This window comes from Pseudomonas sp. LBUM1643 (assembly GCF_059716215.1).
In genome coordinates, this window is record NZ_CP166813.1 from 4,417,223 (window position 1) to 4,473,608 (window position 56,386).

General features: G+C 58.2%; 55 protein-coding genes, 4 tRNA genes and 1 pseudogene (2 of these 60 cut by a window edge). 28 read left to right on the plus strand and 32 right to left on the minus strand.

All coding sequences use genetic code 11. From position 1 onward, the window contains the following. The 4 genes from ACA063_RS19910 to ACA063_RS19925 all read left to right on the plus strand — a co-directional run. Positions 1-277 carry the 3' portion of an RNA polymerase sigma factor gene (locus ACA063_RS19910; RefSeq protein ID WP_497663056.1) on the plus strand. The gene continues 230 nt to the left of window position 1, outside the view, so 277 of the gene's 507 nt are visible here — the last part of the coding sequence; the start codon falls outside the window, past its left edge; the stop codon is at positions 275-277. Beyond that, complete coding sequence (locus tag ACA063_RS19915) at positions 274-1,026, plus strand: anti-sigma factor family protein (protein WP_497663057.1); 753 nt, start codon at positions 274-276, stop codon at positions 1,024-1,026. Before ACA063_RS19910 ends, ACA063_RS19915 begins: the two co-directional genes overlap by 4 nt. Before the next feature lie 164 nt (positions 1,027-1,190). Then, entirely contained in the window at positions 1,191-2,315 is a 1,125-nt protein-coding gene (gene zapE, locus ACA063_RS19920; protein ID WP_497663058.1) for a cell division protein ZapE, read from the plus strand. A gap of 201 nt (positions 2,316-2,516) precedes the next feature. Then, a complete protein-coding gene (locus tag ACA063_RS19925) occupies positions 2,517-3,824 on the plus strand; it encodes a leucine-rich repeat-containing protein kinase family protein (RefSeq protein ID WP_497663059.1) in 1,308 nt (435 codons plus the stop codon). 63 nt (positions 3,825-3,887) lie between these two features. On the opposite strand, the gene ACA063_RS19930 is transcribed toward ACA063_RS19925, so the two are convergent. After that, on the minus strand, positions 3,888-4,595 hold the full coding sequence (locus tag ACA063_RS19930) for a YebC/PmpR family DNA-binding transcriptional regulator (RefSeq protein WP_194692419.1): 708 nt from the start codon (positions 4,593-4,595) through the stop codon (positions 3,888-3,890). Between the two features lie 225 nt (positions 4,596-4,820). Here ACA063_RS19930 and ACA063_RS19935 point away from each other — a divergent pair, with 225 nt between their 5' ends. Then, positions 4,821-6,221, plus strand: coding sequence for a type VI secretion system Vgr family protein (locus ACA063_RS19935; RefSeq protein ID WP_497663060.1), 1,401 nt, complete (start codon positions 4,821-4,823; stop codon positions 6,219-6,221). 128 nt (positions 6,222-6,349) lie between these two features. On the opposite strand, the gene ACA063_RS19940 is transcribed toward ACA063_RS19935, so the two are convergent. Further along, entirely contained in the window at positions 6,350-7,216 is an 867-nt protein-coding gene (locus ACA063_RS19940; RefSeq protein WP_497663061.1) for a LysR substrate-binding domain-containing protein, read from the minus strand. A gap of 109 nt (positions 7,217-7,325) precedes the next feature. Here ACA063_RS19940 and ACA063_RS19945 point away from each other — a divergent pair, with 109 nt between their 5' ends. From ACA063_RS19945 to ACA063_RS19955, 3 genes are all read left to right on the plus strand, one after another. Beyond that, on the plus strand, positions 7,326-8,435 hold the full coding sequence (locus ACA063_RS19945; RefSeq protein WP_497663062.1) for a 2-aminoethylphosphonate--pyruvate transaminase: 1,110 nt from the start codon (positions 7,326-7,328) through the stop codon (positions 8,433-8,435). 191 nt (positions 8,436-8,626) lie between these two features. Continuing rightward, entirely contained in the window at positions 8,627-9,454 is an 828-nt protein-coding gene (phnX, locus tag ACA063_RS19950; RefSeq protein ID WP_497663063.1) for a phosphonoacetaldehyde hydrolase, read from the plus strand. A 189-nt stretch (positions 9,455-9,643) separates the two neighbouring features. After that, the gene (locus tag ACA063_RS19955; protein WP_497663064.1) at positions 9,644-10,204 is read left to right on the plus strand and encodes a cytochrome b; all 561 of its coding nucleotides are present in this window, start codon (positions 9,644-9,646) and stop codon (positions 10,202-10,204) included. Between the two features lie 125 nt (positions 10,205-10,329). Here ACA063_RS19955 and ACA063_RS19960 read toward each other — a convergent pair whose 3' ends face one another. Together ACA063_RS19960 and ACA063_RS19965 are read right to left on the minus strand one after the other, a co-directional pair. Next, positions 10,330-11,256: a 1-aminocyclopropane-1-carboxylate deaminase/D-cysteine desulfhydrase gene (locus tag ACA063_RS19960; RefSeq protein ID WP_497663065.1), complete on the minus strand. Its 927-nt coding sequence runs from the start codon at positions 11,254-11,256 to the stop codon at positions 10,330-10,332. Positions 11,257-11,484: 228 nt separating this feature from the next. Further along, a complete protein-coding gene (locus tag ACA063_RS19965) occupies positions 11,485-13,524 on the minus strand; it encodes an oxidoreductase (protein ID WP_497663066.1) in 2,040 nt (679 codons plus the stop codon). Positions 13,525-13,733: 209 nt separating this feature from the next. Between ACA063_RS19965 and ACA063_RS19970 the strand changes: the two genes are divergently transcribed. Both ACA063_RS19970 and ACA063_RS19975 read left to right on the plus strand, forming a co-directional pair. Then, positions 13,734-14,864, plus strand: coding sequence for a carbon-nitrogen hydrolase family protein (locus tag ACA063_RS19970; RefSeq protein ID WP_497663067.1), 1,131 nt, complete (start codon positions 13,734-13,736; stop codon positions 14,862-14,864). Positions 14,865-14,867: 3 nt separating this feature from the next. Continuing rightward, positions 14,868-15,908 (plus strand): AraC family transcriptional regulator, encoded by a 1,041-nt coding sequence (locus ACA063_RS19975; RefSeq protein ID WP_497663068.1) that lies wholly within the window; start codon positions 14,868-14,870, stop codon positions 15,906-15,908. A gap of 3 nt (positions 15,909-15,911) precedes the next feature. On the opposite strand, the gene ACA063_RS19980 is transcribed toward ACA063_RS19975, so the two are convergent. The 12 genes from ACA063_RS19980 to ACA063_RS20035 form a co-directional block, all read right to left on the minus strand. After that, positions 15,912-16,058 (minus strand): hypothetical protein, encoded by a 147-nt coding sequence (locus tag ACA063_RS19980; RefSeq protein ID WP_497663069.1) that lies wholly within the window; start codon positions 16,056-16,058, stop codon positions 15,912-15,914. Between the two features lie 154 nt (positions 16,059-16,212). Continuing rightward, the gene (locus tag ACA063_RS19985) at positions 16,213-17,058 is read right to left on the minus strand and encodes a DUF2242 domain-containing protein (RefSeq protein ID WP_497663070.1); all 846 of its coding nucleotides are present in this window, start codon (positions 17,056-17,058) and stop codon (positions 16,213-16,215) included. A gap of 181 nt (positions 17,059-17,239) precedes the next feature. Then, entirely contained in the window at positions 17,240-19,111 is a 1,872-nt protein-coding gene (locus ACA063_RS19990; RefSeq protein WP_497663071.1) for a SurA N-terminal domain-containing protein, read from the minus strand. A 234-nt stretch (positions 19,112-19,345) separates the two neighbouring features. After that, positions 19,346-19,618, minus strand: a complete 273-nt coding sequence (locus ACA063_RS19995; RefSeq protein WP_002552737.1) for an HU family DNA-binding protein — start codon at positions 19,616-19,618, stop codon at positions 19,346-19,348. A gap of 149 nt (positions 19,619-19,767) precedes the next feature. Next, positions 19,768-22,164, minus strand: a complete 2,397-nt coding sequence (gene lon, locus ACA063_RS20000) for an endopeptidase La (RefSeq protein ID WP_162440174.1) — start codon at positions 22,162-22,164, stop codon at positions 19,768-19,770. A gap of 161 nt (positions 22,165-22,325) precedes the next feature. Next, complete coding sequence (clpX, locus tag ACA063_RS20005) at positions 22,326-23,609, minus strand: ATP-dependent Clp protease ATP-binding subunit ClpX (RefSeq protein WP_007946893.1); 1,284 nt, start codon at positions 23,607-23,609, stop codon at positions 22,326-22,328. Between the two features lie 113 nt (positions 23,610-23,722). Continuing rightward, entirely contained in the window at positions 23,723-24,358 is a 636-nt protein-coding gene (gene clpP, locus ACA063_RS20010; protein ID WP_162440173.1) for an ATP-dependent Clp endopeptidase proteolytic subunit ClpP, read from the minus strand. A gap of 93 nt (positions 24,359-24,451) precedes the next feature. Continuing rightward, positions 24,452-25,762 (minus strand): trigger factor, encoded by a 1,311-nt coding sequence (gene tig / locus ACA063_RS20015; RefSeq protein ID WP_497663072.1) that lies wholly within the window; start codon positions 25,760-25,762, stop codon positions 24,452-24,454. Positions 25,763-26,157: 395 nt separating this feature from the next. Beyond that, positions 26,158-26,233, minus strand: a tRNA-His gene (locus ACA063_RS20020). 78 nt (positions 26,234-26,311) lie between these two features. Further along, positions 26,312-26,396, minus strand: a tRNA-Leu gene (locus ACA063_RS20025). 57 nt (positions 26,397-26,453) lie between these two features. Continuing rightward, positions 26,454-26,529: transfer RNA gene (locus ACA063_RS20030), tRNA-His, on the minus strand. Between the two features lie 33 nt (positions 26,530-26,562). Further along, positions 26,563-26,639: transfer RNA gene (locus ACA063_RS20035), tRNA-Arg, on the minus strand. A 275-nt stretch (positions 26,640-26,914) separates the two neighbouring features. On the opposite strand from ACA063_RS20035, the gene folD reads away from it, so the two are divergent. Further along, positions 26,915-27,769, plus strand: a complete 855-nt coding sequence (gene folD / locus ACA063_RS20040; RefSeq protein WP_497663073.1) for a bifunctional methylenetetrahydrofolate dehydrogenase/methenyltetrahydrofolate cyclohydrolase FolD — start codon at positions 26,915-26,917, stop codon at positions 27,767-27,769. A 236-nt stretch (positions 27,770-28,005) separates the two neighbouring features. Beyond that, complete coding sequence (gene pbpG / locus ACA063_RS20045) at positions 28,006-28,944, plus strand: D-alanyl-D-alanine endopeptidase (RefSeq protein WP_497663074.1); 939 nt, start codon at positions 28,006-28,008, stop codon at positions 28,942-28,944. Positions 28,945-29,000: 56 nt separating this feature from the next. On the opposite strand, the gene ACA063_RS20050 is transcribed toward pbpG, so the two are convergent. From ACA063_RS20050 to ACA063_RS20060, 3 genes and pseudogenes are all read right to left on the minus strand, one after another. Beyond that, on the minus strand, positions 29,001-29,207 hold the full coding sequence (locus tag ACA063_RS20050) for a hypothetical protein (RefSeq protein WP_497663075.1): 207 nt from the start codon (positions 29,205-29,207) through the stop codon (positions 29,001-29,003). A gap of 17 nt (positions 29,208-29,224) precedes the next feature. Further along, entirely contained in the window at positions 29,225-29,431 is a 207-nt protein-coding gene (locus ACA063_RS20055) for a DUF6021 family protein (protein ID WP_497663076.1), read from the minus strand. Positions 29,432-29,522: 91 nt separating this feature from the next. Next, positions 29,523-30,250: pseudogene (locus tag ACA063_RS20060) on the minus strand (cysteine peptidase family C39 domain-containing protein). A gap of 144 nt (positions 30,251-30,394) precedes the next feature. On the opposite strand from ACA063_RS20060, the gene ACA063_RS20065 reads away from it, so the two are divergent. After that, the gene (locus tag ACA063_RS20065; RefSeq protein ID WP_497663077.1) at positions 30,395-30,577 is read left to right on the plus strand and encodes a hypothetical protein; all 183 of its coding nucleotides are present in this window, start codon (positions 30,395-30,397) and stop codon (positions 30,575-30,577) included. 79 nt (positions 30,578-30,656) lie between these two features. Here ACA063_RS20065 and ACA063_RS20070 read toward each other — a convergent pair whose 3' ends face one another. Both ACA063_RS20070 and ACA063_RS20075 read right to left on the minus strand, forming a co-directional pair. After that, positions 30,657-31,406 carry a TerC family protein gene (locus ACA063_RS20070; protein ID WP_162440164.1) on the minus strand — a complete coding sequence of 250 codons (750 nt, stop codon included), beginning with the start codon at positions 31,404-31,406 and terminating at the stop codon, positions 30,657-30,659. A 28-nt stretch (positions 31,407-31,434) separates the two neighbouring features. Then, entirely contained in the window at positions 31,435-31,677 is a 243-nt protein-coding gene (locus tag ACA063_RS20075; RefSeq protein ID WP_194692431.1) for a hypothetical protein, read from the minus strand. Positions 31,678-31,812: 135 nt separating this feature from the next. Here ACA063_RS20075 and nhaR point away from each other — a divergent pair, with 135 nt between their 5' ends. Beyond that, entirely contained in the window at positions 31,813-32,712 is a 900-nt protein-coding gene (nhaR, locus tag ACA063_RS20080) for a transcriptional activator NhaR (RefSeq protein WP_162440162.1), read from the plus strand. Between the two features lie 4 nt (positions 32,713-32,716). On the opposite strand, the gene ACA063_RS20085 is transcribed toward nhaR, so the two are convergent. After that, positions 32,717-33,871 carry an MFS transporter gene (locus ACA063_RS20085; protein ID WP_497663078.1) on the minus strand — a complete coding sequence of 385 codons (1,155 nt, stop codon included), beginning with the start codon at positions 33,869-33,871 and terminating at the stop codon, positions 32,717-32,719. A 336-nt stretch (positions 33,872-34,207) separates the two neighbouring features. Here ACA063_RS20085 and sstT point away from each other — a divergent pair, with 336 nt between their 5' ends. Then, the gene (sstT, locus tag ACA063_RS20090) at positions 34,208-35,440 is read left to right on the plus strand and encodes a serine/threonine transporter SstT (protein ID WP_497663079.1); all 1,233 of its coding nucleotides are present in this window, start codon (positions 34,208-34,210) and stop codon (positions 35,438-35,440) included. A gap of 185 nt (positions 35,441-35,625) precedes the next feature. Here the strand turns inward: sstT and ACA063_RS20095 are convergent, their stop codons facing one another. Beyond that, on the minus strand, positions 35,626-36,135 hold the full coding sequence (locus ACA063_RS20095; protein WP_162440159.1) for a DUF1993 domain-containing protein: 510 nt from the start codon (positions 36,133-36,135) through the stop codon (positions 35,626-35,628). Between the two features lie 173 nt (positions 36,136-36,308). Here ACA063_RS20095 and ACA063_RS20100 point away from each other — a divergent pair, with 173 nt between their 5' ends. Next, on the plus strand, positions 36,309-37,502 hold the full coding sequence (locus ACA063_RS20100; protein ID WP_497663080.1) for a GAF domain-containing sensor histidine kinase: 1,194 nt from the start codon (positions 36,309-36,311) through the stop codon (positions 37,500-37,502). Between the two features lie 43 nt (positions 37,503-37,545). Further along, positions 37,546-38,193: a YceH family protein gene (locus ACA063_RS20105; protein ID WP_194692434.1), complete on the plus strand. Its 648-nt coding sequence runs from the start codon at positions 37,546-37,548 to the stop codon at positions 38,191-38,193. Between the two features lie 259 nt (positions 38,194-38,452). On the opposite strand, the gene ACA063_RS20110 is transcribed toward ACA063_RS20105, so the two are convergent. Next, the gene (locus ACA063_RS20110; protein WP_497663081.1) at positions 38,453-39,271 is read right to left on the minus strand and encodes a shikimate 5-dehydrogenase; all 819 of its coding nucleotides are present in this window, start codon (positions 39,269-39,271) and stop codon (positions 38,453-38,455) included. A gap of 244 nt (positions 39,272-39,515) precedes the next feature. Here ACA063_RS20110 and ACA063_RS20115 point away from each other — a divergent pair, with 244 nt between their 5' ends. The 3 genes from ACA063_RS20115 to ACA063_RS20125 all read left to right on the plus strand — a co-directional run bounded on the left by ACA063_RS20115 (position 39,516) and on the right by ACA063_RS20125 (position 40,638). Then, positions 39,516-39,896, plus strand: a complete 381-nt coding sequence (locus ACA063_RS20115; RefSeq protein ID WP_497663082.1) for a hypothetical protein — start codon at positions 39,516-39,518, stop codon at positions 39,894-39,896. 265 nt (positions 39,897-40,161) lie between these two features. After that, positions 40,162-40,356, plus strand: a complete 195-nt coding sequence (locus ACA063_RS20120; protein WP_054053875.1) for a hypothetical protein — start codon at positions 40,162-40,164, stop codon at positions 40,354-40,356. Positions 40,357-40,455: 99 nt separating this feature from the next. After that, positions 40,456-40,638, plus strand: coding sequence for a hypothetical protein (locus ACA063_RS20125; protein ID WP_162440154.1), 183 nt, complete (start codon positions 40,456-40,458; stop codon positions 40,636-40,638). Here the strand turns inward: ACA063_RS20125 and ACA063_RS20130 are convergent. Further along, positions 40,635-41,696 carry an AI-2E family transporter gene (locus tag ACA063_RS20130; protein WP_497663083.1) on the minus strand — a complete coding sequence of 354 codons (1,062 nt, stop codon included), beginning with the start codon at positions 41,694-41,696 and terminating at the stop codon, positions 40,635-40,637. The genes ACA063_RS20125 and ACA063_RS20130 overlap by 4 nt on opposite strands. 174 nt (positions 41,697-41,870) lie before the next feature. Between ACA063_RS20130 and trhP the strand changes: the two genes are divergently transcribed. Further along, entirely contained in the window at positions 41,871-43,196 is a 1,326-nt protein-coding gene (gene trhP / locus ACA063_RS20135; RefSeq protein WP_497663084.1) for a prephenate-dependent tRNA uridine(34) hydroxylase TrhP, read from the plus strand. 185 nt (positions 43,197-43,381) lie between these two features. Here trhP and ACA063_RS20140 read toward each other — a convergent pair whose 3' ends face one another. Further along, positions 43,382-44,254: a LysR family transcriptional regulator gene (locus tag ACA063_RS20140; protein WP_497663085.1), complete on the minus strand. Its 873-nt coding sequence runs from the start codon at positions 44,252-44,254 to the stop codon at positions 43,382-43,384. Positions 44,255-44,350: 96 nt separating this feature from the next. Between ACA063_RS20140 and ACA063_RS20145 the strand changes: the two genes are divergently transcribed. Further along, positions 44,351-45,244, plus strand: coding sequence for a DMT family transporter (locus ACA063_RS20145; protein WP_497663086.1), 894 nt, complete (start codon positions 44,351-44,353; stop codon positions 45,242-45,244). Positions 45,245-45,446: 202 nt separating this feature from the next. Here ACA063_RS20145 and ACA063_RS20150 read toward each other — a convergent pair whose 3' ends face one another. Together ACA063_RS20150 and ACA063_RS20155 are read right to left on the minus strand one after the other, a co-directional pair. Then, the gene (locus ACA063_RS20150) at positions 45,447-45,677 is read right to left on the minus strand and encodes a hypothetical protein (protein ID WP_497663087.1); all 231 of its coding nucleotides are present in this window, start codon (positions 45,675-45,677) and stop codon (positions 45,447-45,449) included. Between the two features lie 92 nt (positions 45,678-45,769). After that, positions 45,770-46,645 (minus strand): LysR family transcriptional regulator, encoded by an 876-nt coding sequence (locus tag ACA063_RS20155; protein WP_497663088.1) that lies wholly within the window; start codon positions 46,643-46,645, stop codon positions 45,770-45,772. A gap of 142 nt (positions 46,646-46,787) precedes the next feature. On the opposite strand from ACA063_RS20155, the gene ampC reads away from it, so the two are divergent. Next, on the plus strand, positions 46,788-47,948 hold the full coding sequence (gene ampC / locus ACA063_RS20160; protein ID WP_497663089.1) for a class C beta-lactamase: 1,161 nt from the start codon (positions 46,788-46,790) through the stop codon (positions 47,946-47,948). A gap of 164 nt (positions 47,949-48,112) precedes the next feature. Here the strand turns inward: ampC and ACA063_RS20165 are convergent, their stop codons facing one another. After that, entirely contained in the window at positions 48,113-48,664 is a 552-nt protein-coding gene (locus ACA063_RS20165; protein WP_497663090.1) for a DUF4174 domain-containing protein, read from the minus strand. A 232-nt stretch (positions 48,665-48,896) separates the two neighbouring features. On the opposite strand from ACA063_RS20165, the gene ACA063_RS20170 reads away from it, so the two are divergent. Next, entirely contained in the window at positions 48,897-49,367 is a 471-nt protein-coding gene (locus ACA063_RS20170; RefSeq protein WP_497663091.1) for a GNAT family N-acetyltransferase, read from the plus strand. Between the two features lie 46 nt (positions 49,368-49,413). Beyond that, positions 49,414-49,782 carry a VOC family protein gene (locus tag ACA063_RS20175; protein ID WP_497663092.1) on the plus strand — a complete coding sequence of 123 codons (369 nt, stop codon included), beginning with the start codon at positions 49,414-49,416 and terminating at the stop codon, positions 49,780-49,782. Positions 49,783-49,789: 7 nt separating this feature from the next. Here ACA063_RS20175 and ACA063_RS20180 read toward each other — a convergent pair whose 3' ends face one another. The 3 genes from ACA063_RS20180 to ACA063_RS20190 all read right to left on the minus strand — a co-directional run bounded on the left by ACA063_RS20180 (position 49,790) and on the right by ACA063_RS20190 (position 53,632). Continuing rightward, positions 49,790-50,575: a sulfite exporter TauE/SafE family protein gene (locus ACA063_RS20180; protein ID WP_162441167.1), complete on the minus strand. Its 786-nt coding sequence runs from the start codon at positions 50,573-50,575 to the stop codon at positions 49,790-49,792. Between the two features lie 1,019 nt (positions 50,576-51,594). Continuing rightward, a complete protein-coding gene (locus ACA063_RS20185) occupies positions 51,595-52,812 on the minus strand; it encodes an MFS transporter (RefSeq protein WP_497663093.1) in 1,218 nt (405 codons plus the stop codon). Between the two features lie 70 nt (positions 52,813-52,882). Then, entirely contained in the window at positions 52,883-53,632 is a 750-nt protein-coding gene (locus ACA063_RS20190) for a hypothetical protein (protein WP_497663094.1), read from the minus strand. Positions 53,633-53,716: 84 nt separating this feature from the next. Between ACA063_RS20190 and ACA063_RS20195 the strand changes: the two genes are divergently transcribed. The 3 genes in view from ACA063_RS20195 to ACA063_RS20205 are tightly spaced (at most 56 nt apart) and all read left to right on the plus strand, a layout consistent with a single transcriptional unit that may run on beyond the window. Then, positions 53,717-55,126: an MFS transporter gene (locus tag ACA063_RS20195; RefSeq protein WP_497663095.1), complete on the plus strand. Its 1,410-nt coding sequence runs from the start codon at positions 53,717-53,719 to the stop codon at positions 55,124-55,126. A 56-nt stretch (positions 55,127-55,182) separates the two neighbouring features. Next, complete coding sequence (locus ACA063_RS20200; protein ID WP_497663096.1) at positions 55,183-56,004, plus strand: aldo/keto reductase; 822 nt, start codon at positions 55,183-55,185, stop codon at positions 56,002-56,004. 30 nt (positions 56,005-56,034) lie between these two features. Beyond that, positions 56,035-56,386, plus strand: the 5' portion of a protein-coding gene (locus ACA063_RS20205; RefSeq protein WP_497663097.1) for a DUF1810 domain-containing protein. It continues 119 nt past the right edge of the window; 352 of the gene's 471 nt are visible here — the first part of the coding sequence; it begins with the start codon at positions 56,035-56,037; its stop codon lies off the right edge, out of view.

Genomic DNA, 56,386 nt, shown 5'->3' on the forward strand with positions numbered 1-56,386 from the left:
AATGCTCGAATTCTTCACCGGGCGTGACGATTCACAGCCGTCGGCGGAACGCACCGTGATCGCCCAATCGACCCTTCAGGCCTTCGACCAACTCACCACTGAACAGCGCGCGCTGCTGCTTTGGGTGTCGGTAGAAGGCCTGAGCTATAAAGAGGTCGCCGAGATTCTCGGCGTGCCCACTGGCACCGTGATGTCCCGTCTGTCCCGCGCCCGCCAAGCGTTGCGCCACCTCAGCGAGGGTGAAATCATCCGCCCTGCTTTGCGGAGACTCAAATGATCAGCATGCCCCCAAGCGAGCGTGACCTGCACGCTTACATCGACCACCAGCTCAGCGACGATGACCGTCGTCTGGTGGAGACTTTTCTGGCAAGCAATGCCGAAGTGGCAGCCACTGTGCGTGCCTGGCAGCGGGACGCTCAGCAACTGCGGGCAGGTTTGAGCGGCTTGTTGCAGCAACCGGCCAATCCGCAACTCACACCCTCGATGATTCGCCAGCGAGTCAAACGACAATCGCGCCGGCATCTGGCCAGCGCCGCTGTGCTGCTGATTGCCGTCAGTGTCGGCGGGTTCAGTGGCTGGCAGGCCCGCGAGATGACCCTAGTCAGTGCCCAGGCACCCATGACCGATGCCCTGCAGGCGTACCGTCTGTTTGCGCAGCAAGGCATTTTGCCGGCGGATTTCAAGGTCAGCGACGATGGCGATGTACAAGGTTGGCTTGACCGCTATTTCACCCGGGCCAACCGCCTGCCGAACCTTTCGAGTGCAGGTTTCAAACCCGTCAGCGGACGGTTGCTCAGCACCGAACAGGGACCCGCGGCGATGGTGGTCTACGAAAACCCCGAGGGGCAGAAAATCAGCTTTTACGTACGCCCACCCGGCCCCAAAAACCTCTTCCTGCCCAGGGGCAGTCGCCGCGACGGCGAGCTGCAGGCCGAGTACTGGTCGGGCGCCGGCTACAACTATGCGATGGTCAGCCCGAGCGATACCTCGGCGGCGCAGATGCTCGAGCAGACCGTACAGTTCTGAACCCGCCCCAACCGACAGGGTCGCGAGCGTGGTATGCATCCGCAGATTTCTGTCCAATGGTACGTGGCAAGGCTCGGTGTGACTGGAAGGAAAACTCTCTATTTGGTTAAACTGTGCCGCCGCCGCTTGGGGCGACGGCCTGACCATCACAGAGTGCTATCACAGTGGCCGTTCGACTACCTAACCGTCCGCGACTGACACCACGCTGGCCTGTGCTGCGCCGCTTGCTGGGCAAAGCCTCGAACGCTTCCACCAGCCACGCCAGCGATCGGCTCGTTCATGACTACTTTCGCCACAAGGCGCACGCCCAGGGTTACACCCTCAGCCACAGTCAGCAGCGCGTGATCGACTGCATGGCACAGCACGCCGCGGCGTTGCTGGGCGCTTCGGCGAAAACCCTTCCCGGACTTTACCTGCATGGCGCCGTCGGGCGTGGCAAGAGCTGGATGCTCGACGGATTTTTCCAGGCCATCCCGATCGCGGAAAAACGCCGGCTGCACTTCCATGAGTTCTTCGCTCAGCTGCATCAGGGCATGTTCAGTCACCGTGATCGGCCCGACGCCCTGGAACTCACCCTCGATGAACTGCTGAGCGATAGCCGGGTACTGTGTTTCGACGAATTTCACGTCCATGACATCGGCGATGCGATGCTCATCACGCGACTGTTCAAAGCGCTTTTCCAGCGGGGCATCCTGCTGCTGGTCACCTCCAATTACCCTCCGGAAGGTTTGCTGCCGAACCCGCTTTACCACGCGCGGTTCAAACCGGTGATCGACCTGATCAACGCGCGCATGCAGGTCATGGAAGTCGGTGGGCCGCACGATTACCGCAGCCAGGCAAGAACCCACGCTCAGCAGCTTTTCACTCAAGGTCAGTACTTTTGGCCAGACACGAAGGTGCAGCGTCAGGCACTCAACCTACCCGATAGTGATACGCCGCCGATCAAGCTGCCCGTCGGCACCCGACACCTCCACGCCCGATACTGCGAAGGGCGCACGGTCGGTTTTACCTTTGCCGATCTGTGTGACCAGCCCACGGCGGTGATGGATTATCTTGAGCTGTGCCGACGGTTTGATCACTGGATCATCGTCGCGCTGCCCAGCCTGGCCGATGCGTCCATTGCGGCGCAGCAGCGGTTCATCAATCTGATTGACGTTTTGTACGATCAGGACAAGCACTTGACCCTGGTTGGCCAGCGGTCGTTGCGTGAAAGCCTGGAGGGAGAAGCGATTGATCTGGCGCGAACGCGTAGTCGGTTGGGGCAGTTGGTCGAGGTCAAGGGTATTTGATCTGTCTTTTGCGGTGCCGCTGATGGCGTCATCGCTAGCAGGCTAGCTCCCACAGTTGACCGCGCCCGCCCAGACAACTCGATCACTGTGGGAGCTAGCCTGCTAGCGATGAGGCCTGACAGGCGCCACATTTTTCCCGCTATCATGTCGCCCATTCTCCGGCCTCCACGCCCTTCCCTCGATCAATAGCGAACCCCGTTCATGGACACCCTTGCCCAACTGCGCGCCGGAACACTGGCAGGCGCTACCCGACTGGACCTCGCCTGCGGCCTGACCGAGTTCCCCCGGGAAATCTTCGACCTGGCGGATACCCTGGAGGTGCTCAACCTCAGCGGCAATGCCCTGAGCCAACTGCCGGATGATCTGCACCGCCTGACACGTTTGCGCGTGCTGTTCTGCTCGGACAATGCGTTCACGGAACTGCCCGCCTGCGTGGGCCGTTGCGCCGCGCTGACCATGGTCGGTTTCAAGGCCAACCGCATTGAACAGGTGCCGGGCGCCGCATTGCCGCCGTTGTTGCGCTGGCTGATCCTGACCGACAACTGCATCAGCGAATTACCGACCGATCTGGGTGAACGCCCGTTTCTGCAAAAACTCATGCTGGCAGGTAACCGCTTGCAGCGCTTGCCCGACAGCCTGCGCCAGTGCCATCGACTCGAACTGATCCGCATCGCTGCCAACCAGCTCGGTGAGCTTCCCGAATGGCTGCTCACGCTGCCCAGCCTGACGTGGCTGGCCTACGCCGGCAACCCGCTGGAGACCGAAGCCGATGCGGCGGCCCTTGAAGCGACCGCGAGCATCCCCTGGTCATCGCTGCACCTGGAGCAGCAGCTTGGCGAAGGTGCATCGGGGGTGATTCATCGAGCCACGTTGCAGCGTTCGGACACATTCGCCAACCGGGTCGCGGTCAAGCTTTACAAAGGCGAGATGACCAGTGATGGCTCGCCGTTACACGAAATGAATGCCTGCATCACCGCTGGAATTCACCCGAACCTGATCCGGGTCGAAGGACGGATCACCGGACATCCACAGGCGCAAGCCGGGTTGGTGATGGAGCTGATCGCGCCGAGTTTCCGCAATCTCGCCGGGCTGCCGAGCCTTGAGTCCTGCACCCGTGATGTGTATGCCGACGATGCCTGTTTGAGCGCGGACGTTGCCTTGCGTATCGCCAAGGGCGTTGCTTGCGTGGCCGAACACCTGCATCGACACGGCATCACCCACGGCGACCTCTATGGCCACAATATTCTTTACAATGATCAAGGTGATTGTCTGCTGGGAGACTTTGGTGCGGCGTCTTTTCACGCGACCACGGACAGTTTCGAAAGCCGGGCATTGCAACGGATTGAAGTGCGCGCGTTCGGGATTTTGCTGGGGGAGTTGCTGGAGCGAATCGATTCAGGATTGAGCGATGAAAGCCGTGGGCAGCTGGAGGATTTGCAGCAGCGTTGCTGTCAGCCAGACGTGCTGGCTCGACCTGGGTTCAGTGACGTTGTACGGGAGTTAAGGTGAACCCATAACCTGTGGCGAGGGAGCAAGTTCCCCCGCCACATTTGTCATTGCATACAGTTCAAATCAACCCGCCAACCCGACAAACATGTCCTGCACGTCATCATGGTTATCCAGACCTTCGAGGAAGGCTTCGACTTCAGCCATTTGCTCGTCGCTCAAACCGCTGACCGGGTTCTTCGGCTGATAGCCCAGTTTTGCCGACAACACCGTGAAGCCCTGCTCGGGCAGCGCTTTCTGTACCGCATCAAGGTCCGCCGGCTCGGTCAGGAACAAGGTGGTCCCCTCTTCTTCGCCTGGCTCGAAATCCTGGGCACCCGCTTCGATCGCGGCCATTTCCGGATCGGCGTCAGGGCTGTCCGGGGACGCCTCGATCATGCCGACATGGTTGAAGTCCCAGGACACCGAACCCGAAGCGCCCAGTTGGCCCTTGCGGAACGCAACGCGGATTTCAGCGACCGTGCGGTTGATGTTATCGGTCACGCATTCAACGATCAGGGGCACCTGATGCGGCGCGAACCCTTCATACGTTACGCGATGGTACTGCACCGTCTCGCCGAGCTGGCCCGAACCTTTCTTGATCGCCCGCTCCAGGGTTTCACGGGGCATCGAAGCTTTTTTGGCCTGTTCAACCACCAGGCGCAAGTGCGCGTTTGTTGTCACATCGGCACCGTTACGCGCAGCGATGGTGATTTCTTTCACCAGTTTGCCGAAAATCTTCCCTTTGGCGTTAGATGCCGCTTCTTTGTGTTTAACCTTCCACTGTGCGCCCATTACTCACTCTCTTATCTGTGGCGCCGAGACATCTATTGGCCGACGCTTTGCGCAAGTTTATACGGCCTAAAGTTGGCAATCGACCAAAAATTCCACCTTCACCGACAGACAGATCGGCTTCTTCACCGAGGGTTGTAGGGCGTTTCTGAAAAGTCGATTGCCGCGTCCCTAATCTGCTGCGGTTTCGTACCCTCTGCATCCGTACTCACAGCAGAAGCGCGCCCTATGCATAACGACAAGGAAAGCCCCTTCACGCTCACTCTACTGGAGGGCGATCTGACGCTTCAGGCAGTGCGGTTCAAGGGTTTTGAAGGACTCAATCAGCTCTATCGTTTCGAGATCGAGGTGATTGCCATGGCACCGGCCATGGACTTCGGCAGGCTGCTGCGAAAACCGGTTTTTCTCGATCTGGGAAACGGCGATGGTATTCATGGCAGTGTCCACAGCACCACACGCGAGCATCAGGGATCGCTCCAGATCGGCTACACGCTGACAGTGGTTCCCTACCTTCAAAGGCTGGAATCAGACACCTGCCGCCGGGTGTTTCATCACCTCGATGTGCCGACCATCCTGCGTCAATTACTGGAGAAAAATGAACTGCCCGAAGAGAGCTATCGCATCGAGCTGAACGGCCAGTATCCACCCCGGCCTTTTTGCATTCAGTACGAGGAAAGTGATCTGGACCTGTTGCAGCGACTGTGCGAAGAAGAAGGCATCCACTTTCACTTCGAACATCACCGGAACGGCCACGTGCTGGTGCTGGCGGATGACGGCCTGAGTTTCCCTCAGGACCCGCAACTGACGCCTTTCCAACATGAGGGGGATGACCTCAACGCGGCGTCAACGATTACGCGGTTGTATCAGCGCCACGATGCCCTGCACTCGCACGCACAACGGCAGGCGAAAAATCGCGGTATACCCGACACGCTTGGCGATGCCGCCAACCACGCCTTCACCAAGGCATCGCGAACTGCCGTTCTGTCCACTCCCGAGCAGGTTCATCACGAGCAATGCAGCCAACGGCAACTGGAGCGCCTGCGCTGCACACCGCAGCAAATCCATGGTGAAAGCACACAGACTGCATTGCGCAGCGCACGGATTGTCCAGGTATCAGAGCATCCCATCATGAGCTTCAACGATCAGTGGCTGCTCACCGAGGTCCGGCACCACGGGCAGCATCCCTCGATTCTGGCTCACGACACCCTTGCAGCGAGTTACCACAATCAATTCACCGCCATTCCATGGTCAACGGTTTTCCGGCCGCCAGTCGCGAGGACCAAAACCCGCATTCCAGGGTACCAACCCGCGCGCGTACTTGGCCGTCCAGGACACCCCGCCACACGGGATGATCAAGGTCGCGTTCAGGTCAGGTTGTGGCCAACGTCCGAACCCGATCCGGAAGAGCTCGACGGCATGTGGGTGCCCATCGTCTGCGCGACACCGGACGCTCACTCGAACCTTGTCGGACTGCCGGAAGCCGGTACTGACGTATTCGTCAGTTTTCTCGACAGCGACCCGGATCGCCCGGTGATGTGGGCTGGCAGCAGACAATCCCGGCGGACGAAGCCTGCTCCGCAACACAATGCCAACAGCGATCTGCTGTTTGACTGGTTAATCAATCGCTAAGTCAAACCTTGCATCTGGATCAATACAGATCCCCTGTAGGAGCTGCCGAAGGCTGCGATCTTTTGATCTGGATGTTAAAAAAAAAGATCAAAAGATCGCAGCCTTCGGCAGCTCCTACAGGACCGCGGTCAATTCATTGCGGGGGCCAACGCCAGAAACGCCTGTATCAACCGCAAATTCCGGCGCCGTTCCATGCACCCGATCAGGTGCCGGTTAACCAGCCCGTCACCGATAATCGAGACCGCCACCACCCTCGGGTCGTGGCTCACCTCCACCGAAGACACCACGCCAACCCCCAGCTCTGCGGCCACCGCTTCCGTTACCGCCTCACGGCTGTCCAGCTCCAGCAGTACGCGCGGATTAACCTTCGCTTGAGCACAGGCGTCATCAAACGTGCTCCGGGTCACCGAGCCCTGCTCACGCAATACCATGATCACCTGATCCAATTCCTCGATGTGCACGGCCTTCGAACGCTGCGCCCATGGATGCCCCGCTGGCACCAGCGCGCAGATCCGCGATTCGCTCAACGCCTGCAAGTGCAGCCCCTTGCGCGGCTCAACCTCGGTCAGCACCGCCACGTCGGCATGCTCTGACAACAGCGCGGTCAGGGTTTCCTGAGCATTGCCCAAGCGCAGGTTCACCGTGACGCCCGGATACCTCGCACGCAAGCTGGCCAGCATCGGCATGACCAGGTGCGGCCCGTCCGCGGCCACCTCCAGACGCCCGGTCAATAGCTGTCGATTCGCCTCCAGCATCACCTGAGCCTCATCAGCAAGACCAAACATCGCACGGGTGATGGCGGCGAGCTTTATCCCCTCCTCCGTCAGCTCCACCCGTCGCGCCGTGCGTCGCAACAACGTGATCTGGTAATGCTCTTCCAGCGCCTTGATGTGCCCGGTGACTGCTGGCTGGCTGATGAACAACCGCGCAGCAGCCCGCGTAAAACTGCCTTCGCGGGCCACGGCATCGAACGCGCGAAGCTGGAACAAGTTCATAAATAACTCTCACTGATGGCTGGCATAACAACAAACAATTTGATTGATAGCACGGCAAATTGCAATTTAAGCCCCGTAGCGTTAGCCCATCGATTACGAGGACACGAGATTGAGTACTGCCGACCCCATCCTGCTCACCCCCGGCCCATTGACCACGTCAGCCCGCACCCGTCAGGCCATGATGGTCGACTGGGGTTCATGGGATGACCGGTTCAATCAACTGACCGCCAGCGTATGCGAGCAACTGCTAACCATCATCAATGGCGCCGAAAGCCATCACTGTGTACCTCTGCAAGGCAGCGGGACCTTCGCGGTCGAAGCGGCAATCGGCACCCTGGTACCCCGTGACGGCAAGGTCCTGGTGCTGATCAACGGTGCCTATGGCAAACGCCTGGCGAAAATCTGTGAAGTACTGGGTCGCTCGTTCAGCACCTTCGAAACCGCCGAAGACGAACCGACCACCGACGCCGACGTGGATCGCCTGCTTCACGCCGATACCAGCATTACTCACATCGCGCTGATCCACTGCGAAACCAGCACCGGCATCCTCAACCCGCTGCCCGACATCGCCCAAGTCGTTGCGCAGCACGGCAAACGCCTGATCATCGACGCCATGAGTTCCTTCGGAGCCCTGCCTATCGATGCGCAGCAGGTGCCGTTTGACGCGTTGATCGCCGCCTCGGGCAAATGCCTGGAGGGCGTACCGGGTATGGGGTTCGTGTTCGCTCGCAAAGAATCCCTGGCAAATGCCGCCGGCAATTCCCACTCCCTGGCGATGGACCTTTACGACCAGCACGCCTACATGGTCAAGACCGGCCAATGGCGCTTCACTCCGCCGACTCACGTGGTCGCGGCGCTGCATGAAGCCCTGCTGCAATACAACGAAGAAGGCGGCTTGCCGGCCCGGTATCAGCGCTATGCGAACAATTGCCAGGTGCTGCTGGATGACATGGCCCGTTTGGGCTTGCGCAGCTTCCTGCCGGCCGCGATCCAGGCGCCGATCATTGTGACGTTCCACGCGCCGAAAGACCCGCGCTACCAGTTCAAGGAGTTCTACGAGCGCGTGAAAGCCAAGGGTTTCATTCTTTATCCCGGAAAGCTGACCCGGGTTGAAACGTTCCGCGTCGGTTGCATCGGCTACGTGAACCAGGCCGAGATGCACGCGGCCGTGGCGGCGGTCGGTGAAGTGTTGCGAGAGATGGAAGTGCTGGAAATCTGATGACTTACACCTGTAGCAGCTGCCGAGCCTGCGAGGCTGCGTTCGGCTGCGCAGCAGTCGTAAACCATCCACTGCGGTGTTTCAGGTGAATTGTGTGGTCAGGTTTTACGACTGCTTCGCAGCCGAACGCAGCCTCGCAGGCTCGGCAGCTGCTACAGGGATCACCATTCCCCCAATAGAGGATTCAAGACATGAACTACGCAAACCCCACCAAACTCCAGGCCGCGATCCTCGACTGGGCCGGCACCGTGGTCGATTTCGGTTCTTTCGCGCCGACGCAGATTTTTGTCGAGGCCTTCGCCGAATTCGACGTCCAGGTGTCGATCGAAGAAGCCCGCGGTCCGATGGGCATGGGCAAGTGGGATCACATCCGCACCCTGTGCAACCAACCGCAAGTGGCAGAGCGTTATCGCGCGGTGTTCGGCCGCACACCAACCGACGATGACGTTACCGCCATCTACAAACGCTTCATGCCTTTGCAGATTGAAAAGATCGCTGAGCACTCGGCATTGATTCCGGGCGCGCTGGACACCATCGCCAACCTGCGCCAGCAAGGTATCAAGATCGGTTCCTGCTCCGGTTACCCGAAACAGGTCATGGACAAAGTGGTGGAACTTGCCGCAACCAATGGCTACATCGCCGACCACGTCGTGGCCACCGATGAAGTGCCGAACGGTCGCCCATGGCCTGCCCAGGCGCTGGCCAACGTCATCGCCCTGGGGATCGACGATGTGGCAGCCTGCGTGAAAATCGATGACACGGTGCCGGGCATCCTTGAAGGTCGTCGCGCCGGCATGTGGACTGTGGCACTGATCTGCTCGGGTAACGCATTGGGCCTGGATTATGAAGGTTTCCGCGCCCTCGGCAGCGACCAGCTGGACAGCGAGCGCAAGCGTATCCACGGGCTGTTCGAAGACTCTCGCCCGCACTACATGATCGATACCATCGCCGATTTGCCGGAGGTGATCGCCGATATCAACAAGCGCCTGGCAAACGGTGAAATGCCACAAAGCAGCTGATCAAATCTCCCGGGTGATTTGAAAGCGCCAGTTCCTCGGCGGAACTGGCGCTTTTTTGTGGCCAATCTGTTGAGCCAGAGCATTGAAAGGTCGATAGCCTCAGGAAAACCTGATGAAACAGGCTTACAGTTAAAGCACGCCGTCGAATGAGAACGGTGACGCTGGAACCGACCTGTGAGGAACACCCGTATGCCCTGGACGAACTCCGAATCACGCTACAGCACCGTATCGATCACGTTGCATTGGTTGATGCTAATCCTATTGGCACTGGTGTATGCCTGCATTGAATTTCGCGGGATCTTTCCCAAGGGCAGTGGCGGCCGGACGCTGATCACTGAATCGCATTTCATGCTTGGCCTGACGGTGTTTGTGTTGGTCTGGCTACGCCTGTTCGCGCGCAGCCTCGGCCCGGCGCCGAAAATCTTCCCGGCATCGCCTCAGTGGCAGACGGTATTGGCCAAACTAATGCACTGGGCGCTGTATATTTTCATGATTGCCATGCCGATTCTGGGATGGCTGGTGACCAGCGCCAAAGGCCATCAGGTGATGTTCTACGGCTTCGACCTGCCGATGCTGGTCGCGGAAGACAAGGCGCTGGCGAAACAGATCGAGGGCTGGCACGTGCTGGGCGGCACGATCGGCTACTGGCTGATCGGCCTGCATGCGTTGGCGGGGATTTATCACCATTACGTGGTGCGCGATAACACCCTTCTGCGGATGATGCCCAAACGGGTGAGCCGCGATAGCTGACACCACCGGGAACTGTCACCTGTGGGAGCAAGCCTGCTCGCGATAGCGCAGTGTCAGATAACATTGAGCCGATTGACACTCCGCTATCGCGAGCAGGCTCACTCCCACAATGGTTTGCGGCGCCATCAGAGCTTCGTGATAAACCCTCGGCGCCCCTGCAAGCCGCCGGTGTGGACGAAGATCAGTCGAGTACCTTTCTTGAACCGTCCGGCTTCCACCTGCTGCTTGAGCGCCAGCAGTGCCTTGCCGGTGTATAGCGGTTCGAGGGGAACTCCGCTGGTCTGTTCAGCCTGCGCGATGAATTCGAGCAACAGCGGATCGACTTTGGCAAAGCCACCGCGGCTCGCATTGAGCAGTTCGTACACGGGCTGTCGCAAGCCCGCTTCTTGCACAATCGATTCGACCTGCTGCGCCACGCCATGATCATCAGGCACCGCCAGTGCGCCATACACCGGATGCTCGCCCGCTTCCGCCAAAACCAAACCGGCCAAGGTGGTTCCGGTACCGCAAGCCAGCCACCAACCGTCGTAATCACCCCATCCCACACTGTGCAATTGATCGTGGACGGCAGCCTTGAGCTGCATGCAACCTCGCGCGCCCAGAAGCCCACCGCCGCCTTCGGGCACCGCTTGAAAATCCGGATACTGCGCCTGCCAGGGCAACCAGAAACCCGGCGTGTTCCGCGCTCGATAACCGCCATAACCCAGCCAATGCAACTGCATACCGAACGCGTGAAGGTCTTCGACCGTGGGAGTGTCCTGGGGGTGACCGCGCAACAGGCCTACAGTGGGAAACCCAAAGCGCTTACCAGCGGCGCCCAGTGCATGCAGGTGGTTGGAATGCGCACCACCGAGACTGATGATGCCTTTGGCCGCGCACTGGTCGGCCGCCTTTAGATGCTCGGTGAGCTTGAACCACTTGTTGCCGCTGATCAGCGGATCGATCTGGTCAAGACGCAGAATCGCCAGTTCGATACCGGCGTGGGTAAGCCAGTCGAAATTTACGAGCTCAAGGGGTATGGGGGGAAGCCAGCTGGAAGAGGGAAAAAGCATTGGCAGTGCGCGATCTGGAAAAGAACCAAGTCTATCAGTCAGCGCAGGCCTTGTAGCAGCTGGCGCAGCCTGCGTCCGGCTGCCGTGTGGCGAGGGGATTTATCCCCGTTCGGCTGCGCAGCAGTCGTGAAGATTTTGGAGCCGCTGCGCGACCCAGCGGGGATAAATCCCCTCGCCACACGGCAGCCGGACGCAGGCTGCGCCAGCTGCCACATGGATTTTCGAAAGTTACAACTCGGCAGCCAACCGCGAACCCTGGTTGATCGCGCGCTTGGCATCGAGCTCTGCCGCCACGTCCGCACCACCGATCAAATGCACATTCTGACCCGCGGCAGTCAAGCCGTCCTGCAACTCGCGCAATGGATCCTGACCGGCACAGATTACGATATTGTCCACTGCCAGCACCTGCGGCTCACCGGTTTCACCGATGCGGATGTGCAAACCTTCATCGTCGATCTTCAGGTATTCGACGCTGTTGAGCATCTGCACCTGCTTGTTTTTAAGACCCGTACGGTGAATCCAGCCAGTGGTTTTACCCAGGCCGTCGCCCACCTTGGATTTCTTGCGTTGCAGCAGGAACACTTCGCGGGCCGGAGCATGTGGCTCGGCCTTGATGCCGGCAACGCCGCCACGCGCTTCCAGATGAGTGTCGATGCCCCATTCTTTCCAGAATGCTTCACGGTCAAGACTGGTGGACACGCCCTGATGCACGAGGAATTCCGACACGTCAAACCCAATACCACCCGCGCCAATGACGGCGACACGCTTGCCCACCGGTTTGCGCTCCAGGATCACGTCCAGGTAGCTCAACACCTTGGCATTCTCGACACCGGGAATGGCCGGCGTTCTTGGGGCGATACCCGTGGCGAGGATGATCTCGTCGTAACCGCCTGCCACCAGTGTGGCCACATCGACGCGGGTGTTCAGGCACACCTCGACGTGGGTGGTCTGCAATTTGCGGCCGAAATAACGCAGGGTTTCGAAAAACTCTTCCTTGCCCGGTACGCGCTTGGCGATGTTGAACTGACCACCGATTTCGCTGGCCGAATCGAACAGCGTCACCTGATGACCACGCTCCGCCGCCACGGTCGCTGCCGATAAACCTGCGGGACCGGCACCGACGACCGCGATTTTCTTGATCTGCTTCACTGGCAGGTAGTTGAGCTCGGTTTCATGACAGGCCCGAGGGTTCACCAGGCAACTGGTCAACTTGCCACCGAACGTGTGGTCCAGGCAGGCCTGGTTGCAACCGATGCACGTGTTGATTTCATCGCCACGGCCAGCGGCAGCCTTGTTGACGAAATCCGGGTCGGCAAGGAATGGCCGTGCCATGGACACCATATCGGCGTCGCCTTCGGCGAGAATCTGCTCGGCGACTTCCGGCGTGTTGATGCGGTTGGTGGTGATCAATGGAATGCTCACCGAACCCCGCAGCTTGGCCGTGACCTTGCTGAATGCCGCGCGCGGAACCTTGGTGGCAATGGTCGGAATCCGCGCTTCGTGCCAGCCGATGCCGGTGTTGATGATCGTTGCCCCGGCCTGTTCGATGGCCTTGGCCAGGGTCACGATTTCTTCCCAGGTGCTGCCGCCTTCCACCAGGTCAAGCATCGACAGGCGGAAAATAATGATGAAATTCGGGCCGACGGCTTCGCGCACTCGGCGCACGATCTCTACCGGCAGGCGCATGCGGTTTTCGTAGCTGCCACCCCAACGGTCGGTGCGATGGTTGGTGTGGGCGGCGAGGAACTGGTTAATGAAATAACCTTCCGAGCCCATGATTTCGACACCGTCGTACTCGGCTTTTTGCGCCAGGTTCGAGCAGGTCACGAAATCACTGATTTGCTTCTCGATACCCTCCTCGTCCAGCTCTTTAGGCTTGAACGGGTTGATAGGCGCCTGAATCGCACTCGGCGCGACTTGTTTCGGGCTGTAGGCATAGCGCCCGGCGTGGAGGATCTGCATGCAGATCTTGCCGCCCGCCTCGTGCACTGCACGGGTGACGATCTGGTGTTTGAGCGCTTCTTCCTCGGTGGTCAGCTTGGCCGCCCCGGAGTACACACCACCCTCGTCGTTCGGGCCAATGCCGCCCGTTACCATCAAGCCAACGCCGCCAAGGGCACGTTCAGCAAAGTAAGCCGCCATGCGCTCGAAACCACCCGGTTTCTCTTCGAGCCCGGTATGCATCGAGCCCATCAGGGTGCGGTTACGCAACGTGGTAAAACCCAGGTCCAGCGGGGCCAACAGGTGCGGGTAATGAGCGGCGGCCATCGGTAACTCCACAACGAGCGATCACGGAAAAAATGCGGGAGCTCTGCGGCTCCCATCAGTCATGTTCGACAGACTAAGAGCCGCGCCGCTGTCGCTCAATGACCGTAACTGACAACTTATTGATCCAAATGCGCAGCGCCCCTTGGCAAGCGGCGACATGGGCCCTACCCTAGTCGCGAATCCTGCACACGGCCGTTGACTGTTTTCCCATGCGCAAACTTCTGTACCTGACCTTTTCCATGGCATTGATTGCCGCCCTGACGACCTACGCAATGTGGGCCGCAGACAGACCGGTGGGGCATTACCTGTCGGACCTGCGTATCGATCTCGCCGTCGACCAGGGGACGCCCGCTGACCACGGCAACCTGCTGGGCATCCAACCCGAACTGTTTCCCACCGACTACCAAAGCTCCGAGCGCTTGCACCGCAAGCTGGCCGCGTATTTGCAGAAGGCTCAGGAACAAGGCCTGCTCAATGAAAAAACCATCGTCGTGCTGCCTGAACACATCGGCACCTGGCTGATGGTCAGTGGCGAGAAGGATGAGCTGTACCAGGCCAACACCTTGAAAGACGCCATGAACTGGCTGGCGGTGAGTAATCCATTGAAGTTCGCCCGCGCGCTGATCGCCGCCAAAGGTGAAAATCGCGTGGATGATGCGCACTTGCGTATGAAAGCCAAAGGCATGGCCAAGGATTACCAGGCGCTGTTTGGTGGCCTGGCGAAAGAATTTCGCGTAACCCTGGTAGCGGGCTCCATCGTGCTGCCCGAGCCGAGCGTCATCGACGGTACGCTGAAAATCGGTCGTGGCGCGTTGTTCAACAGCTCCGTCGTGTTCGATCGCGACGGACTGCCCATTGGTCAACCGCACCGTCAAATGCACCCGGTATTCGATCAAAGTGATGTCATCGCGGCGAACGGTGATCATGACCTGAATGTGGTCGACACCCCTGCCGGACGCCTGGGTGTATTGATCGGCAGCGACAGCTGGTATCCGGACAACTACCGCAAGCTCGACAATCAGGGCGCCCAACTGATCGCAGTGCCGGCGTATGTCGCCGGTCGCGGAACGTGGGACAAGCCATGGCGCGGTTACAAAGGTTTGTCGACACCGAGTTCAATCAGCCTCAAGGCCGGCGAGCTCAGCGAAGGCCAGGCCTGGCAACGCCTGACGCTAACGGCCCAGCCACCCAGCAGCCAGGCCATTGCCGGCATGAGCGTGTTCCTGCGTGGCCAGTTCTGGGACAAAGGCAGTGCCGGTCAAAGTTTTCTCAGCAGCAACGGGCAGCATTTCACCGACGGCAACGCCCATGGTGCACGTTTGCTGAACTTGTGGTTGTAAGCCATGAAACCGCTGCCGATGCGCCTTGGGGATCTGTCGGTAGGCTTCGTTCATAGCCTGGCGGACGCCGTGCACAGTCACGCTCTGGACCCGCAGCCATTGCTGGAACAATACGGCCTCGATGCTGCGCGCTTGAGCGAAGCAGGCGCCCGACTCTCGATTCCGCGCTATATGCGCCTGGGTCACAGCGCCATTCAGCTGACCGGCGACCCGGCACTGGGTTTGCGCATGGGTCAACTCAGTCGTCTGAGTCAGGCAGGCCTGGCCGGGGTTACTGCCGCCCAAGCGCCCACGGTGCGCGAGGCGGCGCGGTGCCTGATTCGTTTCGAAGCGCTGTACGGTTCCAACTATCGTGGTCAATCGAGCTTCCATGAAGATGCCCAAGGCGCGTGGCTGCGGTTCTATTCCATCAGTCCCTACAACGCCTACAACCGCTTTGTGGTGGATTCGATCATCTCCGGCTGGCAGCAGCAATTGTCCAGCATCAGCCCTGTCCCACTGCGTGCCGAGCGCATCGAGATCGAGTTCGAGGCACCGACTTACATCGATGCGTATGCGGTGCTGGGTGAATGCCCGATCCTGTTTGGTTGCGAACATAACCAGCTGCGTTTGAACCTCGCCAGCCTCGCCCTGCGCAACCCGGAACACTGCCCGAGTACCTGGCGACACCTGCTGCAGTTATGTGAAAGGGAATTGGAACAATTGACCCGCACGCGCAGCTTGCGTGAACGCATCACACAGCTGCTTGGGCCGTTGCTCAATGGTGGCCAGGAACCTGACCTGGAAGAAGTGGCGGCACGCTTGAAGCTGCCCACCTGGACCTTGCGCCGCAAACTTGCCGAAGAAGGTACCCAATTTCGCGCGATCCTCAACGACACTCGCCGCGACCTGGCCATGACCTACATCCGCGATACCGAACTGGCGTTCGGTGAAATCGCCTACCTGCTGGGCTTTGCATCAGCCGAGGCGTTTCAACGGGCGTTCAAACGCTGGAACGGTCAGACACCCGGCGAATTTCGCCGAAGTCATCGCCAATCCGCCTGATGTTTACAGTTCTGTAGCGTCCTCTGCGGGTTCCAGCGGATCCAGTTCGAATGCCTGATACTCGAGCAGCTCTTCTTGATAATCGTCCATTTTGACTCCCCCACCACTCGTTTGAAAAATGCCTGAATAAATGACCCACGCCTTGAGCATAAAGTGCCCACGTGAAAGAAAAATGACGCACTTAAGTACGACGTTCAGCAGCTACTAATAAAACGTAGCAGGCGTCCATGGATTTATCACAGGATTTTTTCGAACAGGCCGTAGGACTAAGGCCTGGGTTGACGACGGTCAATTTAAACGGGGTTTACTGGCCTGAAGGAATGGGCTCGCTTGGTGGCGGCAGGCTCGATTCCTGAGGCGGGGTTACCGTTTCCGTTGATGGTGCGGGCTCGGCAGTATCGACCGGAGTGATCGGCGCCGATTCAGCCGGTGGCGCTACGGGCTCGGAGGCTGCAGGTGCGGCTTCAACCGGTGCTGGCGCAGGTTCGGCTGCCGGAACCGGCGCGGGGGCCGCTGCCGGGGCAGGAGCTGGGGTGGGTGCCAACGGCGCCGGTGCAGCTTTCACTTCAGGCACACCCAGATCGGTTTTCGGTTTCTCGACGATGTGCGCGGCCTTTTTCGCTTCAGGCGGCAGAAACAGTTCGACCAGAGCGAAGAATCGCTCGTAGAACTTGGCGGACGACACGGTCTCGCTGGCGACCTTGACCATCGAGTCATCGGACGAACCAATCGGCATCGACACCGAACCCAGCACACCCACACCGAGACTTGCGGAGTTATTGGTCTTCTTCAACGCATAGCGGTCCTGCAAGGCGTTGGCAAACATGGTGGCGTGATGCCCCTCGCTACCGTCATCGGCACAGACCACGCTGAAGCTGATCTCCATGTGGGTCTCGCCGGTCTGCTGGAAGCTCTTGTGCCCGCTCACCAGTTTCGGATCGCTGCTGGTGATGATGTAGCCCTGACTGAGCAAGGCCCTGCGAGCGGCTTCGCACGTTTGCGCATCTGTCACCGGGTAATTGCGAGAAAACGTTCCGGAATCATCGAAATTCTCATGCTCATAGATCGCGGATTTTTTTGACGAACAACCGGCAGCAGCGGCCAGAACCAACGCCAGTCCGACAACCCGCATGGGAAATGATTTAAACATTGAACATCCTGAGGAAAACGATTCGGGGCGTATTGTGCAACAGATCGATGATTAGCGTGACATCGATTGTGTCTTGAATCAGTTACAGAGGTACTGACCATCGATTATTTTATTTGTGCCCATAGAAAACCCCAGCTGGTCGGCTGGGGTCTTTTTACTAAGCGGATCACTCAGTCAGGCATCAGAAACGCTTGATGTCTGCGGAGCTCTCCAACTGCTTGCGGTAGGCTGCAAAGTCTTGCTGGCCGATGCGCGAGGCGAGGAAGCGACGGTATTGAGCCTTCTCTTCTTCGGTCGGTGCAGCGGCTTCGTTGACGCCGTTCAAGCGCACGATCACCAGGCTACCATCCGCCAGGGTCACGCTGTTGAAAGTCGGCTTGTCCTTGGCAGCGGGTTTCGGCATGCGGAACAGCGCTTGCAGCACGGTAGGGTCGATCCCTTCCTGACCGCGAGTCGCCGCCTCGGTGACTTTCCAGTTTTGGCCGTCAACAGCCTTGTCCAGAGGAGTCTTGCCATCACGCAGGCTGGCGATCAACTCATCAGCCTTGGTTTTCGCAGCAGCGCTGGCGTGTTCCTTGGCCAATTGCTGGCGAATGCTGGCATTCACGCTTTCCAGCGGCAATTGTGCAGGCTTCAAGTGTTCCTTGGCACGCAGCACGATCACGGTTTCAGGATCCAGCTCGATGGCGGTGCTGTTGGCACCTTCATCCAGAACTTCAGGGCTGAACGCTGCAGCGATCACGGCACGGTTGGCTGCAACACCTTCGCCACCTTCACGGCCAAACGGCTTGGAGGTGTGAACGGTCAGTTTCAGGTCTTGAGCCGGCTGAGCCAGATCGGAAGCTTCAAACGACGAGTCTTCCAATTGCTTGGTAGCCTCGACGAAACGCTGCTCGACCTGCTGGGTTTTCGCCTCGCGGGTCAGCTTGTCTTTCAAGCTGGCAAACGTCGGCACTTCAGGCGCTTCAACACCCAACAGCTTGATCAGGTGAAAACCGAAGTCCGTACGAACCGGTGCAGAAACCTGGTCCTTGTTCAGCGCATACAACGCCGTCTCGAACGCTGGATCGTAAACACCTGGACCTGCGTAGCCAAGGTCACCACCGTTGTTGGCCGAACCCGGATCCTGGGAGAATTCCTTGGCCAACGCCTCGAATTTCTCGCCTTTGGCCAGTCGGGCCTGGATGTCTTCGATCTTGGCCTTGGCTTGCGCCTCGGTCATTTTATCGTTCACTTCGATCAGAATGTGCGCAGCCCGGCGTTGCTCGGCCAGGTTCGCGATTTCTTTCTGATACGCCGCTTGCAGGTCTTCGTCATTGACGCTGACCTGATCAAAGAAGGAGGACTTCTTCAATTCGAGGTAGTCGATGACCACCTGATCCGGCGTCATGAATTCCTTGGCGTGTTCGTCGTAGTAAGCCTTGACCTCATCGTCGGTCAGCTTCACCGCAGCAGGATCGGCTTTGACGTTGAGGGTGGCGAAATCGCGGGTCTGTTTTTCCAGACGGGCGAAAGCCAGCACCTGAGCATCGGTGACAAAACCGCTGCCCGCCAAACCGGCGCGCAACTGACCAATCAGCATTTCCTGAGCCAGCATCTGGCGGAATTGCATCCGGCTGTAGCCGAGCTGCCGAATAACCTGGTCGAAACGCTCGGCACTGAACTTGCCGTCCACCTGGAATTCAGGCGTTTGCAGGATCACCTGGTCCAAAGCGGCTTCGGAAAAAGCGAATTTCGAGTCTTCCGCGCCTTGCAGCAGCAGCTTGCGATCGATCAGGCCCTTAAGAGCCGATTCGCGCAGCATTTTTTCGTCGAGCAAGGAAGCGTCGAAATCTTTGCCCAGCTGTTGCATGAGTTGACGGCGTTGCATATCAACCGCCTGGCTCAGCTCGTTCTGGCTGATTTCTTCACCGTTGACCTTGGCCGCGTCCTGGCTGTTGCTCGTAGCCTGGAATATGGCTTCGACACCGGTGAACGCCATCAGTACAACGATGATCCCGATAATGGTTTTGGCAATCCAGCCTTGTGAATTGTCCCTGATATTCTGCAGCATGCGTCCCCCAGAAACGGTTGAACTTCAAATTTAGGCAACCGTGGAGCGTGGGTAGAATCCGGATAGAAGAAAGGCGCATCCGAGGATGCGCCTTCTCGTAACTGGCGGAGCGGACCGATGGGTTCGAACATGCGACCCTCGGTGTCTCGGACCGGCAATGTACCGACTGGACTACCGCTCCGCTGCCAGGTCAGGAATGACCCCGACCCGGATAGGCAAAAACCTGAATCGTACTTAGTTGACAGCTTCTTTCAGCGCTTTACCGGCTTTGAAACCTGGCTTTTTAGCGGCTGCGATTTCCAGCGTCTTACCGGTCTGTGGGTTACGACCGATGCGAGCTGGACGATCAGTCACGGAGAAAGTACCGAAACCAACCAGAACAACAGAGTCGCCAGCCTTGAGAGCGCCAGTGACGGATTCGATTACAGCGTCCAGCGCACGGCCAGCAGCAGCTTTCGGGATATCAGCGGATGCAGCGATAGCATCAATCAGTTCCGACTTGTTCACTCTAAGTCCCCTTATATCTATTTGAGTATGATTCTAAGTTTTTTGGTGAAAGCAAAAACGAGTGCTGAATGGCCTACAGACACTATAAGAGCCGCTTTATAACAAGGGCTCTAAAAAGCTGTCAAGGAAGCCCCCCAGGCAAATGCGTACTAATGCGTGCTAATTCTTTCCTTAGAGTCAGACTCGCGTTTTTCATCCTTTGCAACTATCTCGGGAGCCACATCAGGCAAGGGCTCCGGCGCGTATTGCAGCGCAATTTGCAGGACCTCGTCAATCCATTTAACTGGTTTAATCTGCAGATCTTGCTTGATATTGTCAGGAATTTCCTTCAGATCGCGTACGTTCTCTTCAGGAATGATCACCGTCTTGATCCCACCGCGGTGAGCCGCGAGCAGTTTTTCTTTCAAGCCACCAATCGCCAATACCTGACCACGCAGGGTAATTTCACCCGTCATGGCGACATCAGCGCGAACCGGAATCCCGGTCAATGCCGACACCAGGGCCGTGCACATGCCCACACCGGCGCTAGGACCGTCTTTCGGGGTCGCCCCTTCTGGCATGTGGATATGCGTGTCGCGCTTCTCGTGGAAGTCCAGGGGAATCCCCAGGCTCTTCGCGCGACTGCGGACAACGGTGAGCGCTGCAGTGATCGATTCGACCATGACATCACCCAACGAACCGGTCTTGATCAATTGACCCTTGCCAGGCACTACGGCAGCTTCAATGGTCAGCAGTTCTCCGCCCACTTGAGTCCAGGCCAGCCCGGTCACCTGACCGATCTGATCCTGTGATTCAGCCAGGCCGTAGCGGAATTTACGCACGCCAAGGAAGTGCTCCAGCATGTCCGCGGTGACTGTCACCGAGAAGCGTTTTTCCAGAGCATGCTCTTTGACCGTCTTGCGGCAAACCTTGGCAATCTGACGCTCCAGCCCGCGTACGCCGGCCTCGCGGGTGTAGTAGCGAATGATGTCGCGGATCGCTTCGGATTCGAATTCCAGCTCGCCTTTCTTCAAGCCGTTAGCAGTAATCTGCTTGGGCGTGAGGTACTTGACGGCAATGTTGATCTTCTCGTCTTCGGTGTAGCCCGGCAGACGAATCACTTCCATCCGGTCCAGCAGCGCCGGCGGGATGTTCATGGAGTTGGACGTGCAAAGGAACATCACATCGGACAGGTCGTAGTCGACTTCCAGGTAATGATCGTTGAAGTTGTGGTTCTGCTCGGGATCGAGCACTTCCAGCAACGCCGACGCTGGATCGCCACGCATGTCGCTGCCCATTTTGTCGATTTCATCAAGCAGGAACAGCGGGTTGCGAACACCCACCTTTGTCATCTTTTGAATCAATCTTCCTGGCATCGAACCGATGTAAGTACGGCGATGACCACGAATTTCCGCTTCATCACGTACGCCGCCGAGTGCCATGCGCACAAACTTACGGTTGGTGGCGTGAGCGATCGACTCGGCCAGGGAAGTTTTACCCACACCCGGAGGACCGACCAGGCACAACACCGGCCCGCGAATTTTCTTCACACGTTTTTGCACGGCGAGGTATTCGAGGATGCGTTCTTTGACTTCTTCCAGACCGTAGTGGTCGGCGTCGAGAATGTCTTCGGCACGAGCAAGATCCAGGCGGACTTTGCTCTGTGCCTTCCACGGCACCTGAACCAGCCAGTCGATGTACGACCGCACCACGGTGGCTTCCGCAGACATCGGCGACATTTGCTTGAGTTTGTTCAGTTCACCCTGGGCTTTGGCCAGGGCATCTTTTGGCAGGCCAGCGGCATCGATGCGCTTTTTCAGCTCTTCGATTTCGTTGTGGCCCTCGTCGCTGTCGCCAAGTTCTTTCTGAATGGCCTTCATCTGCTCATTCAGGTAGTACTCGCGCTGACTGCGCTCCATTTGCTTTTTGACGCGTCCGCGAATGCGTTTCTCGACTTGCAGCAAGTCGATCTCGGCATCCAGCAGCGCCAGCACGTGTTCGACACGGGCCGACAAATCGATGATTTCGAGAATTTCCTGCTTCTGCTCGATCTTCAGGGCCATGTGCGCGGCCATGGTGTCGACCAGGCGACCTGGCTCGTCGATGCTGTTCAGCGACGACAGGACTTCCGCAGGGACCTTCTTGCCCAGCTGAACATACTGTTCAAACTGCGCCAGCAAGCTACGAACGAATACTTCGGATTCGCGCTCGGGTGCGTCGACTTCGTCGATCAGGGAGACTTCGGCACGACAGTGGCCATCCACTTCGCTGAAGCGCTCTACAGCGCCCCGCTGCTCACCTTCGACCAGAACCTTGACCGTGCCATCAGGCAGCTTGAGCAGCTGCAGAACGGTCGCAATGGTACCTACGCGATAAAGTGCTTCTTCACCGGGATCGTCGTCAGCAGGGTTTCTCTGAGCCAGCAGAAGGATCTGCTTGTCGCCCGTCATCGCTGCCTCGAGGGCTTCGATGGATTTCTCGCGCCCCACGAACAGCGGGATAACCATGTGCGGATAAACCACAACATCACGCAATGGCAGGAGAGGCAATTCGATGGTTGTCTTCATGATTTCGCCTCTACGGCGGCCATATGGCCGTAAACAGATGGAAGTAAGCTTGAAACCAAGATGGGGGCTGCCCTTGAAAAAAACAAGCACAAAGACAGCGTTAAAACGCGCAAAAAGAAAAGGGGCCCGAAGGCCCCTTCTTTATTCCAGCTGCGTGACGCTTAGGCGTCTGGCGCGGCCTTGGCAGCCGGCTCACTGTTTTCGTAGATATACAGTGGCTTGGACTTGCCTTCTATAACGCTTTCATCGATCACTACTTTACTCACCTCGGACTGCGAGGGGATTTCGTACATAGTGTCGAGCAATACACCTTCGAGAATCGATCGCAATCCACGGGCACCGGTCTTGCGTTCCAGCGCACGTTTGGCAACGGATTTCAGCGCATCGGCCCGGAACTCCAGGTCCACACCTTCCATCTCGAACAGCTTGGCATACTGCTTGGTCAGAGCATTTTTCGGCTCGGTGAGAATCTGCATCAACGCAGCCTCATCAAGCTCGTCCAGCGTGGCAAGTACTGGCAGACGGCCGACGAATTCAGGGATCAGACCGAACTTGACCAGATCGTCAGGCTCGACTTCACGCAGGGACTCGCCCACTTTCTTGCCTTCTTCCTTGCTGCGCACTTCGGCGTTGAAGCCGATGCCACCTTTGGTGGAACGGTTCTGGATAACTTTTTCCAGACCGGAGAATGCACCACCGCAGATGAACAAGATGTTACGTGTATCGACCTGAAGGAATTCCTGCTGCGGATGCTTGCGGCCACCTTGTGGTGGAACGGAAGCGACCGTGCCTTCGATCAATTTAAGCAGGGCCTGCTGCACGCCTTCACCGGAAACGTCCCGAGTGATCGACGGGTTGTCAGACTTGCGCGAAATCTTGTCGATTTCATCGATGTAGACAATGCCCATCTGGGCTTTTTCTACGTCGTAATCGCACTTCTGAAGCAGCTTCTGAATGATGTTCTCGACATCTTCACCTACGTAGCCAGCCTCGGTGAGGGTGGTTGCGTCGGCGATGGTGAACGGAACGTTCAGCAAGCGAGCCAGTGTTTCGGCAAGCAGGGTTTTACCCGAGCCTGTCGGGCCGATCAGCAAAATGTTGCTCTTGCCGAGTTCGACGTCGTCATTCTTTTTGTCACGCTGGTTCAGACGTTTGTAGTGGTTGTACACCGCTACGGCCAAAACCTTTTTCGCACGCTCCTGACCAATCACATACTGATCAAGGATGCCGCTGATTTCTTTAGGCGAAGGCAATTTATGCGCGCTGCTTTCGGCCTGGGCTTCCTGCACCTCCTCTCGGATGATGTCATTGCACAGGTCGACGCACTCGTCGCAGATAAAGACCGAGGGGCCGGCAATCAACTTGCGTACTTCATGCTGGCTTTTGCCACAGAAGGAGCAATAGAGCAGCTTGCCGTTGTCCTCGCCGTTGCGGGTGTCAGTCATTCGTTCGATCCAAATCCGATAGGCTTGCAACACAAGATGAAGGCTATTGCGGGCTTTTTCAAGCCCGCCGATGATCAGACCAGCCGACCAAGCCTAAATTGAGCTGCTTATTTTTAAGCTGGGCGCTGGGCGATCACTTCGTCGATCAACCCGTAATCACGCGCGGCCTCTGCACTCATGAAGTTATCGCGGTTGGTATCGCGCTCGATTTCTTCAAGAGTGTGCCCGCTATGCTTGGCCATCAGCGTGTTGAGCCGCTCACGAATGAAGAGGATTTCCTTGGCATGGATTTCGATATCCGACGCCTGGCCCTGGAAACCGCCCAGTGGCTGGTGAATCATCACACGCGAGTTCGGCAGGCAGTAGCGCTTGCCAGGAGCACCGGCCGTCAGTAGGAAAGCGCCCATGCTGCACGCTTGACCGATACAGGTGGTCGACACGTTGGGTTTGATGAACTGCATGGTGTCGTAGATCGACATGCCCGCTGTCACCGAACCGCCCGGGGAGTTGATATAGAGATGGATGTCCTTGTCCGGGTTTTCCGCTTCAAGGAACAGCAGTTGCGCACAGATCAGGTTGGCCATGTAGTCCTCTACCGGACCCACCAGAAAGATCACTCGCTCTTTGAGAAGACGCGAGTAAATGTCGTAGGCGCGCTCGCCACGAGCGGACTGCTCGACAACCATCGGGACCAGGCCGCCTGCGGCCTGGATATCAGAGTTCTGCTGAATATACGAATTACGGAACATGCTCTGCAGTCACTCCCAAATAGTTATGTCTTGAATACGCATAAGCCAGCACGAAGGCTGGCTTATGGTGTGTACTTCTTAGCGCAGAAACGATCAGTCGGCTTGTGGAGCTTCTACCGGCTTGACTGATTCTTCGTAAGAGACCGATTTGTCGGTCACGTTAGCCTTCTGCAGAACAGTATCCACAACTTGTTCTTCAAGCACAACCGAACGAACTTCGTTCAGCTGCTGGTCGTTCTTGTAGTACCAAGACACAACTTGCTCAGGCTCCTGGTAGGCCGAAGCCATTTCCTGAATCATTTCGCGAACGCGGGTTTCGTCAGGCTTGAGGTCGAATTGCTTGACCACTTCAGCCACGATCAGACCCAGTACAACGCGGCGCTTGGCTTGCTCTTCGAACAGCTCGGCCGGCAGTTGGTCAGGCTTGATGTTGCCGCCGAATTGCTGAACAGCCTGCACGCGCAGACGGTCAACTTCGTTGGACAGCAGAGCCTTAGGCACTTCGATCGGGTTGGTGGCCAGCAGACCATCCATTACCTGATTCTTGACCTTGGATTTGATCGCCTGACGCAGTTCGCGCTCCATGTTCTTGCGAACTTCGGTGCGGAAGCCTTCCAGACCGGTTTCCTTGATGCCGAATTGAGCGAAGAATTCTTCGTTCAGTTCTGGCAGTTTTGGCTCGGAAACAGTGTTCACGGTAACGGTGAACTCAGCGGTTTTGCCAGCCAGGTCGAGGTTCTGGTAGTCCTCTGGGAAGGTCAGGTTCAGAACGCGCTCTTCGCCGGCTTTAGCGCCAACCAGACCGTCTTCGAAACCAGGGATCATGCGACCGGAACCCAGAACCAGCTGAGTACCCTTGGCGGAACCACCAGCGAACACTTCACCGTCAACCTTGCCAACGAAATCGATGTTCAGCTGGTCTTCGTTCTGGGCAGCGCGATCGGCCACTTCAAAACGGGTGTTCTGCTTGCGCAGCACGTCCAGCATCTTGTCCAGATCGGCGTCGGTCACTTCAGCGCTCAGGCGCTCAACAGCGATACCGTCGAAACCCGCTACGGTGAACTCAGGGAACACTTCGAAAATGGCTACGTATTCCAGATCTTTGCCCGCTTCAAGCGATTTCGGCTCGATCGAAGGAGCGCCAGCCGGGTTCAGCTTCTGCTCAACAACGGCTTCGTAGAAAGAGGACTGGATGACGTCGCCAACAGCTTCCTGACGCGCATCAGCACCAAAACGGCGCTTGATTTCGCTCATCGGCACTTTGCCTGGACGGAAGCCAGCAATCTTGGCCTTTTGGGCAGTCTGCTGCAGACGCTTGTTGACCTGAGTCTCGATGCGCTCAGCCGGCACGGTGATGCTCATGCGGCGCTCAAGAGCAGAAGTATTTTCAACAGAAACTTGCATGGATATTCCTCGTTGCACAGACGTTGGCCGGCCGTTTCCGACCCCAGAATCAAGGGCATGCATTCTAGTAGGTCAAACTCAAGAAGTCACCCTACTGAAAACGGGTAAAAACGCAGCAGGCAATTTATAGGTGCGAATGCACGAATGCATCTCGCCCTGGTAGCAAATAAAGCCAATCACGCCAAGGCTCTGCGCCAACCCTTCTATATATAGAAGCGGTTGCCAGTCATTGCCCTGGCAGCCGACCGTGCGAGCATGGCCGGCGGGCAGTGCGGCATCATCGAGAAACATAAATACGACGAAACGCCCTGCTCATACGACCCAGAACCTGCGGCCGGTGAATACTCAGAAACAAAAAAGGCGCCAGACTATTAAATCTGGCGCCTTTCGAAATATGGGGTGGACGAAGGGGATCGAACCCTCGACAACGGGAGTCACAATCCCGTGCTCTACCAACTGAGCTACGCCCACCATCTTGCATAACAAAGAAGCAAAACAACTTCTTCGTTGAACTCCTACCAGGCCAATCGGCATGAGAGAAGTTTTAATTGGTGCGGATGAAGAGACTCGAACTCTTACGCCTCGCGGCGCTGGAACCTAAATCCAGTGTGTCTACCAATTCCACCACATCCGCGGATTGAAGCTGTTAAAGCAAAGGCGCCAGACTGTTAATCTGGCGCCTTTCGAAATATGGGGTGGACGAAGGGGATCGAACCCTCGACAACGGGAGTCACAATCCCGTGCTCTACCAACTGAGCTACGCCCACCATATCGCGCTACTTGTGCCAAAGCTGCCTAAATGGCGCACCCGGCAGGACTCGAACCTGCGACCATCCGCTTAGAAGGCGGATGCTCTATCCAGCTGAGCTACGGGCGCCTTGTTAATCTGTACTCTTGGACGACTACAAACTAAGTGCTTTCCAGCCTTGCAGAACCGTAACTCTGCTTGACCTTCTTAACCAGTGCTAGGCTGTGCCCGACAAGTGCGACGAATAGTATAGACCCCCCTAGGGGTCGTCAAATCCTTTTTAAAAAAAATTCATTTAATTAAAGGGGTTAGGGGAATTTGCAGACCAAGCGCCTTTGCCCTCACCTCATGACATGCGAGAATGCGTTCTCTTTTTTTCCCCTCTCGATGGTTAATCACGCGCAATGACTGCACAACTAATCGACGGCAAATCGATCGCCGCCAGCCTGCGCCAGCAGATCGCCAAACGCGTTACCGAGCGTCGCCAGCAAGGCCTGCGCACGCCCGGTCTCGCGGTGATCCTGGTCGGCAGCGATCCTGCCTCTCAGGTTTATGTCTCGCACAAGCGTAAAGACTGTGAAGAGGTCGGCTTCCTTTCCCAAGCCTACGACCTGCCTTCCGAAACCACTCAGGAAGCACTCACCGATCTGATCGATCGACTGAACGAAGACCCGGCAATCGATGGTGTTCTGCTTCAGCTTCCCCTGCCGGAACACCTGGACGCCTCGAAATTGCTCGAGCGCATTCGCCCGGACAAAGACGTTGACGGCTTCCACCCGTACAACGTCGGCCGTCTGGCCCAGCGTATTCCGCTGCTGCGTCCGTGCACACCCAAAGGCATCATGACCTTGCTGGAAAGCACCGGTGTCGACCTTTACGGCATGGATGCAGTGGTTGTCGGAGCTTCCAATATCGTTGGTCGCCCGATGGCGATGGAACTGTTGCTGGCGGGTTGCACCGTCACCGTCACCCACCGCTTCACCAGGGATCTCGCCGGCCACGTCGGCCGTGCCGATCTGGTGGTGGTGGCCGCCGGCAAGCCGGGCCTGGTCAAGGGTGAATGGATCAAGGAAGGCGCGATCGTGATCGACGTCGGCATCAACCGCCAGGACGACGGCAAGCTGGTCGGTGACGTCATCTACGAAACCGCCCTGCCCCGCGCTGGCTGGATCACTCCGGTTCCTGGCGGCGTTGGCCCGATGACCCGAGCCTGCCTGTTGGAAAACACGCTGTATGCGGCGGAAACGCTGCACAGCTGAGTTCACGTAGCGACATGAACGTGAAAAAAGAACCCCGCCAATGGCGGGGTTCTTTTTGCCTGAAGAAAAATGCCTACCGCTCGCCGGAAACCTGCTGTTTTGTGCGGCTTTTCAAGGACTTTCACCCGTTATTTCATCAACCATCGACAGTTCTTCAGCCATACTCCTAAAATGCGTCGGTTTTAAGAAACAGCCCGTTACAAAACGGCTTATCCACCTCTTATGAGTTTGCCAGCGTGAAAATCCGTCTTTCCATCCTGAGCCTAGTGTTTGCAGTTACAGGGACTCTCATCACGCCAGCGGTCAACGCAGCAGAAACCACCGCGGCGCCTCGGGACACGTCGCAGCTGAAGATCGCCTCGGGCAGCGCACTGCTGATGGACATGCAGACGAACAAAGTCATCTACGCCAGCAACCCGGACGTGGTGGTACCGATCGCCTCCGTCAGCAAATTGATGACCGGCCTGGTCATTGTTGAAGCCCGGCAGAACATGGATGAGTACATCAACATCAACATCAGCGACACGCCTGAAATGAAAGGCGTCTTCTCCCGGGTCAAGCTCAATAGCGAAATGCCTCGCCGGGAAATGCTGCTGATTGCCTTGATGTCTTCGGAAAACCGCGCCGCCGCCAGCCTTGCCCATCATTATCCGGGCGGCTACGTCGCGTTTATCGCCGCCATGAACGCCAAGGCAAGGGCACTGGGCATGACCAGCACCCACTTCGTCGAACCTACCGGTCTGTCCCCGCGCAACGTCTCCACTGCCCGCGACCTGAGCAAATTGCTGGTCGCCGCGCACAAGTACCCGCTGCTCACCGAGCTGAGCACCACCAAGGAAAAAACCGTTTCGTTTCGCAAGCCCAACTACAGCCTGGGTTTCCGCAACACCGATCACCTGGTCAACAAACCGAACTGGGACATTCGCTTGACCAAGACGGGCTTCACCAATCAGGCCGGCCACTGCCTGGTGCTCGTAACGACCATGGGAAATCGCCAGGTGGCGTTAGTGATCCTTGATGCTTTCGGCAAGTACACACACTTTGCCGATGCCAGTCGTATTCGCAGCTGGGTTGAAACCGGCAAAGGCGCGAACGTACCGTCGGTGGCGCTGCAGTACAAATCAGAGAAGAACCTCAAGAACCGCCAGAGCGGCGTGGTAGAAGCGTCGAAGTAAGCCGCCTCCAACCAAAAGAAAGCCCCGATCGTCGGGGCTTTTTTCATCCTGCTGAGTCAATCGTTGGGCAACGGCATCTGATCGTCATCGGGAATGCCGTCTCCAGCACTGGAATCTTTCGTGTGTTCGGTCGGCACCACCAGCGGCCTTGCCATCGGATCCCTCATGGGGCTGTCCGGGTCCATGACCGGGTCGATCTCATCCTCGGGCGTGGTTGGAACACTGTCCGGGCGTTTGTCGTTGAAACTCGAATCGGTAGACATAGGCACCTCACGAGACATCAGGGTTTGAGATCAGCAAGCGGGTCGTAGGGCTTCGCCGGAGCCTTGTCATCGTCACCCGGCTTAACGTCCCGGGGCGCTTTCGCGGGCCCGATGGGATCCACCTGAGGATCAGAGACATCAGGCGAGTCAGGGTCGAACCCCAGATCATCGCCGGATGAGTGTTCCGACGAATGCGGGCCTGCGGGAGTATTGGACTGTGCCATGGGCGCCTCCTTGGTCTGGCCCGGAACATCCGGGCCTTATCCGTTAAGAGGTCAACGACGCGCGTCGGTGCCCGGCAGATGACGAACGGACTTATTGTGCGCCAAGCGCCTTGGTAGCACGGGCAGCGGCTTGTTCCTGACCCGCCTGAGCCAGCTCGTCAGCGGCTTTCAACCAGCGAGATTGATCGACATTGGCTGGAATCTGGTTTGGCTTCTGAATCAATACCGCCCAGCCACCCGCATCCTTGAACGACGACTCGAATGAACTGAAGCTCATCAGTGCCCGGCGATTCATCCCCGCACGCAGCAGCACGGTCTGCTTCTGAGTGTTGTAGCCGGCGAGGATGGCGTAACGCGGTTCAGCCCAGAAAGCCGAGCCTTCGGTGAAACGCACCATGACCGGGTACCCGGCGGCCACCTGCGTTAGCAACGCGGGCAGATTGCTGTCCAGCGGGTAGACAACCATGCCGTACTCACGGGCAAGGTTCAGCATGTTCTGCTGCAACCGGGCTTCGTCTCCCGGCAAGTGCAGCGGCTTGTCGAGCAAGCCCGGTGTGATGACCACACCCTGTTGGGACAGCAGGCTGGCCAGCACCTGAGGGCCACTTTGATTGTCCTGCCCACGATAGAACGTACCGCTGAGTTCGACCCTCTCCGGCAGACGCTTGATCTCGGGCGCAACGCTCCCCGCACAACCCGCCAGGCCCGCAACAACACCCGCCAGCAGCACCGTAGAAACAATTCGAGAAAATACCCGCACCATCATCACTCTCTGTTCAGACGCCGGGCCATCGCGCTCCCGGCTTGGCCGTCGATCATAGGACGCGGCGCCCCCCGCGGTATAGCCTTATAGGTCAGACGTGCACATTCGATAGAGCGAACTGGTTGGTGACAGGCGACCTTTGATCAATAGCCTGAAACATGGCAGCGACTAGACTGTCACTTGGAAAGAGTGTGTGCCCGATGCAGGGCGAAGAGGAGGCACTGATGAGCCTGGCAATGACCATAGTAATGCTGATTTCGGGCTGGCTGGCCGTCGCCGCCGCCATGTTGTGGGGTGTGCTGCGTATCGCTCGCCGGCACCATCATCCGCCTGTTCAATCCGCACCGGCGCCAAAGACTGCCAAGGTCGCGACCGCTCACTGACCGTCGCGTTTGAACCGCCCAAACAAAAACGGCCGCCTGCATTCTTTCGAGTACAGGCGGCCGTTTTATTTAACGGGGTTTAAGCTTCAGCGGCGATACGCTTCTGCCTGGCCTTGCGCGACATCATGTTCAAGCATTCGATCGTTGCCGAGAACGCCATCGCTGCATACACGTAACCTTTCGGTACATGGGCGCCAAAACCTTCGGCGATCAGTGTCATGCCGATCATGATCAGGAAGCCCAGCGCCAACATCACCACCGTCGGGTTGTCGTTGATGAACTTGGCCAATGGATCAGCCGCCAGCAACATCACCAACACCGACACCACCACCGCGATGATCATGATCGGCAAATGCTCGGTCATGCCGACGGCGGTAATGATGCTGTCGATGGAAAACACCATGTCCAGCATCAGGATCTGACCGATCGCGGCGGCAAAGCCCAGGGTCACGGTCGAGGTGGCGGACTTCGGATCTTCCGGTGCCGGGTCCATGCTGTGATGGATCTCGGTGGTCGCCTTCCACAACAGGAACAGACCACCGGCGATCAGAATCATGTCCTTCCAGGAGAACGCGTGACCGAGAATCTCGATCACCGGCGCCGTCAACTGAACGATGAACGCGATGGTACTCAGCAACGCCAGACGCAGAATCAACGCCATGCCGATACCAATGCGCCGCGCTTTCTGCCGGTGTTCCATTGGCAGCTTGTTGGTCAGGATCGAAATAAAGATCAGGTTATCGATGCCGAGCACGATCTCCATTACCACCAACGTGGCCAAGGCGACCCAGGCGGTGGGGCTTGCAGCAAGTTCTAAAAGGTATTCCATGGGTCAGTCCTGACTCGTTTAAGGCGGTTTAGATTTCCTGGGACGAAGATTCTTTTTTCTCGTTATCTTCGTCCGATGATTCTTTCTGGCTGATCAACCCGCCCGTGGCGTCGCTGATCGCTTGTTCGGCGGCTTTGTGAGTATCGTCGATAGCCTGCTTGGCCGTTTCGGCCGCCTTGCCCATCAGTTGCTGAGCGCTTTTCTCAGCCTGATCGCAGCCCGCCAATAGCAGTAAAGACGCAATCAACACTGCTGTGGTTTTAAGCTTCATGTCGCTTTCCTCGATAGAACAAACAGAGCCAATACAGTGGCCCGTTGATAGCGACGCATTCTAGGGAGACAAACACTTCAGTAAAATTCGTATTTTTAGCGGTTATACTTCGGTTTTTACGAACTGTAGAACGACATGCTCAACTACCGTCAATTGCACTACTTCTGGGTCGTCGCCAAAACCGGCAGCATCGTGCGTGCCTGCGAGCAATTGAATCTGACGCCGCAAACCATCAGCGGGCAGATCTCCTTGCTTGAACAAACCTATGGCATTGAATTGTTTCGGCGGGTAGGTCGACAACTGGAACTCACCGAAGCCGGGCGGCAGACCCTAACCTACGCCGAGCAAATGTTTCAGCTGGGGGGCGAACTGGAGTTGATGCTGCGGGCGCAACCCAATGAGCAGCAGATTCTGTTTCGGGTGGGTGTCGCGGACGTGGTGCCCAAATCCATCGTCTATCGCCTGATCGCGCCCACCATGGAATTGAGCGAGCCGCTGCGCATCACCTGCCGCGAAGACAAGCTCGAACGCCTGCTGGCCGACCTGGCGATCCAGCGCCTGGACCTGGTGATCTCCGACAGCCCGATGCCCTCTCACCTCGACATCAAAGGCTACAGCCAGAAACTCGGCGAATGCGGTATCAGCTTTTTCGCCACCGCCACCCTGGCCGCGCAATATGGCCAGGATTTTCCTCGCAGCCTCAACGGTGCGCCGTTGCTGATTCCCGGGCCGGAAACCGTCGTGCGCAGTCGCTTGCAACGCTGGTTCGCCGAGCAGCAGATCCAGCCGCGCATCGTTGGCGAGTTCGATGACAGCGCCCTGATGCAAGCGTTTGGCCAGTCCGGCAGCGGGATTTTCATCGGGCCAAGCGTGATTGCCGATGAAGTGAAACGCCAATATGGCGTGGAACTGATTGGCCAGACCGACGCCGTGACCGAGTCGTTCTACGCCATTTCAGTGGAGCGCAAGGTCAAGCACCCCGGCATCGTTGCGATTACCGAAGGTGCCCGACGCGAGCTGTTTACCGCGGTATAAACACTCAGGCGCAGAGTTCACGCGGCTTGAAGGTCATCAAGGCGATCGACAACAAAATCGACGCCAGGATAAACGCCGCCGCCGCAAAACCGAGGCCTTGCAAACCGACGCTGTCGATCACCCGCCCGCCGACCATAGCCCCCAGGCCGATGCCAAGGTTGGCGCCGGCAATGTTCAGCGAGGCGGCAAAGGCTGGCGCCTCCGGGGCGGCTTTCATCAGCCGTACATGGCTGACCAGGAACAACGCGGCCTGCGTCACGCCCCAGATGCCCATCGCCGCTGCCAGTCCAACCGGCGAATGAATGTTCGGCACCAACGCCACCATGCCGGCGATCATGAACGCGCAGAACATCATCGAAGCGATCAGTGGGTGACGGTCCACCGCTCGGCCACCCAGCGAGTTGCCAATCAGCCCTACGGCGCCAAAGCCCATCAGGCACCAGCCAACCACGGTGCCGTTGAAACCGGCCAGTCGTTCGAGGATGTCCGCCAGATAGGTATAAGCCGTGAACATGCCGCTGAACACCAGGACCGACAGCACCACGTGGCCGATCATCAACGGGCTGCGCAGGATCTTGAACTGCGAACGGAAACTCACCTGGTGCTGGTGCAAATCGGTTTGCGGCAGGTAGATAAACAGCAGCAGCGCCTTGGCAAACGCAATCACCGCCAAAATGCCGAAGGCACTGCGCCAGCCAAACGCATCGGAAATCAACGTACCGACCGGAATGCCAAACACGGTGGCGCAGACAATGCCGAAACCGATCTTGGCAATCGCCCGTCCGGCGTAATCGGGCCCGACAATGTCCACCGCCGTCTCACTGGCCAACGCCCAGAACACCGGCAGCCCGAGCGCCGGAATCAGCCGCGCAATGGCCATCACCCAAATGTTCGGCGCGAAGGCGGCCAGTGTGTTGGCGAGACCGAACATGATCAGCACCGAGATAAACAGCTTGCGGCGCTCGAACCGGGCGAAGTACGCCGTGAGGAACGGCCCGAATGCGGCGACGGTGAAGGCGAACAGCGTCACCAGCAGCCCCGCTTGCGGGATGCTGACTTCCAGATCACGGGCGATGGCCGGCAACAGGCCGACGATGACGAATTCCGTGGTCAGCACCGTGAAACCGGCGGCCGACAACAGAAGGATGGGCAACAGCATGCAGAACTCCAGAAAACGACGACACCAGCGATAGCCCGAGGGCCCACTGGCAGAACATGAAAATGAGGATGCGCAATCTTAACAGAGTGTTTCCAGACGCGGTTGCACAAACCTGCCTATTGCGTTGAATGCCCCGGCGGCAGTTCGTCACAGGTCTGAAGGATCCGGCCTACGCTGTGATAAAGTCCGCGCCCTGAAAAACGTATGCCCTGTGTTCATCGACCGTCATTAGCGTCGATGTCGCGACACTTTTCGGTTTCCTGCCTGTGGCCTGCCTGCTTGTTGCCACAGGAATGGCGAAGCCTCGCACTTATAAAAAATCAGAGATGCCGTTTTATGACTGCTTCATCCCCTTCTCTATTGCAACGCCTGACACGCTTGAGCCTGGTTACGCAAATCGTGATCGGCCTGCTTGCCGGTATCGCGCTGGCCCTGTTTGCACCTGACGTGGCGAAGTCCACGGCGTTCATCGGCAAAGTGTTCGTCTCCGCGCTAAAAGCGGTCGCACCGATTCTGGTGTTTGTGCTGGTGATGGCATCGATTGCCAACCACAAGCACGGCCAGGAAACCCATATTCGGCCGATTCTGTTTCTGTACCTGCTGGGCACGTTCGCCGCCGCAGTGGTCGCGGTCGTCGCCAGCATGATGTTTCCGTCGAACCTGGTGCTGTCTACCCAGGACGTTGCGGTGACCGCGCCGGGCGGCATTGGCGAAGTGCTGCAAAGCCTGCTGCTGAGCGTGGTCGACAACCCGGTCAGCGCCCTGATGAACGCCAACTTCATCGGCATCCTCGCCTGGGCCATCGGCATGGGCATTGCCATTCGCCATGCCGGCGACACCACCCGCGAAGTGCTGGGCGACCTGTCCAACGGCGTGACCCTGATCGTGCGCCTGGTGATCCGTTTTGCGCCCTTGGGCATCTTCGGCCTGGTGGCCTCGACCCTGGCCACCTCCGGTTTCGGCGCCCTGATCGGCTACGCGCACCTGCTGGCGGTGTTGCTGGGCTGCATGCTCTTCGTGGCACTGGTGATGAACCCGCTCATCGTGTTCTGGAAGCTGCGTCGCAACCCGTATCCACTAGTGTTGACGTGCCTGCGCGAGAGCGGCATCACGGCCTTCTTCACCCGCAGTTCGGCGGCGAACATTCCGGTCAACCTGGAATTGAGCAAACGCCTGGGCCTGCACGAAGACACCTACTCGGTCTCGATCCCGCTGGGTGCGACCATCAACATGGCCGGCGCGGCAATCACCATCACCGTGCTGACGCTGGCAGCGGTGCATACACTGGGTATCGCCGTGGACATCCCGACGGCCATCCTGCTGAGCGTCGTTGCAGCAATCTGCGCGTGCGGCGCCTCGGGTGTGGCCGGCGGCTCGTTGCTGCTGATCCCACTGGCGTGCAGCCTGTTTGGCATCCCGAGCGAAATCGCCATGCAAGTGGTCGCGGTCGGCTTCATCATCGGCGTGTTGCAGGACTCGGCGGAGACGGCGCTGAATTCGTCGACCGATGTGCTGTTCACCGCGGCGGCTTGCCTGGGTGAAGAAGAGAAAGCCGCACGAAGCGCCTGACACAAATCCCCTGTGGGAGCTAGCCTGCTAGCGATTCGGTGGGTCATTCAACCTTGATGTCGACTGACACGCCCTCATCGCGAGCAGGCTCACTCCCACAGGTTCTGCGGTGTAGATAAAAAATGAACACATGAAAAAGCCCGCCAAGGCTTACACCTTCGCGGGCTTTTTTGTGGCTGGGCGGTTTAGAACGCGCCCATGTAATCGCGCTTGCCCACTTCCACACCGTTGTGACGCAGCAAGGCGTAGGTGGTGGTGACGTGGAAGAAGAACTGCGGCAGGCCGTAGCTGAGCAGGTAAGCCTGGCCACTGAAGCGCTTCTCTTTTGGCGTGCCAGGACGGGTAACGATCTCGATGCCTTCCTTGCCATTGATCTGCTCTGGCTTGATCTCGCCGATGTAGGCCAGAACCTTGGTGATCAGCGCTTGCAGCTCGGCGAAGGTGGTTTCGGTGTCTTCGTACTTCGGCACTTCAACTTCAGCCAGACGCGAGGAAACGCCTTTGGCGAAATCGACGGCGATCTGCACCTGGCGTACCAACGGGAACATGTCCGGGTACAGACGAGCCTGCAGGAAGGCATTTGGATCAATGTTCTTGGCCGTGGCGTGGGCTTCAGCCTTGTTCAGCACATCGCTCAGGGCGTTGAGCATTTGCTTGAACACAGGAACGGAAGCGTCATACAGGGAAATGGTCATGGCAGTCTCATGGGTGACAGGAGGAAAAACGTGGAGGCGATTATAGCCTTGGAAACGGATGGCACGTTGGTGTCGATGCGCTGCAATCAGTTACTGATGAACACGCCAGTCCATTCGCCACAGCGAGGAATTAGGGATAATCTCTGATCAAATTCCTTTCCGTCCCAGGCCCAATGACCCACGCAGATTTCACTCCAGACGTTGAAGCCATCCGCAGCATCGATGCGGTGCCGGTGATTCTGAGCATGGTCAAGCACCTCACCGGGATGCGCTTCGCTGCCGTGGCACGAGTGACCGAGCAAAAGTGGATCGCCTGCGCGGTCGATGACTCCATTGATTTCGGGCTCAAGCCCGGCGGAGAACTGGTCCTGGAGTCGACCATCTGTCACGAGATTCGCCAGCATCGTACGCCGGTGATTTTCGGTCATGCCAGCCATCATCCGATTTTCTCGCAGCATCACACGCCCAGGACTTATGGCCTGGAGAGTTATATCTCGATTCCCATCGTCAAGGCCAATGGCGACTTCTTCGGCACCCTGTGTGCCATCGACTCGGTACCGGCGAACCTTGACGAGCCTGCCATCGCCAAGACTCTCACCCTCTTCGCGCAACTGATTGCGATGAGTCTCGACAGTCAAAGCCACCTTGAAATCACGAAAGAGGCCTTGGTCGTGGCCAATGAACATGGCCGGTTGCGCGAGCAGTTCGTCGCGGTGCTCGGGCATGACCTGCGAACGCCGTTGAGCGCCGTCCGCATGAGCGCTGATCTGCTGGAAACCAAGACCGAGGACAAACGCTCCCTGAGCCTTATTTCAGCCATCCGCAACAGCTCGATACGCATGGGTGTGCTGATCGAAAACGTCCTGGATTTCGCACGAGGGCGCATGGGTGGCGGGATCCCGGTCAAGCGCCAGCTTGTCGATGACTTGAGTCATACGCTCAAGCAGACCCTGGACGAAGTTCAGGCATCGCACCCAAGGGCGCAGTTGATTCACTCGCTGGATGTACCAAGCGGTGTCCATTGCGATGCGCTGCGCATCAGCCAGTTGTTATCGAACCTCCTCGGAAATGCCGTCACTCACGGCTCAACCGCAGCGCCCATCAGCGTGCGGGCCTTTACCGAGGAGGACGAGATTGTGATCAGCGTCACCAATCAGGGCTCACCGATCCCACCCGCCTTGATGCCCTTGCTGTTCGAGCCCTTTACCCGCTCGGAAGCCGGGCAACGGGGCGAGGGCCTGGGGTTGGGGCTTTACATCGCCTCGCAAATTGCCACCGCACACAACGGAACGTTGAGCGTCACCTCGACGCTGGAATCGGGAACCTGCTTTACCGCAAGATTTCCGGCTCGATTCAAATGGGTATGAGTTGAGGTTTGCCAGACCCGACTGCCAATTAGGGATAGAAAAAATGAGCACCGAGCAAGAAACCACCTTCGACGAGCCACGGCTCAACAGCACGGAAATCCGCATCCTTGGCTCGCTGATCGAAAAGCAGGCCACCAGCCCGGAAACCTACCCGCTGACCCTCAATGCACTGGTGATTGCCTGCAATCAGAAAACCAGCCGCGAACCGGTGATGAACCTCACTCAGGGTCAGGTCGGACAAAGCCTGCGTGCCCTTGAAGGACGCGGGTTCACCAAACTGGTGATGGGCAGCCGCGCTGACCGCTGGGAGCATAAAGTCGACAAGGCACTGGAGTTAGTGCCGGCGCAGGTCATCCTGGCGGGATTGTTATTTTTGCGCGGTCCACAAACGGTCAATGAACTGCTGACCCGCAGCGGCCGCATGCATGACTTCGAAGATGCAGAACAGGTGGTGCATCAACTGGAGCGCCTGATTGCTCGCGGTCTTGCACTGTTGATCCCGCGTCAGGCGGGCCAGCGTGAAGACCGTTACATGCACGCCCTGGGTGACCCGGCGGACATCGAGGTGATCCTCGCCGCTCGGCAGAACCCTGCGGAAAGAGGCTCGGGGAGCGGTGTTTCGCTGGAGCGGATCGAAGAGCTGGAAGCGCGGATTGCCGCGCTGGAAGAGCGCCTTTCCCGCCTCGAATAGTTCAGGCAACACATTTCTCGCAGGGAATAACCTGAAACACGCGTTTCCCGTGTAGGAGCTGCCGAAGGCTGCGATCTTTTGATCTTATTTTTTTCAGATATTTCAGAATCAAGATCAAAAGATCGCAGCCTTCGGCAGCTCCTACATAGGGAACATTATTCCCCATCCCAATAATCCACCCCAACCCGCCTGCCTTGCCACGGCCCCAAGGCGGATCTCCCCTTCCCCGGCCACGCCGTAAAACATCCATCTTCAAACGTCAGCTGCGTGCAAACTCTACCGCTTTGCGAAATTGCTCATCCGTCGGGCGCACGCCGGTGTACAACACAAATTGCTCCAGTGCCTGGATGGCGATGACTTCAAGCCCGGTGATCACCCGCTTGCCTTCTGCACGACCTCGTACGATCAGCGGCGTTTCCGAAGGGATTGCCACCACATCGAAAACAGTTTCCGCGCTTTGTATCGCTTCAGCATCAAACGCGAGTTGATCCGCTTCCGGTCCGCCAGACATTCCGACCGGAGTGACATTGATCAGCATTTGCGGGCGCAAGTCCGCCAGTTCAGCTCGCCATTCATAGCCCAGTGACTCTGCCAAGGCGCGACCGGTGCGCTCGTTGCGCGCGACGATCTGGCCGTTTTTATACCCGCCATCGCGCAAGGCGCTTGCCACGGCCTTGGCCATGCCACCGCTGCCACGCAGGGCAAACGTCGACTCCTTGGGGACTTGATGGGTTTCCAGCAACTGGGCAATGGCAATGTAGTCGGTGTTGTAAGCCTTCAAATGGCCATTCGTGTTGACGATGGTGTTGATCGACTGAATCGCCGCAGCGGAAGGGTCCAGCTCGTCAACCAGGGCAATACACGCCTCCTTGAACGGCATCGAAACGCCGCAACCGCGTATGCCCAAGGCACGAATGCCACCCACCGCGCCGGGCAAGTCCTGACTGCTGAACGCCTTGTAGTAGAAATTCAGCCCCAACTGCTCGTAAAGGTGGTTGTGAAAGCGCAGGCCAAAGTTCCCGGGGCGCCCTGAGAGCGACATGCACAATTGGGTATCGCGGTTGGGGTTCATCTGCATGAAACTTCTCCTTCAAATGCACTTTCAGATGGACGGGATTAGCCATTCCATCGTGTTCTGTTCGATCATAAAGGCCTGTGTTCACTGGGGAACCCGACCGTAAGGAAGCCGGTACAGACCTTACACAAAATTTACCTTGAGGCCGTGCTGAATTTCGAAAAAGCGCTGTCTTAGAAGTATCCCCGCGACAATCCTTGGGTCTATTGCAGACACAAGCGCCGGGTCGAAGAACCGAGGAATTATCATGATCCGTAAACTCCCCACAGTTGCCTTGCTGATTGGCGCCCTCGCCATCGCAGGACAGGCTCAAGCCCATGGCGGTGGCGGTAACAACTGGCAAGGCCCAGCGGTGTTTGGTGCGATTGTCGGCTCGGCCATTGTCGGTTCGGCCCTGATTAACGCCAACCGGCCGGTGTATGTAGAGCAACCGGTCTACGCGCAACCGCAGCCCGTCTATGTTCAACAACCGCCGCCACCGGTCTACTACCAGCCGGCACCGGTCTATGTGCAACAGCCGGTTTATTATCAACCGGCGCCCGTGTATTACGGACCACCCCGTGGCTACTACGGTCCTCCCCGTTATTACGGCCCGCCTCGCGGCTACTACGGTGGCCGGCACTACTGATAGCGTTGCAGCTACTTACCGCTACAGGCCATCAATCAGGCCCCGCCTCATCAGCGGGGCCTTTTTTGTGCCCGCGCATCGGTACAGTGTCTGGATAACTCCCATCAAGGTCGCTGTCGGGACAGTCTCGATGCCCAAAAAAGGCAAGATTAAGCTGAACAGCCTTACCTCACCTTGGGGAAAACGGTCATATTTATGTCATGACGGGTCCGCACAGTTGGCACTGTCCGCTCCCTAACAGGTCAATAACAACAAGGACGACCTCATGCCCACGCAGAACCCGCACCGCAATGTCGGCTTGTGCACCTCCAGCAAGGTGTACAACACGCTCACCGAACTCAAGCACCTGGAAGGCCATCGCAGCGCCAAATTTCTTTCGCTGCTGGCGGAAAACCTGGTGCGCAAGGGCCTGCTCAACGAGCAGGAAGTGGTGCACATGCTGGACCTGGTTGTCGACTGATCCAACACTCACTGGCGTCAATGACCACTATCGAAAGCGTTGATTGTCCGTCTTGACGCCAGGTCCGTAAGGTAACTCCATCAAGCGATGGAGGTATGTATGTCCCAGGTCCAGATCATGTCCGTAATCGGTAGCGCCGTTCCCGCCCCTTTGAGAGAGCTGGGATTACTCGCCTGCTGGTATCTGATGCAGGACGGCGAGCCCATCAGTGGCCCGCTGACCTCGCTGCCAGCGGCAAAAGCGCTGTCGCAACGCATCGACTCGGGTCGACTCAGCGCCTAAGGCAGTTGCACCCGCGGTTTGGTTTCGCTGAAGATCGCCCAGCTCGACATGAAGAGCGCGGCGATCAACGGCCCGATCACAAAGCCGTTGAGCCCAAACACCGCCATGCCACCCAGGGTTGAAATCAGAATCATGTAATCCGGCATTTTGGTGTCCTTGCCCACCAGAATCGGGCGCAGCACGTTATCCACCAGCCCGATCACGAACACCCCAAACAGTGCCAGCACCACGCCTTGCCAGATCGCACCGGTCAGCAGAAAGTAAAGCGCCACCGGTCCCCAGACGATCCCCGCCCCCACCGCTGGCAACAGCGACAGAAATGCCATCAGCACGGCCCAGAGCAACGCGCTCGGGATATCCAGAAACCAGAAAATCAAACCGCCCAAGGCACCTTGCGTGACCGCTACCAGCAGGTTGCCTTTCACGGTTGCGCGCACCACACGATTGAATTTGAGCTGCAAGCGACGCTTCTGGTGTTCCTGCAACGGCACCGCCGCCCGGACCTTGCGCGCCAGCTCGGGACCGTCGCGCAAAAAGAAAAACAGCAGGTACAGCATGATGAAGAAACTGACGATGAACTCAAAGGTGCCCTGGCCGAAACTGAACGCCTGGGACGCCAGGACCTGGCCACCGGTCATTGCGCTCTTGACCAGCTTCTCGCGCAACCCGTTCAGCTCGCCCATGCCGAACCGGTCGAGCAAATGCTGGAAGTACATCGGCAAGCTGTGTTTGAACTGCGCGACATAAGCCGCAATATCCAGCTCGCCGCTTTCCACGCTCTTGTAGAACAAGGCCCCTTCTTGAACCAGTAAGGCGCTGATGATGATCACCGGCAAAATCGCGATCACCAGGCACACGCCCAAGGTGCACAGCGACGTGACGTTACGCTGCCAGGCAAACTTCATTTGCAGGCGTCTTTGCAACGGCGCAAAGACGATTCCAAGAATCACCGCCCAGAAAACGGCCCCGTAAAAGGGCAGCAAAATCCAGATAAAGGCGGCGGTGACCACAAACAGCAGTATCACCAGTGATTTGTTCTGTAATGTCTTTTCGTTCATGTCCGATCCATGTCAGTCCGCAGGGGGCACGCTCTTGTCGTTAAGAGCGGTCCTGATGCTTAGTCCGCCACGGTTCGCGCGAGTGCCATCCGTCTGTTCATCAAGCATAGATCCAGATCAATAAACCCTCGGCTCAAGCCGCTTACTCTGCGCGGCTTTTGCGACCACCTACCCATGACCCTTTCATCCCCAGAGCTGCTCGCCCCCGCCGGCACCTTGAAAAACATGCGTTATGCCTTCGCCTACGGCGCCGATGCGGTCTATGCAGGGCAGCCGCGCTACAGCTTGCGGGTGCGCAATAACGAATTCGATCACGCCCATCTCGCGGTCGGCATTCGCGAAGCCCAGGGCCTGGGCAAGCGCTTCTATGTCGTGGTGAACATTGCCCCGCACAACGCCAAGCTGAAAACCTTTCTCAAAGACCTCGAGCCGGTCATTGCCATGGGCCCGGACGCGCTGATCATGTCCGATCCGGGACTGATCATGCTGGTGCGCCGGCACTTCCCGCAGATGCCGATCCACCTGTCGGTGCAGGCCAATACAGTGAACTGGGCGAGCGTGGAGTTCTGGCAACAGCAAGGCCTGAGCCGGATCATCCTGTCGCGGGAACTGTCCCTGGAGGAAATCGCCGAAATCCGCCAGCAAGTGCCGGGCATGGAGCTCGAGGTGTTTGTCCACGGCGCGCTGTGCATGGCTTATTCCGGCCGCTGCCTGCTGTCGGGGTACATGAACAAGCGCGATGCCAATCAGGGCAGTTGCACCAACGCCTGCCGCTGGAAGTATTCGGCCCAGGAAGCCACGCAAAACCAGCTTGGCGACATCGTCCAGACCTTCCAGCCAGAACCGACCCTGGGCCTCGGCGCGCCGACCGACCAGGTGTTTCTGTTGCAGGAAGCCAATCGCCCTGGCGAACTGATGCCGGCGTTCGAGGATGAACACGGCACCTACATCATGAACGCCAAGGACCTGCGCGCCGTGCAACACGTCGAGCGTTTGACGCAGATGGGCGTGCACTCACTGAAAATAGAAGGTCGTACCAAATCCCACTTCTATTGCGCGCGAACCACTCAGGTCTATCGCCAAGCCATCGACGACGCAGTGGCCGGACGTGATTTCGACCGCAGCCTGATGACCGACCTGGAATCATTGGCCCAGCGCGGTTACACGGAAGGATTTCTGCGCCGTCACGTGCATGACGAATACCAGAACTACCAGAACGGCAGCTCGGTCTCGGAGCGCCAGCAGTTCGTCGGTGAACTGACCGGCGAGCGCCTGGGTCGGCTGGCCGAGGTCAAGGTCAAGAACCGCTTCGGTGTGGGCGACCACATGGAACTGATGACACCCAAGGGCAACTTTCATTTCGATCTTCATCAATTGCAGAACGGCAAAGGCGAAGCTATCGCAGTGGCACCGGGGGATGGGCACACGGTGTACCTGCCGATACCGGAGGCGGTGGAATTGAAATTTGGGTTGTTGATGCGGGATGTCGCCGCAGACTGATTGACCTGATCAATCCAGTTCACCTGATCCGCCTGACACCTGACACCTGATCCGCCTGACTTGCTTGATTGACTGTAGGAGCTGTCGAGTGAAACGAGGCTGCGATCTTTTGATCTGGCCCTAAAAAACAAAGATCAAAAGATCGCAGCCTCGTTTCACTCGACAGCTCCTACGGTCCTACGGTCCTACGGGTCCTTCTGAAACTCCTCCCGCAGCATCCCGACGAACGCTTCCCGCGCCGGGTGAACTCCGGCGTTTTCATGCCAGTAAAACAGGTTTTCGATCGCCGTCAGTTCAGCAAACTCATACCCCACACAGCCCGCGCCCTTGGCGTATTGATCGAACACCCCTTTGGGCACCAGTGCCACCCCTGCCCCTGCGCTGACACAGCCGACAATGGCACCGTAACTGGCCAGGCTGACAATCGGCAGCGCCTGACCCTGCCGCAACAACCAATGCTCAAGCGCCGCTCGATAAGGACAACCCTGAGGCCACATGAACACCGTCTTATCGTGCAAATCCGAGATATCACGCACCGGCCCCAGAGACGTCGAGGCAATCAGCAACAGGTCTTCGCGATACATCGGCGTGCGCTTGAGCTGCGCGCGCTCGACATCCACCGCGACGATCGCACCGTCGAGCCGGTGATTGAGCGTGTCATCGAGCAGCTGGCTCCAGGTCCCGGTGGTCAATTCCAGCGCAATGGCGGGATAGCGCTTGTGGAACCGGGCCAGCAAACGGGGCAATCGCCCCGTCGCCGAGGACTCGATGGCGCCTATGCGCAATGGCCCGGACGGCTCGGCAGAAGGATCCACCGCACGCTTCGCTTCAACGGTCAGCGCCAGGATTTTCGATGCATACACCAGAAACGTCTGCCCGGCAGGACTGATTCTCAGCCCGCGCCCCTCGCGCAGAAACAGCGCCACACCCAACTCCGCCTCCAGTGCCTTGATCCGCGCCGTGATGTTTGACGGCACGCAATGCAAAAGCTCGGCCGCCCGGGCAATGCTGCCGACGTCGGCAACGGTTTTGAACATACGAATCTGCGCCAGCTCCATACATCACCAAAAGTGAACATTTGACGCAGTATAAGTCAGTTGTGGAGAGCCATGAGGATTCCGATACTCGTTTTATTCCCCCAACGGTCTACGTCCATGAAACCTTTGCGCCCCCTGAAAATCGTGCTGTCGATGGCGTTTGTCGTCGCCTGTTGGGCTTACTCCCCCACGGGCATTCACATCGGCTTGCAAGCCTATGATCCAGGCCATCTCGCGTTACTGCGATTTCTGGTGGCCTCAGCATTCATGGTCGGCGTCGCGGCCTTTAAAGGCATACGCCTGCCGCGCATCCGCGACGTGCCCCTGTTGTTTGGGCTCGGCTTTTTCGCCGTAAGCCTGCACCACGTTGCAATCAACTTCGGCCAACAAGGTGTCAGCGCCGGCGCTTCCAGCGTGCTGGCGCAAACAACTCCGCTGTTCAGCACGCTGCTGGCGCGTTTTGTTTTCAAAGACCGGGTGAGTGTGTGGCGTTGGGGGTGTGTTTTTCTGGGATTGATCGGCGTCGTCACGGTGGTGGCCGGGGATCGCGGCTTCGGCAGCATCGACGCTCACGGCCTGTTGATCCTGCTGTCGGCGGTGTCCTGGAGTTTCTACTTTGCGCTGCAAAAGCATCACACCGGACGCTACGACGGCGTGACCCTCGTTTGCTACACCGTGTGGGCGGGGACGGCGCTGCTGCTGATTTATCTGCCTGGCCTGGCCGCGCAGGTAGTCAGCGCACCGGTTCATGTGCAGTTGGCAGTGGTGGCGTTGGGCGTGTTTCCAAGCGCACTCGCCTACCTGGCGTGGGCGTATGTACTGGCCCACGTTGATCTGAGCCGGGCGACCATGACGCTGTACCTGGTGCCGCCGACGGCCATGGCGATCGCTTCGTATGCACTGGGGGAACGACCGACAATGATGATCCTGGTTGGCGCGATGGTGGTATTGGTCAGTGTGCTGGCATTGAATCTGGAGCGCAGGCCGGTAGCGATTCCCGCCAGTGTCTGATCCCTGTGCAAGGCTTGCCCGCGATGACGGTGGCACAGTCAAAAATTGTTTTGCCTGAGAGTCTGCTATCGCCAGCAGGCTGGCTCCCACATTGGATCTTTAGGGCTCATGCGATCAGTGTGGGAGCTAGCCTGCTGGCGATGAACGATGACGCGGCCATCCGGCCCCACACAAAAAACCCGGCACACTGGCCGGGTTCTGTTTAACGTCTGTCATCGGACAGCGGTGTGGGTTCATCCGCCGGAGGCATGTCTTCGTCCGCCGTCGGATCCTTCCAGTCTTCGGGTCGATCCGCATCGGCTTCCGACGGATCCCGCGAGGGGTCCATGCCAGGAGGTGCGTCGTGATCCATCGTTGGCTCGTCGGTGCCGGGCATAGGTCGGGTTGGGTCTGTGTTGGGGGTTCCACCCTGATACGTTGATTCGTTAGCCATGACGCACCTCATTGATGAGGTCCAGCAAATCTGGGCCGTATACGTTGGAAACAGACGCGCAGATGGCGTGCTATCGAGTTGACGAACGGCGGTCAGCGGCACGCTACTTCAAGCAACCACTCCTTGAACGCCTCCATGGCCGATGTTTGCGGACGCGATTGCAAACGGGTCAACCAGTAGCTGCCAGTGGTGATGCCTATGGCGAACGGTTGTTCGATGGCCCCCGTCGACAGGTGTCGGCTAAACATCAGCGGCGGCGCCAATGCCACACCCGTCCCCTGGAGCGCCGCCTCCATCATCGCCAGTGAAGAATCGAACACTACGCTTCGGGTTGAGGCCGAAACTCCCGGCAGCCCCGTTGCCTTGAACCACTCCGGCCACTCGTCCGCGCGATAAGAGCGCAACAGGGTTTGCTTCAACAGGTCTGCCGGCGTTTTCACTTGCCGGGCGATAGCGGGTATACACAACACCGACAGCGGGGCCTCGATCACCCGCACAGCTTCAGTTCCGTGCCACGCCCCGGCGCCAAAGCGAATGGCATAATCGAGCCCTTCAGCCGCCACATCGACCCGGTTGTTATGGGTCGACAGGCGCACATCTATGAGTGGATATTTCGCCTGAAACTCGGGCAGGCGTGGCAATAACCAGCCGACCGCGAAGGTGCCCACCGCACCGACGGTCAAGACTTCGCGAAAATGCCCGCCCACAAATTGCTCGAGGGTCTGGGCGATTCGGTCAAAGGATTCGCGCAGCACCGGCAACAGTGTTTCACCCTCACTGGTCAGCATCAGGCCACGGGGCAAGCGTTTGAACAGCGTGACGCCCAGCACGGACTCGAGGCTTTTGACTTGATGACTCACCGCCGCCTGGGTGACACACAACTCCACCGCTGCTCGGGTAAAACTCAAATGCCGAGCGGACGCTTCGAAGGCGCGCAGCGCATTAAGAGGCAGGAGAGGCCGGATCATGTTCACCTTATAATTTTTCTAATGGCTCGTACGAGATATCGTCGGTTGTAGAGCAATGACAGTCTACTTAGATTTGCCTCGCCCGATGACCGACAGGGCTTGAAAACCGCTCGGAGTGTAGCGGTCAATATCCACCAAACTCATGGAAAGACTCCTCGACATGCCTAACAAGATCAACTCCTACAGCGCTTTCGCACTTTTACTGTTCGCCAGTCACGGTATGGCTGATGAACACCTCGACGGTATTGTGCGCGCCGCAGTTGAACCGGTCATGCAGCAACAGAACGTTCCCGGCATGGCAGTCGCCATCACCGTCAACGGCACACCGCATTACTTTAACTACGGGGTAGCCTCGAAGGAAAACGGTCAAGCCGTGACCCAGGACACCCTCTTCGAGATCGGCTCAGTCAGCAAAACCTTCACCGCCACCCTCGCGGCCTATGCCAACGCGACCGGCAAATTTTCCCTCTCGGACAAGGCCAGCCAAGTGCTCCCGGCATTCCGTGGCAGTGCCCTCGACACCATCAGCCTGCTGCAACTGGGCACCTACACCGCCGGTGGCCTGCCATTGCAATTCCCCGCAGCGTTCGACACGCCAGACACCATGCTCGGCTACTTCAAACAGTGGAAACCAACCTATGGCGCTGGCACCCACCGCCAGTATTCGAACCCGAGCATCGGGTTGTTCGGTTACCTGGCAGCCCAACGTATGGGAGCGCCGTTTGATGAGGTGATGGAAAAAACCTTGTTGCCCAAATTGGGGTTGTCGCATACCTGGATCAAGATTCCCCCTGCCGAAATGGGCCTGTACGCCCAGGGTTACGACAAGGAAAACAAACCGGTCAGGGTCGGCCCGGGAGCCCTGGATTCAGAGGCATACGGCGTAAAAACCAGCGCCGCAGACATGCTTCGGTTCGTTGAGGCGAACCTGAAACCCTCGAACCTTGAACAGCCATTGCAACAGGCCATCGCCACGACTCACACCGGTTACTACACCGTCGGTGGAATGACCCAAGGGTTGGGCTGGGAGCGCTACACCTACCCCATCACGCTGGAAAAACTGCAGGCCGGCAATTCAACGGAAATGGCCATGCAAGCGCATAAGGTCCAATGGTTGAACCCACCTCAGCCGCAACCGGGCAACGCGATGTTCAACAAAACCGGCTCGACGGGTGGCTTTGGCGCCTACGTGGTTTTCGTGCCCTCCAAAGACATCGGCATCGTGATTCTGGCCAACAAAAACTTCCCGATTCCGGAGCGGATCAAAATCGCTCACGCGCTACTGAACGTCCTGACCGAATGACGCACTTGCTGCAGCATTTGCCGCGGGTTTGGAAGAGCGGGTAACACACAATAAAAGATCGCAGCCTCGCTTCGCTCGACAGCTCCTACAAGGGTTACACGTACACCTGTAGGAGCTGTCGAGAGAAACGAGGCTGCGATCTTTTGATTTATTCCGACGAAATTTCAATCATCCGGCATTTCAGGCGGCTTGGTCGGCTTCGCAGCCTTCGCCGGTTTGGCACCCTTCGCGCCTTTAGCCGCCGGCTCCGCTTCAGCCGCTGGCGCTACCGTCGGGGCGGCGGCTTCTTTCTCTGCCATCGGCATGGCGTCGATGGCACTGAAGATCTCCTTCAGCTCGACCTTCCCCGTTTGCTCAAGCTTCTTCTCGCCATCCTTGCCCACCAGAATGACCTTGGTTTGCGCACCAGCGCCCAGTTTGAGCGCCCGGATCAGCGCCATCGTGGTTTGCGGATCGAGGTCCTTGCCCTCACGCTGGCCCATCGTGTTGATCACCGAATAGAGCACCATGTTTCGCTCGGTAAAACCCTGTTTGTTCGCAGGCTCTTCCAGGGACTTTTTCAGGCCGACCCACGTCGGATCCACCGTGCTTGGGGCGATGACAATCAGCGGTCGGGACCTGCCCTTGTCCATGTCCAGCGGTGAGTCGCCATCAGCGGCGAACAAAGGGCCGGCAAGAACCAGCAAGGTAGTCAGGGTCAATGACCTGATGAGCATGCGCATCTCCTTTTGATATCCACGCTCTAATGATTGCGCATCGCGGCGATTGTTCCGGGTGACGCACCACGATTGTGTTTCGCCTTGCCCAAAGCTTAGGTCAGGGCGGTCATTGCGCAACCGGTCAAACCGGTTGCAGCGCGGAAATTGATTACCTGTCGTGATCGTTTTATTGTCCCTCTCACGGGTGACGAACGACTCGTCATCCCCAGGAAAAGGAGTTTCGACTGCCATGCAAATCGTCTATCTCTGCGACCATCCGGCGCTGATACCGGAACTGGCCGAGCTGAACTTCAAGGAATGGGGTCACTACAAGCCCCACGATACGCTCGAAGCCAGAACCGAACGCATGCGCAAAGCTTGCGGTAAAGGCGCCGTGCCTACGGTGGTGGTCGCCATCGAAGATTTACAGCTGCTCGGCGGCGCCCTGCTGATCGACAGCGACCTGGCATCGCGACCTGAACTCACACCCTGGCTGGCGGGGGTTTACGTGAAGGCCGAACACCGTGGTCGGGGCGTTGCGTCGGCGCTGGTCACGCGAATCGTCGAGGAAGCCGCGGCGCTTGGGATTCCCGAACTTTACCTTTACACCGATACATCCCAGTCGCTCTACGCCAGGCTGGGCTGGGAAGTTGTCGAAGACACATTGGATGACGAGGGCCTTGCGATCACCGTGATGAAGCGCGACACCTCGAAGGCCTGACGCAATCCTGCTTAACTCATGGGAGTGAACCCTGGAGGCTTATCCCATGAGCGCTCAGTTAAACCACACCATCGTCTGGTGCCGAAACAAGCAGGTCTCGGCGACGTTCCTCGTCGAGATCCTCGGTTTGCCGGCCGCAGAGCCTTTCGGCCCGATGCTGATCGTCAAGTTGGACAACGGCGTGTCGCTGGACTTCTACGACAACGATCCGCCGATTGCCTCTCAACACTATGCCTTCCTGATCGGCGACAACGATTTCGATGCCGCCTTTGCGCGCCTGCAGGCACGCCAGCTGCGGTGGTGGGCCGATCCCGGCAAACTACGGCCCGGCGAGATCAATGACTATGGCGGTGGCCAGCGGGTGTACTTCGACGACCCGGATGGCCACCTGCTGGAAATAATGACGCGCGTTTAAGGGACTATCAGAACGCCAGTTTGTAACCGATCAAAACCAGCATGGTGGCCAGGCACGGGCGCAAGACTTCATCGGAAATACGCCCGGTCAAATGACTGCCCAGCCAGATGCCCGGCAATGAACCGATCAGCAAGTAGCCCAGTACCTGCCAGTCCATGTTGCCCATGCTGGCGTGACCGAGGCCTGCGACCAGGGTCAGTGGAACCGCGTGAGCGATTTCGGTACCGACGAGGCGGCGGGTTGGCAGCAGCGGATAGAGAATAAACAGCGCCACCGTGCCCAGGGCGCCGGCACCGATGGACGTCAAGGCAACCATGGTGCCGAGCACCAGGCCGGTGATGACGGTCATGACATTCAGGCGTGGGCCGCTGGGGTTGTAGTTACCGCCCGCTCGTTTGTGGGCGAAATCCAGCAAACGCTTCTTGAAGAAAATCGCCAGCGCAGTAGCAAACAGTACAAAGCCCAGGGCCTGTTTGATGACGGCGTTCATGGCATCGGGGGATGTGTGCAGCGTGCTCAGGAACCAGAGCGTCATGGCCACCGCCGGCACACTGCCAAGGGTCAGCCAACCGGTGATGGCCCAGTCGATGTTCTTGTTCTTTCGGTGAACCAGCACGCCACTGGATTTGGTGATGGCCGCATACAGTAGGTCGGTGCCGACTGCCGTTGCCGGGTTGATACCGAACCACAGCAGGATCGGCGTCATCAACGAACCACCGCCGACGCCAGTCATGCCAACGATAAAACCCACCACCAGTCCGGCGACGATTAACCCGAAGTTCACAAATTCCATTAAACCGTCCACAGACCGCAGGAAAACTGGCCCGCAGCATAGCGATTTTTCTTATAACCACTTATATCGTTGCGGACTATCGTTATATCCAACCGTTTTTCGGATGTCCCCGAGATCAACTGCAGGATTTAGTGTGGTGTGGTGTGGTGGTGTGTGTGTACATATCCGTTTTTTCGGTCATGGCTTCTATTGGTTTCGCTTTTACAGCGAGTCACTTGGAAAAGCCCCAAGTGACTCGCTGTAAAAGCGAAACCAATAGAAGCCGTAACCGCAGGAATGGATATGTACATCAGCAAGATACTCCCCGCCGATCAGACCGCTATCGCGAGCAGGCTCGCTCCTACAGTTTGATCCGGGTGCATCAGGGAAATACTCATCGGCTGTCAGGGCGCCATCGCCGGCAAGCCAACTCCCACAGTTTGATCCGGGTGCATCAGGAAGATATCGATCGGCTGTGAGGCCGTCATCGCGAGCAAGCTCGGCTCCCACAGGCGAACGCGTGAACTTCGAAAGTCAGGTCGGCTGTCAGGCCGCCTCGCTTTGGCTTTTGATCTGCTTTTGATCTTCTTGCCCCCTCGGCAGGCCGAGCGCAGGTTCTGCGCAGTGGGCAACCCGGCATGGATGCCGGGTTAGCCGCCCCCGGCCATGGATGGCCGATGGCGGCGGGCCCACGGAGCAGGACCGGAGCGAGGGTATGCCGAGCCTGGGCGAGGCACTGGACGAAAGGGGCAAGAGCGTTTGGTTACTTTGCGCTCTTCAAAGTCACTCGCTGTAAAAGCGAAACCAATAGAAGCCGTAACTGCAGGAATGGATATGTACATCAGCAAGATACTCCCCGCCGATCAGACCGCTATCGCGAGCAGGCTCGCTCCTACAGTTAGATACGGGTGCATCAGGGAAATACTCATCGGCTGTCAGGGCGCCATCGCCGGCAAGCCAACTCCCACAGTTTGATCCGGGTACATCCGGGAGAAACGAGGTTGGCTGACAGGTAACCCTATCGCGAGCAAACTGTGCGCCTACAAATGAACCCGCCGCCCCGGCTTGAAGCTGTAATGCCGATTGATCCACACCGTAGCAAACGCAATCAGCGACAAAATCAACAACGCCCACGGAAACGACATCGCCCCCGCCCGGTCCAGCAGCAAACCACCCAACAACCCACCGCCCGCAATCGCCACATTCCAGGACGTGGTGAGCATCGCTTGCACAACATCCACATTGTCACCCGCCGAATCAGCCGCTGCCGTCAGCACCAACGTGGCCGACCCCCCGAACGAAAGCCCCCACACCGCCATGCAGCCATAAATCACCCAAGGCGACGAATTCGCCATCGCCAACACCAGCGCCGTCAACGCAAACACAGCCAGGCTGATCAACGTCAAACGGCGTAACCAGCGGTCGACCAGCAGGCCGATAATCCAGATCCCCACCAGGGAGCTGATGCCGAAGACCAGGAGGCCCAGATCCACCCGCTCACCCAACCCGGCTTGCTTCAGAAAAGGCGCGATGTAGGTGTAAAGAATGTTGTGCCCGAGCATCCACGTCAGGACCACAAACAGCACCGGCCGTACGCCAGGGGTGCGAAATACCTTTGCCAGCGGCAGGCGTTGGGTGTCGGCCTGTCCCGGCCGGTCTGGCACCGAAATCATGATCCAGGCCGCCAGCACCAGCGCCAGTGCCGACATGATGCCGAACGAGGCGCGCCAGCCGATCATGTTCCCCAGCCACGTACCCGCTGGCGTACCGAGAGACAGCGCAACCGGTGTGCCGAGCATCGCGATCGCCAATGCCCGGCCCTGCAGGTGCACCGGCACGAGGCCGCGCGCGTAACCGGCCATGATGCCCCAGGATAATCCCGCCGCCATGCCCGCCAGAAACCGCGAGACCAGAGTCAGGCCGTAATGCGTGGAAAACGTGGTGACGGTATTGAACAGCAGAAATCCGCAGACGGTCATCATCAACACCCGCCGCCTGCGCCAGCCGCGAGTGGCGACGGTCAGCGGGATGGCGGCCACGATAGACCCTAACGCATAGAGCGTCACCAGTTGCCCGGCCCATACCTCACTCACGTTCAGTCCCGCGCCGATTTGCGTCAGCAACCCGGCGGGCAGGGTTTCGGTGAGGATGGCGATGAAGCCTGTCATGGCGAATGCCAGTAACGCTGCGTAAGGCAGTTTCTCGGTTCGGGTCGAGTGATCGATCAGCCCGCGTTCGACGGTGGCATGGTCAGTCATGACGTGTGCAGCTCCTTTCAATCAATGCAGGCGCAGATTGTATACAACTTTGCACTCTACCTGACCCAACTCACTGCACCGGCAAGAAATTCAAAAAGAGCAAACTTTGCGCGTAATTCAGGCCGATTCGGCGATACCGTTCGTCGAGCATCTGAGTGAGCAAGTCCAGCCGCGCGACGATCTTGCCGAATTCCACGGCGAAACTCAGGTTGCTGCCCTCCTCCGAGATTTCATTGGAAAACAGCAGCGGCCCGCCCTGGGGGTTCTGCCGCTGACTGAGGATCCAGGTGGCTTTTTCGATGTTGCGCGCGGCGTTGCTGACGAACGTCGGGTTGATCGCGTCGGTCATGTAGAACTCCATGCGATTGCTGTGTGCGGTCACCAGCATGCTGCCGATGGCGTAAATGAACGCGCCCACCCGGTCACCCAGAAACTCCGGGCTCATAGCGTAGCTCAACGCGGCCAGATCTTTTTTACCGCCTAAAGTCGGCAGCGGCTGCTGCTGTTCGATGGCCATGCGCACCTGTTTTTCCGCGGTTCGCGCGTCGAGGAAACCGGACTTTTTCAACTCGTCCGGGTTGCGCAGGTAGAGCTTGGTCATCAGCAAGTAAAGGCTGTCGAGGTTGTCGCGCATGGTCAGGGTGGCCATGCGGTCGACGCTGGTCTGGAGGAATTCCTGGGGTTTGCCTTCGCGGAACTGGTCGACGATGTCCTGCCCCTGCTGCCGGCTGCAACCACTGACGAAGAGCATCGCCAGCGCGCTGAACAGCAGGCAATAACATCGGATTTGCGCAGTAATGAGGGGTAAAACTCGAGCCATGGATTCGGGGACTTGGGCATTGGCCGGCGGTGGGGATCGCCGCGGGCTGGCCAAGGATAGAGCCGCGAATACTGAAAAAGTGCAGTGCCGACGGTCTGTAAACATCCGTCGGTACATCGGCTCACGGTTCTGTGTACCCTAGCCGCCGACAAGGAGCGTCATCCGGCGAGCTGTTTGAAAAGAAGGGACTTCATGGGTAGCGATCATTCAGGTTTCAGACTGATCCCCGGCATCAACCGACAATTGCTGAAGGTGCAGTTCAGCTTTTTCCTAATGGTGCTGGGAGGTCGGTGCAACCAGTTGGCCGTGGCCTGGTGGACGTTGCAGGAAACCGGCTCGGCCGTGTATTTCGCCAACATGATCGCTTGTTCAATTGCGGCAGAAGTGCTCGCCAGGCCGTTGTTTGGATGGCTCGGCGACCGGTACAACAAAATCCTCATCCTCAAAATCGTATCGATGCTGAGCGCCGTGACGGCGCTGGTGATGGTGCTGCTGTCCGTCACAGGCGCCTTCAATCCCTGGACACTGGGCGCGTTGATGATGATTGGCAGCGCGGTGGTCGGCGTGCGCGATCCGCTCCAGGCGTCGATCATTCCGCTGTTTGCAGACGACGATAAAGTCTCCCTGGCGTTCCGCAGTAAAAGCGTCATGTACTCGTTTTCGACTCTGCTGGGACCCGTGCTGGCCAGCGGGCTGATTTATGGGTTCGGAATTGCGTTCGCGTTGGCCGCCGATTTTTTCGCGATCCTTGTTGCCGGGGCCTTGATCGCCACGGTGCCGACGCACACAGGCGCCACGGGCACGGACGCAAAAACGCGGGTGACCAGCGGATTCAGGATGATCTGTTCAGGCTTCAAAGTCGTTTACGGCGTGAAGGTCGAGTTTTTCCTGGCGATGATTGCCATGCTGGTCAACTTTGCCCTTTTCCCCTTCTTTACTATCCTGCTTCCCCTGTACGTCAAAGACGTCATCCAGTACCCCGTTACTTACATCGGCCTGCTGGACTCATGTTTCGGCCTGGGTATTCTGGCCGGCAGCTACAAGGTCATCGGCTGGCTCGGGGAGCGCATACCGCGTGATCTGTGTGTGTCGGCGGGCTTTGCATTATTGGGGGGCAATTTGTTGGTCGTTGGCACCGTGTACTCATCGGTCATCGTTCCCCTCGCATTTTTCTGCGGCGGCATCGGCCTGATGCTGATCAACATTCCGACCTCGGCGGTGCGGTTGCTGGCGACGCCCAAGGATCACCGCAACCGGATTTTCGCCACCGTGTCGTTTCTGTCTGCGGCGGCCAGCCCTTTGGGCAGTTTCGCGATGAACGGCATGATCACGACAATGGGCGTTTCACTGACGATCACGCTGCTGGGTGTCATGGTGCTGCTGTTGTCTGTGCTGGTCTTTCTGGTGCCTGATTTCAAGACGTTCATGCGCACCCGCGACACGCAACTCACTGATGCGTATAGGGTCCGGTACCCCAGCGCCTTTTCTCACTGAACCTCGCGACGTTAATGCTGCCGAATGTAGACCCCCAACAGTGTCAGGAGGTTTGAATGCGCACTTTGCAATTGGCCGGCGTGGACGTACCGGTCATCGGCCAGGGGACCTGGCACATGGGCGAGGACCGCTCGCAGCACGTCCAGGAAGTCGCCGCCCTGCGCCTGGGTATCGAGCTGGGCATGACCCTGATCGATACCGCAGAAATGTATGCCGAAGGGGGCGCCGAAGAAGTCGTAGGCGAGGCCATCGCCGGGCTGCGCGACAAGGTGTTTCTCGTCAGCAAAGTGTATCCGCACAACGCTGGCCGCAAAGGCATTCCCCAGGCGTGCGAGCGCAGTCTGAAGCGGCTGGGCACTGATTACATTGATCTGTATTTGCTGCACTGGCGTGGTCAATATCCCCTCGAAGAAACGGTAGAAGCGTTCGAACGCCTGCGCGAAGCGGGCAAGATCGGCAGTTGGGGTGTGTCCAACTTCGATGTGGACGATCTGCAGGAGCTGAATTCACCTGCCTGCGCCACCAATCAGGTGCTTTACAACCTGGAAGAACGGGGTATCGAATTTGACCTGTTGCCGTGGTGCCAGGCACACCAGCAGCCAATAATGGCGTACTGTCCCATTGGTCAGGGTGGGCAAATGCTGGCCCATACGACGTTAAAGCAGGTGGCTGCCCATCACGGCGTGTCACCGGCACAGGTTGCGTTAGTATGGATTCTGCGTCAGAAAACCGTGATCGCCATCCCCAAAGCGGTCCGGCCCGAACACGTGAAACTCAATGCTCAAGCCGCCGATCTACAGCTTGAAACCGGGGATCTGGAAGCGCTGGACCAAGCGTTTCTCGTGCCACACCGTAAACAGCGATTGGCCATGGTCTAGGCCTTCGCTGTTTCATCAGAGGGCTTCTATATGAGAAGCACTGATCCGCTGGATTCTTTCAACCTGCAACGCTTTATTCAGGCGCAAGCGCCGGTGTTCGACCACGTCCAGGAGGAGCTCATCGCCGGGCGCAAACGCCGGCACTGGATGTGGTTCATCTTTCCGCAGATCGCCGGGCTTGGCGGCAGTGAGATGTCCCGGTATTTCGCCATTCAGTCCGCCGCCGAGTCAGCGGCCTACCTGAATGATCCTCTACTGGGCTCACGCCTGCGCACCTGTACCCAATTGGTTCTGAACATCAGGCAACGCTCGATTGCCGAGATATTCGGACACCCTGACGACCTGAAATTCCACTCATCGATGACACTGTTTGCGCAGATCG

Coding starts and splice junctions, on each gene's coding strand:
- nhaR (WP_162440162.1), top strand. CDS start 31,813: ATGCTCAACTACCGTCAATTGCACTACTTCTGGGTCGTCGCCAAAACC.
- ACA063_RS20050 (WP_497663075.1), bottom strand. CDS start 29,207: ATGTCTACCGATTCGAGTTTCAACGACAAACGCCCGGACAGTGTTCCA.
- folD (WP_497663073.1), top strand. CDS start 26,915: ATGACTGCACAACTAATCGACGGCAAATCGATCGCCGCCAGCCTGCGC.
- ACA063_RS20085 (WP_497663078.1), bottom strand. CDS start 33,871: ATGCTGTTGCCCATCCTTCTGTTGTCGGCCGCCGGTTTCACGGTGCTG.
- ACA063_RS19925 (WP_497663059.1), top strand. CDS start 2,517: ATGGACACCCTTGCCCAACTGCGCGCCGGAACACTGGCAGGCGCTACC.
- ACA063_RS19975 (WP_497663068.1), top strand. CDS start 14,868: ATGAAACCGCTGCCGATGCGCCTTGGGGATCTGTCGGTAGGCTTCGTT.
- ACA063_RS20105 (WP_194692434.1), top strand. CDS start 37,546: ATGAGCACCGAGCAAGAAACCACCTTCGACGAGCCACGGCTCAACAGC.
- ACA063_RS20180 (WP_162441167.1), bottom strand. CDS start 50,575: ATGGAATTTGTGAACTTCGGGTTAATCGTCGCCGGACTGGTGGTGGGT.
- ACA063_RS20100 (WP_497663080.1), top strand. CDS start 36,309: ATGACCCACGCAGATTTCACTCCAGACGTTGAAGCCATCCGCAGCATC.
- ACA063_RS19955 (WP_497663064.1), top strand. CDS start 9,644: ATGCCCTGGACGAACTCCGAATCACGCTACAGCACCGTATCGATCACG.
- ACA063_RS19965 (WP_497663066.1), bottom strand. CDS start 13,524: ATGGCCGCCGCTCATTACCCGCACCTGTTGGCCCCGCTGGACCTGGGT.
- ACA063_RS19980 (WP_497663069.1), bottom strand. CDS start 16,058: ATGCTCAAGGCGTGGGTCATTTATTCAGGCATTTTTCAAACGAGTGGT.
- phnX (WP_497663063.1), top strand. CDS start 8,627: ATGAACTACGCAAACCCCACCAAACTCCAGGCCGCGATCCTCGACTGG.
- ACA063_RS20075 (WP_194692431.1), bottom strand. CDS start 31,677: ATGAAGCTTAAAACCACAGCAGTGTTGATTGCGTCTTTACTGCTATTG.
- ACA063_RS20155 (WP_497663088.1), bottom strand. CDS start 46,645: ATGATCCGGCCTCTCCTGCCTCTTAATGCGCTGCGCGCCTTCGAAGCG.
- ACA063_RS20170 (WP_497663091.1), top strand. CDS start 48,897: ATGCAAATCGTCTATCTCTGCGACCATCCGGCGCTGATACCGGAACTG.
- ACA063_RS20110 (WP_497663081.1), bottom strand. CDS start 39,271: ATGCAGATGAACCCCAACCGCGATACCCAATTGTGCATGTCGCTCTCA.
- ACA063_RS20115 (WP_497663082.1), top strand. CDS start 39,516: ATGATCCGTAAACTCCCCACAGTTGCCTTGCTGATTGGCGCCCTCGCC.
- ACA063_RS19985 (WP_497663070.1), bottom strand. CDS start 17,058: ATGTTTAAATCATTTCCCATGCGGGTTGTCGGACTGGCGTTGGTTCTG.
- ACA063_RS20120 (WP_054053875.1), top strand. CDS start 40,162: ATGCCCACGCAGAACCCGCACCGCAATGTCGGCTTGTGCACCTCCAGC.
- ACA063_RS20095 (WP_162440159.1), bottom strand. CDS start 36,135: ATGACCATTTCCCTGTATGACGCTTCCGTTCCTGTGTTCAAGCAAATG.
- sstT (WP_497663079.1), top strand. CDS start 34,208: ATGACTGCTTCATCCCCTTCTCTATTGCAACGCCTGACACGCTTGAGC.
- ACA063_RS20185 (WP_497663093.1), bottom strand. CDS start 52,812: ATGACTGACCATGCCACCGTCGAACGCGGGCTGATCGATCACTCGACC.
- ACA063_RS19940 (WP_497663061.1), bottom strand. CDS start 7,216: ATGAACTTGTTCCAGCTTCGCGCGTTCGATGCCGTGGCCCGCGAAGGC.
- ACA063_RS20065 (WP_497663077.1), top strand. CDS start 30,395: ATGCAGGGCGAAGAGGAGGCACTGATGAGCCTGGCAATGACCATAGTA.
- tig (WP_497663072.1), bottom strand. CDS start 25,762: ATGCAAGTTTCTGTTGAAAATACTTCTGCTCTTGAGCGCCGCATGAGC.
- ACA063_RS19930 (WP_194692419.1), bottom strand. CDS start 4,595: ATGGGCGCACAGTGGAAGGTTAAACACAAAGAAGCGGCATCTAACGCC.
- clpX (WP_007946893.1), bottom strand. CDS start 23,609: ATGACTGACACCCGCAACGGCGAGGACAACGGCAAGCTGCTCTATTGC.
- ACA063_RS20150 (WP_497663087.1), bottom strand. CDS start 45,677: ATGGCTAACGAATCAACGTATCAGGGTGGAACCCCCAACACAGACCCA.
- ACA063_RS19970 (WP_497663067.1), top strand. CDS start 13,734: ATGCGCAAACTTCTGTACCTGACCTTTTCCATGGCATTGATTGCCGCC.
- ACA063_RS20175 (WP_497663092.1), top strand. CDS start 49,414: ATGAGCGCTCAGTTAAACCACACCATCGTCTGGTGCCGAAACAAGCAG.
- ACA063_RS19990 (WP_497663071.1), bottom strand. CDS start 19,111: ATGCTGCAGAATATCAGGGACAATTCACAAGGCTGGATTGCCAAAACC.
- ACA063_RS20200 (WP_497663096.1), top strand. CDS start 55,183: ATGCGCACTTTGCAATTGGCCGGCGTGGACGTACCGGTCATCGGCCAG.
- ACA063_RS19915 (WP_497663057.1), top strand. CDS start 274: ATGATCAGCATGCCCCCAAGCGAGCGTGACCTGCACGCTTACATCGAC.
- ACA063_RS20190 (WP_497663094.1), bottom strand. CDS start 53,632: ATGGCTCGAGTTTTACCCCTCATTACTGCGCAAATCCGATGTTATTGC.
- ACA063_RS20125 (WP_162440154.1), top strand. CDS start 40,456: ATGTCCCAGGTCCAGATCATGTCCGTAATCGGTAGCGCCGTTCCCGCC.
- lon (WP_162440174.1), bottom strand. CDS start 22,164: ATGAAGACAACCATCGAATTGCCTCTCCTGCCATTGCGTGATGTTGTG.
- ACA063_RS20145 (WP_497663086.1), top strand. CDS start 44,351: ATGAAACCTTTGCGCCCCCTGAAAATCGTGCTGTCGATGGCGTTTGTC.
- ACA063_RS19960 (WP_497663065.1), bottom strand. CDS start 11,256: ATGCTTTTTCCCTCTTCCAGCTGGCTTCCCCCCATACCCCTTGAGCTC.
- ACA063_RS20070 (WP_162440164.1), bottom strand. CDS start 31,406: ATGGAATACCTTTTAGAACTTGCTGCAAGCCCCACCGCCTGGGTCGCC.
- ACA063_RS20055 (WP_497663076.1), bottom strand. CDS start 29,431: ATGGCACAGTCCAATACTCCCGCAGGCCCGCATTCGTCGGAACACTCA.
- ACA063_RS19935 (WP_497663060.1), top strand. CDS start 4,821: ATGCATAACGACAAGGAAAGCCCCTTCACGCTCACTCTACTGGAGGGC.
- ampC (WP_497663089.1), top strand. CDS start 46,788: ATGGAAAGACTCCTCGACATGCCTAACAAGATCAACTCCTACAGCGCT.
- ACA063_RS20130 (WP_497663083.1), bottom strand. CDS start 41,696: ATGAACGAAAAGACATTACAGAACAAATCACTGGTGATACTGCTGTTT.
- ACA063_RS20165 (WP_497663090.1), bottom strand. CDS start 48,664: ATGCTCATCAGGTCATTGACCCTGACTACCTTGCTGGTTCTTGCCGGC.
- clpP (WP_162440173.1), bottom strand. CDS start 24,358: ATGTTCCGTAATTCGTATATTCAGCAGAACTCTGATATCCAGGCCGCA.
- trhP (WP_497663084.1), top strand. CDS start 41,871: ATGACCCTTTCATCCCCAGAGCTGCTCGCCCCCGCCGGCACCTTGAAA.
- ACA063_RS20140 (WP_497663085.1), bottom strand. CDS start 44,254: ATGGAGCTGGCGCAGATTCGTATGTTCAAAACCGTTGCCGACGTCGGC.